54 protein-coding genes and 4 tRNA genes (1 of these 58 cut by a window edge) are annotated in these 54,874 nt (G+C 67.5%); 30 read left to right on the top strand and 28 right to left on the bottom strand.

From position 1 onward, the window contains the following. Positions 1-31 carry the end of a UbiH/UbiF family hydroxylase gene (locus tag AC5P6H_RS17020; protein WP_126411748.1) on the top strand. Its footprint begins 1,151 nt before the window's first position, so only the last 31 of its 1,182 coding nucleotides appear in the window; its start codon lies beyond the left edge, outside the window; the stop codon is at positions 29-31. Between the two features lie 68 nt (positions 32-99). Here the strand turns inward: AC5P6H_RS17020 and AC5P6H_RS17015 are convergent, their stop codons facing one another. From AC5P6H_RS17015 to AC5P6H_RS16990, 6 genes are all read right to left on the bottom strand, one after another. Further along, positions 100-498, bottom strand: a complete 399-nt coding sequence (locus AC5P6H_RS17015) for an EF-hand domain-containing protein (protein WP_100449356.1) — start codon at positions 496-498, stop codon at positions 100-102. Positions 499-562: 64 nt separating this feature from the next. Then, positions 563-1,630: a 23S rRNA (cytidine(2498)-2'-O)-methyltransferase RlmM gene (gene rlmM / locus AC5P6H_RS17010; RefSeq protein WP_046428937.1), complete on the bottom strand. Its 1,068-nt coding sequence runs from the start codon at positions 1,628-1,630 to the stop codon at positions 563-565. Beyond that, on the bottom strand, positions 1,614-2,174 hold the full coding sequence (locus tag AC5P6H_RS17005) for a nucleoside deaminase (protein WP_004154307.1): 561 nt from the start codon (positions 2,172-2,174) through the stop codon (positions 1,614-1,616). The genes rlmM and AC5P6H_RS17005 overlap by 17 nt, the downstream gene beginning before the upstream one ends. Before the next feature lie 98 nt (positions 2,175-2,272). Next, the gene (locus AC5P6H_RS17000) at positions 2,273-2,995 is read right to left on the bottom strand and encodes a DUF6348 family protein (RefSeq protein WP_126411749.1); all 723 of its coding nucleotides are present in this window, start codon (positions 2,993-2,995) and stop codon (positions 2,273-2,275) included. 48 nt (positions 2,996-3,043) lie between these two features. Continuing rightward, a complete protein-coding gene (locus AC5P6H_RS16995; RefSeq protein ID WP_495202905.1) occupies positions 3,044-3,697 on the bottom strand; it encodes a hypothetical protein in 654 nt (217 codons plus the stop codon). A gap of 43 nt (positions 3,698-3,740) precedes the next feature. Next, positions 3,741-5,489 (bottom strand): glutamine--tRNA ligase/YqeY domain fusion protein, encoded by a 1,749-nt coding sequence (locus AC5P6H_RS16990; RefSeq protein WP_049440148.1) that lies wholly within the window; start codon positions 5,487-5,489, stop codon positions 3,741-3,743. 190 nt (positions 5,490-5,679) lie between these two features. On the opposite strand from AC5P6H_RS16990, the gene AC5P6H_RS16985 reads away from it, so the two are divergent. Both AC5P6H_RS16985 and msrA read left to right on the top strand, forming a co-directional pair. Further along, the gene (locus AC5P6H_RS16985) at positions 5,680-5,943 is read left to right on the top strand and encodes a putative signal transducing protein (protein WP_032956987.1); all 264 of its coding nucleotides are present in this window, start codon (positions 5,680-5,682) and stop codon (positions 5,941-5,943) included. A 30-nt stretch (positions 5,944-5,973) separates the two neighbouring features. Then, entirely contained in the window at positions 5,974-6,639 is a 666-nt protein-coding gene (gene msrA / locus AC5P6H_RS16980) for a peptide-methionine (S)-S-oxide reductase MsrA (RefSeq protein ID WP_032956996.1), read from the top strand. A 665-nt stretch (positions 6,640-7,304) separates the two neighbouring features. On the opposite strand, the gene AC5P6H_RS16975 is transcribed toward msrA, so the two are convergent. The 5 genes from AC5P6H_RS16975 to ahpC form a co-directional block, all read right to left on the bottom strand. Beyond that, on the bottom strand, positions 7,305-8,261 hold the full coding sequence (locus AC5P6H_RS16975) for a transaldolase (RefSeq protein WP_495202904.1): 957 nt from the start codon (positions 8,259-8,261) through the stop codon (positions 7,305-7,307). A gap of 50 nt (positions 8,262-8,311) precedes the next feature. Continuing rightward, on the bottom strand, positions 8,312-8,716 hold the full coding sequence (rnk, locus tag AC5P6H_RS16970) for a nucleoside diphosphate kinase regulator (RefSeq protein WP_014036052.1): 405 nt from the start codon (positions 8,714-8,716) through the stop codon (positions 8,312-8,314). 123 nt (positions 8,717-8,839) lie between these two features. After that, positions 8,840-9,802, bottom strand: a complete 963-nt coding sequence (locus AC5P6H_RS16965; protein WP_014646003.1) for a LysR substrate-binding domain-containing protein — start codon at positions 9,800-9,802, stop codon at positions 8,840-8,842. 85 nt (positions 9,803-9,887) lie between these two features. Then, positions 9,888-11,480, bottom strand: a complete 1,593-nt coding sequence (gene ahpF / locus AC5P6H_RS16960) for an alkyl hydroperoxide reductase subunit F (protein ID WP_014646004.1) — start codon at positions 11,478-11,480, stop codon at positions 9,888-9,890. 224 nt (positions 11,481-11,704) lie between these two features. After that, positions 11,705-12,268: an alkyl hydroperoxide reductase subunit C gene (ahpC, locus tag AC5P6H_RS16955; RefSeq protein ID WP_005408159.1), complete on the bottom strand. Its 564-nt coding sequence runs from the start codon at positions 12,266-12,268 to the stop codon at positions 11,705-11,707. Positions 12,269-12,590: 322 nt separating this feature from the next. Here ahpC and prmC point away from each other — a divergent pair, with 322 nt between their 5' ends. Together prmC and pip are read left to right on the top strand one after the other, a co-directional pair. Next, positions 12,591-13,448 (top strand): peptide chain release factor N(5)-glutamine methyltransferase, encoded by an 858-nt coding sequence (gene prmC, locus AC5P6H_RS16950; RefSeq protein WP_495202903.1) that lies wholly within the window; start codon positions 12,591-12,593, stop codon positions 13,446-13,448. A 48-nt stretch (positions 13,449-13,496) separates the two neighbouring features. Further along, positions 13,497-14,438, top strand: a complete 942-nt coding sequence (pip, locus tag AC5P6H_RS16945) for a prolyl aminopeptidase (protein WP_126411751.1) — start codon at positions 13,497-13,499, stop codon at positions 14,436-14,438. Between the two features lie 143 nt (positions 14,439-14,581). Here pip and AC5P6H_RS16940 read toward each other — a convergent pair whose 3' ends face one another. Continuing rightward, positions 14,582-15,466 carry a LysR family transcriptional regulator gene (locus tag AC5P6H_RS16940; protein ID WP_014646007.1) on the bottom strand — a complete coding sequence of 295 codons (885 nt, stop codon included), beginning with the start codon at positions 15,464-15,466 and terminating at the stop codon, positions 14,582-14,584. A gap of 105 nt (positions 15,467-15,571) precedes the next feature. On the opposite strand from AC5P6H_RS16940, the gene AC5P6H_RS16935 reads away from it, so the two are divergent. After that, on the top strand, positions 15,572-16,990 hold the full coding sequence (locus AC5P6H_RS16935) for an MFS transporter (RefSeq protein ID WP_032956978.1): 1,419 nt from the start codon (positions 15,572-15,574) through the stop codon (positions 16,988-16,990). Between the two features lie 136 nt (positions 16,991-17,126). On the opposite strand, the gene AC5P6H_RS16930 is transcribed toward AC5P6H_RS16935, so the two are convergent. From AC5P6H_RS16930 to AC5P6H_RS16915, 4 genes are read right to left on the bottom strand one after another with little or no spacing between them, the layout of a single operon-like run. Beyond that, on the bottom strand, positions 17,127-17,924 hold the full coding sequence (locus AC5P6H_RS16930; RefSeq protein WP_014646009.1) for an N-formylglutamate amidohydrolase: 798 nt from the start codon (positions 17,922-17,924) through the stop codon (positions 17,127-17,129). Next, positions 17,917-18,471, bottom strand: a complete 555-nt coding sequence (locus tag AC5P6H_RS16925; RefSeq protein ID WP_049408489.1) for an NUDIX hydrolase — start codon at positions 18,469-18,471, stop codon at positions 17,917-17,919. The genes AC5P6H_RS16930 and AC5P6H_RS16925 overlap by 8 nt, the downstream gene beginning before the upstream one ends. Further along, the gene (locus AC5P6H_RS16920; protein WP_495202902.1) at positions 18,468-19,403 is read right to left on the bottom strand and encodes a 5'-3' exonuclease; all 936 of its coding nucleotides are present in this window, start codon (positions 19,401-19,403) and stop codon (positions 18,468-18,470) included. The genes AC5P6H_RS16925 and AC5P6H_RS16920 overlap by 4 nt, the downstream gene beginning before the upstream one ends. Then, positions 19,400-19,981 (bottom strand): nitroreductase family protein, encoded by a 582-nt coding sequence (locus AC5P6H_RS16915; RefSeq protein WP_014646012.1) that lies wholly within the window; start codon positions 19,979-19,981, stop codon positions 19,400-19,402. The genes AC5P6H_RS16920 and AC5P6H_RS16915 overlap by 4 nt, the downstream gene beginning before the upstream one ends. 331 nt (positions 19,982-20,312) lie before the next feature. Here AC5P6H_RS16915 and pacR point away from each other — a divergent pair, with 331 nt between their 5' ends. After that, the gene (gene pacR, locus AC5P6H_RS16910) at positions 20,313-22,634 is read left to right on the top strand and encodes a PacR family protein (protein ID WP_197575544.1); all 2,322 of its coding nucleotides are present in this window, start codon (positions 20,313-20,315) and stop codon (positions 22,632-22,634) included. A gap of 52 nt (positions 22,635-22,686) precedes the next feature. Continuing rightward, on the top strand, positions 22,687-23,766 hold the full coding sequence (locus AC5P6H_RS16905; protein WP_069118521.1) for an NAD(P) transhydrogenase subunit alpha: 1,080 nt from the start codon (positions 22,687-22,689) through the stop codon (positions 23,764-23,766). Positions 23,767-23,886: 120 nt separating this feature from the next. Here the strand turns inward: AC5P6H_RS16905 and AC5P6H_RS16900 are convergent, their stop codons facing one another. Genes AC5P6H_RS16900 through AC5P6H_RS16890 form a run of 3 tightly spaced genes read right to left on the bottom strand, consistent with a single transcriptional unit; the run spans position 23,887 to position 25,253 of the window. Beyond that, positions 23,887-24,339, bottom strand: a complete 453-nt coding sequence (locus AC5P6H_RS16900; protein WP_014646015.1) for a DUF3106 domain-containing protein — start codon at positions 24,337-24,339, stop codon at positions 23,887-23,889. 3 nt (positions 24,340-24,342) lie between these two features. Further along, complete coding sequence (locus AC5P6H_RS16895; protein ID WP_126411755.1) at positions 24,343-24,672, bottom strand: hypothetical protein; 330 nt, start codon at positions 24,670-24,672, stop codon at positions 24,343-24,345. After that, positions 24,669-25,253 (bottom strand): RNA polymerase sigma factor, encoded by a 585-nt coding sequence (locus tag AC5P6H_RS16890; RefSeq protein ID WP_080052964.1) that lies wholly within the window; start codon positions 25,251-25,253, stop codon positions 24,669-24,671. The genes AC5P6H_RS16895 and AC5P6H_RS16890 overlap by 4 nt, the downstream gene beginning before the upstream one ends. 98 nt (positions 25,254-25,351) lie before the next feature. Between AC5P6H_RS16890 and AC5P6H_RS16885 the strand changes: the two genes are divergently transcribed. Both AC5P6H_RS16885 and AC5P6H_RS16880 read left to right on the top strand, forming a co-directional pair. Beyond that, a complete protein-coding gene (locus AC5P6H_RS16885; RefSeq protein WP_111206815.1) occupies positions 25,352-25,672 on the top strand; it encodes an NAD(P) transhydrogenase subunit alpha part 2 in 321 nt (106 codons plus the stop codon). Beyond that, entirely contained in the window at positions 25,669-27,129 is a 1,461-nt protein-coding gene (locus AC5P6H_RS16880; protein WP_126411756.1) for an NAD(P)(+) transhydrogenase (Re/Si-specific) subunit beta, read from the top strand. Before AC5P6H_RS16885 ends, AC5P6H_RS16880 begins: the two co-directional genes overlap by 4 nt. 338 nt (positions 27,130-27,467) lie before the next feature. Here the strand turns inward: AC5P6H_RS16880 and AC5P6H_RS16875 are convergent, their stop codons facing one another. Continuing rightward, positions 27,468-27,887 carry a hypothetical protein gene (locus AC5P6H_RS16875; RefSeq protein WP_046429036.1) on the bottom strand — a complete coding sequence of 140 codons (420 nt, stop codon included), beginning with the start codon at positions 27,885-27,887 and terminating at the stop codon, positions 27,468-27,470. Between the two features lie 122 nt (positions 27,888-28,009). Here AC5P6H_RS16875 and sufT point away from each other — a divergent pair, with 122 nt between their 5' ends. From sufT to AC5P6H_RS16860, 3 genes are all read left to right on the top strand, one after another. Continuing rightward, positions 28,010-28,561, top strand: coding sequence for a putative Fe-S cluster assembly protein SufT (gene sufT / locus AC5P6H_RS16870; protein ID WP_005415385.1), 552 nt, complete (start codon positions 28,010-28,012; stop codon positions 28,559-28,561). Between the two features lie 59 nt (positions 28,562-28,620). Then, on the top strand, positions 28,621-29,715 hold the full coding sequence (locus AC5P6H_RS16865; RefSeq protein ID WP_014646022.1) for a branched-chain amino acid aminotransferase: 1,095 nt from the start codon (positions 28,621-28,623) through the stop codon (positions 29,713-29,715). Positions 29,716-30,190: 475 nt separating this feature from the next. After that, positions 30,191-31,930, top strand: a complete 1,740-nt coding sequence (locus tag AC5P6H_RS16860; protein ID WP_495202901.1) for a S8 family peptidase — start codon at positions 30,191-30,193, stop codon at positions 31,928-31,930. 88 nt (positions 31,931-32,018) lie between these two features. On the opposite strand, the gene AC5P6H_RS16855 is transcribed toward AC5P6H_RS16860, so the two are convergent. From AC5P6H_RS16855 to wrbA, 3 genes are all read right to left on the bottom strand, one after another. After that, positions 32,019-32,504, bottom strand: coding sequence for an asparaginase domain-containing protein (locus AC5P6H_RS16855; protein WP_010481766.1), 486 nt, complete (start codon positions 32,502-32,504; stop codon positions 32,019-32,021). 79 nt (positions 32,505-32,583) lie between these two features. Then, complete coding sequence (locus AC5P6H_RS16850; RefSeq protein WP_014646024.1) at positions 32,584-32,919, bottom strand: DUF2069 domain-containing protein; 336 nt, start codon at positions 32,917-32,919, stop codon at positions 32,584-32,586. Next, complete coding sequence (gene wrbA / locus AC5P6H_RS16845) at positions 32,916-33,509, bottom strand: NAD(P)H:quinone oxidoreductase (RefSeq protein ID WP_069118531.1); 594 nt, start codon at positions 33,507-33,509, stop codon at positions 32,916-32,918. Before wrbA ends, AC5P6H_RS16850 begins: the two co-directional genes overlap by 4 nt. Before the next feature lie 77 nt (positions 33,510-33,586). On the opposite strand from wrbA, the gene AC5P6H_RS16840 reads away from it, so the two are divergent. After that, positions 33,587-34,861: a YihY family inner membrane protein gene (locus AC5P6H_RS16840; RefSeq protein ID WP_032956948.1), complete on the top strand. Its 1,275-nt coding sequence runs from the start codon at positions 33,587-33,589 to the stop codon at positions 34,859-34,861. Next, complete coding sequence (locus AC5P6H_RS16835) at positions 34,858-35,433, top strand: TlpA family protein disulfide reductase (RefSeq protein WP_014646027.1); 576 nt, start codon at positions 34,858-34,860, stop codon at positions 35,431-35,433. Before AC5P6H_RS16840 ends, AC5P6H_RS16835 begins: the two co-directional genes overlap by 4 nt. Positions 35,434-35,931: 498 nt before the next feature. Here AC5P6H_RS16835 and ppk2 read toward each other — a convergent pair whose 3' ends face one another. The 4 genes from ppk2 to hemA are packed head-to-tail and all read right to left on the bottom strand — an operon-like array spanning position 35,932 to position 40,816. Continuing rightward, positions 35,932-36,714: a polyphosphate kinase 2 gene (gene ppk2, locus AC5P6H_RS16830; protein ID WP_032956942.1), complete on the bottom strand. Its 783-nt coding sequence runs from the start codon at positions 36,712-36,714 to the stop codon at positions 35,932-35,934. A 46-nt stretch (positions 36,715-36,760) separates the two neighbouring features. Then, a complete protein-coding gene (locus tag AC5P6H_RS16825) occupies positions 36,761-38,467 on the bottom strand; it encodes an O-linked N-acetylglucosamine transferase, SPINDLY family protein (RefSeq protein WP_032956939.1) in 1,707 nt (568 codons plus the stop codon). Between the two features lie 5 nt (positions 38,468-38,472). Further along, positions 38,473-39,555: a peptide chain release factor 1 gene (prfA, locus tag AC5P6H_RS16820; protein WP_014646030.1), complete on the bottom strand. Its 1,083-nt coding sequence runs from the start codon at positions 39,553-39,555 to the stop codon at positions 38,473-38,475. Then, positions 39,533-40,816, bottom strand: coding sequence for a glutamyl-tRNA reductase (hemA, locus tag AC5P6H_RS16815; RefSeq protein WP_014646031.1), 1,284 nt, complete (start codon positions 40,814-40,816; stop codon positions 39,533-39,535). Before hemA ends, prfA begins: the two co-directional genes overlap by 23 nt. 63 nt (positions 40,817-40,879) lie before the next feature. On the opposite strand from hemA, the gene AC5P6H_RS16810 reads away from it, so the two are divergent. From AC5P6H_RS16810 to ychF, 9 genes are all read left to right on the top strand, one after another. After that, a complete protein-coding gene (locus tag AC5P6H_RS16810; RefSeq protein ID WP_172601383.1) occupies positions 40,880-42,565 on the top strand; it encodes a tetratricopeptide repeat protein in 1,686 nt (561 codons plus the stop codon). After that, positions 42,562-43,221: a lipoprotein insertase outer membrane protein LolB gene (lolB, locus tag AC5P6H_RS16805; protein WP_014646033.1), complete on the top strand. Its 660-nt coding sequence runs from the start codon at positions 42,562-42,564 to the stop codon at positions 43,219-43,221. Before AC5P6H_RS16810 ends, lolB begins: the two co-directional genes overlap by 4 nt. Continuing rightward, a complete protein-coding gene (gene ispE / locus AC5P6H_RS16800; protein WP_164232697.1) occupies positions 43,218-44,087 on the top strand; it encodes a 4-(cytidine 5'-diphospho)-2-C-methyl-D-erythritol kinase in 870 nt (289 codons plus the stop codon). Before lolB ends, ispE begins: the two co-directional genes overlap by 4 nt. 11 nt (positions 44,088-44,098) lie before the next feature. Further along, positions 44,099-44,175 (top strand) — tRNA-Gln (locus tag AC5P6H_RS16795). 140 nt (positions 44,176-44,315) lie between these two features. Continuing rightward, positions 44,316-45,275, top strand: coding sequence for a ribose-phosphate diphosphokinase (locus tag AC5P6H_RS16790; RefSeq protein ID WP_005415400.1), 960 nt, complete (start codon positions 44,316-44,318; stop codon positions 45,273-45,275). Between the two features lie 107 nt (positions 45,276-45,382). Then, complete coding sequence (locus AC5P6H_RS16785) at positions 45,383-46,000, top strand: 50S ribosomal protein L25/general stress protein Ctc (RefSeq protein WP_010481743.1); 618 nt, start codon at positions 45,383-45,385, stop codon at positions 45,998-46,000. A gap of 48 nt (positions 46,001-46,048) precedes the next feature. Next, positions 46,049-46,627: an aminoacyl-tRNA hydrolase gene (gene pth, locus AC5P6H_RS16780; protein ID WP_032956928.1), complete on the top strand. Its 579-nt coding sequence runs from the start codon at positions 46,049-46,051 to the stop codon at positions 46,625-46,627. A gap of 2 nt (positions 46,628-46,629) precedes the next feature. Further along, on the top strand, positions 46,630-47,250 hold the full coding sequence (locus tag AC5P6H_RS16775) for a DMP19 family protein (protein WP_495202900.1): 621 nt from the start codon (positions 46,630-46,632) through the stop codon (positions 47,248-47,250). A gap of 98 nt (positions 47,251-47,348) precedes the next feature. Continuing rightward, entirely contained in the window at positions 47,349-48,440 is a 1,092-nt protein-coding gene (gene ychF, locus AC5P6H_RS16770; RefSeq protein ID WP_014646036.1) for a redox-regulated ATPase YchF, read from the top strand. Positions 48,441-49,054: 614 nt separating this feature from the next. On the opposite strand, the gene AC5P6H_RS16765 is transcribed toward ychF, so the two are convergent. Further along, positions 49,055-51,793 (bottom strand): TonB-dependent receptor plug domain-containing protein, encoded by a 2,739-nt coding sequence (locus AC5P6H_RS16765; RefSeq protein ID WP_046429053.1) that lies wholly within the window; start codon positions 51,791-51,793, stop codon positions 49,055-49,057. 169 nt (positions 51,794-51,962) lie between these two features. Between AC5P6H_RS16765 and AC5P6H_RS16760 the strand changes: the two genes are divergently transcribed. The 6 genes from AC5P6H_RS16760 to AC5P6H_RS16735 all read left to right on the top strand — a co-directional run. Next, positions 51,963-52,982: a cyanophycinase gene (locus tag AC5P6H_RS16760; RefSeq protein ID WP_046429266.1), complete on the top strand. Its 1,020-nt coding sequence runs from the start codon at positions 51,963-51,965 to the stop codon at positions 52,980-52,982. 109 nt (positions 52,983-53,091) lie between these two features. After that, positions 53,092-54,108, top strand: a complete 1,017-nt coding sequence (locus AC5P6H_RS16755) for an isoaspartyl peptidase/L-asparaginase family protein (protein WP_495202899.1) — start codon at positions 53,092-53,094, stop codon at positions 54,106-54,108. A 137-nt stretch (positions 54,109-54,245) separates the two neighbouring features. Beyond that, positions 54,246-54,331 (top strand) — tRNA-Tyr (locus AC5P6H_RS16750). A gap of 24 nt (positions 54,332-54,355) precedes the next feature. Continuing rightward, a tRNA-Gly gene (locus AC5P6H_RS16745) sits at positions 54,356-54,429 on the top strand. Positions 54,430-54,478: 49 nt separating this feature from the next. Beyond that, positions 54,479-54,554: transfer RNA gene (locus tag AC5P6H_RS16740), tRNA-Thr, on the top strand. Between the two features lie 41 nt (positions 54,555-54,595). Continuing rightward, positions 54,596-54,874 (top strand): GTP-binding protein (locus AC5P6H_RS16735; RefSeq protein ID WP_308307142.1); only part of this gene is annotated, 279 nt, incomplete at its 3' end.

The following is a 54,874-nucleotide window of genomic DNA, read 5'->3' as shown; positions in this document are numbered from 1 at the left end:
GGCGTTCTGGAAGCGCGCCGCCGGCGTCTGAAGCAAAAAGGGGACGGAGGGGATTAAGTCGTTTGTGCACATACGACTTAATCCCCTCCGTCCCCTTTTTCAATCCACCAGCCAGCCGGCCAGGTCGGTGCGGTCCAGCTTGCCGCGGTGCCTGCGGTCCAGCGAATTGAATTCGTCGGCCAGCGCCGGATTGGCCTGTGCTTCCTCGCGGCTGATGAAGCCGTCGCCATTCACATCCAGCGCGGCGAAATGGATGCGGTACTGGCCGACCACGCTGCTCGGTTCCAGCGAACGCACGGTCACCTGCGCCTCGCCGGCCGGCTGCGGAATCTCGACGCTGCCGCTGACCCGGCCGGCATCCAGCGGCTGCTGGCGGATCGCGCCGCCGGTGGGGCCCAGCGGCTGGCTCTGCGCCGGCGTGGACGGGCCGTGCTGGGCGATGGCCGGTACCGAGGCCAGCAGGATGGTCAACAGCAGGGCAGCACGCGGAAGGTTCATGACAGGCTCCTTGCCAGAGGGTACCGGGAGCGTACTCCCGGCAACCTGTGCCGCCGATGACGGATCAGCGCAGCGGCGAAGCCAGCACGGTGATCTCTTCACGATCGTGATAGAGCTGCTTGGCGCGGACCACCAGCGGCTTGCCGGCCTGGTCCTGGAACAGGTCCAGGCACAGCCGGGTTTCGTCCCAGCGCTTCTTCATCGGCAGTTTCAGATTGAAGATCGCATGCCGGCACCAGCCCTCGCGGAACCAGGTGGCCATGCGTTCGGCCACGCGGCGCGGCTGCTCGACCATGTCGCAGACCATCCAGTCCAGCGGCTGTTCCGGGTGCCAGTGGAAGCCATCGGCGCGCAGGTGCTCGACCAGTCCGGTGTCCAGCACGTGCTGGCGCAGCGGGCCGTTGTCGATGCTCAGCACGTGCATGTGCTGGCGGGTCAGCACCCAGGTCCAGCCGCCGGGTGCGGCGCCGAGGTCGGCCGCACGCATGCCGGGCTTGGCCAGCGCCTCGCGTTCTTCCGGCGTCAGCAGGGTCAGCAGCGCCTCGTCCAGCTTCAGCGCCGAACGCGAAGGCGCCTCGGGCAGCAGCTTCAGGCGCGGGATGCCCAGCGCCCACGGTGCGCTGTCGGCCGGGTCGGCCACGCAGACGAAGGCATGGGTGCCATCGACGAACACCACATGCAGGCGCGGCAGGCGGTTGTTCGGCTTATCAGTGAGCTTGCCGGCCTTGCGCAGCGCCGGGCGCAGTGCATTGCCGAAGGCACGGGCCAGACCGGACAGTGGCTTGCCGGCGTCCGAATCGGGGTGTTCCACCCACAGGTCGCCGAAGCGCGGCGCATCGGCCAGCACTTCCAGCATCGGGGTGATCCGGTCCGCCGGGTCCAGCTGCGGCAGTTCGGCCAGCACCACCAGCTTCTGCCGCGCGAAGATCAGCTCGCGCCAGCGCAGGCGCGGCGCCAGCGCGGCGGCTTCGTCGCACATGAAAAGCACGTAGCCGTCATTGCGCTGGGTGCGCGCATAGCCGGCGAAACCGGCTTCACCGGCGCGGAACTGCAGCTCGCCGGCCAGCTCGGGCTCGAAGCCCTGCCGGCACAGGCACAGCAGGCCGATGCCGGTTTCAGTAACGGGCGCCATCGCTTTCCCCATAGGCACGCAGCACGCTGCGCGCGGCGTCGCGGTTCAGGCCTTGCACCACTTCGATGCCGCGCTTGTTGAGCTCGCCCACCCAGTCGGCCGGCAGCGGGCCTTCATCGAACGGGGTCAGTTCCTCGACGTCGGCCGAGTTGGCACCGATCAGCAGGCGGTCGATGCCGGCCCACACGGTGGCGCCGTAGCACTGGCAGCACGGCTGCGAGCTGGTGGCCAGGGTGACCGGCGACAGCACCGCGTTCAGGCGCGGGGTCTGCAGGCGCTGCTGGGCCAGCATGTAGGCCATGTTCTCGGCATGCGCCAGCGAGGTCGCGTGCGGCATCACCCGGTTCACGCCGGCGGCGATGACCTTGTCGTCCGGTCCGAACACCACCGCACCGAACGGACCGCCACTGGCGTGCTCGACGTTCAGCCGCGACAGCTCGATCGCCAGCGCGACCTTGGCCTCATCGCCCGGATATCGACGATCCAGGTCGATCTGGTCGTGGATCCAGGCGGGAAGGGTCAGGTGGACTTGCGCGTACAGCATCGCGGGGGTGCCTCGTGTGGGATGGGAAAAAGTGCGGTTGCTTGGGGAAACCGGCGCGCAGTGTAGCCGCACCGGCCTGTACCGCGCGTGGGCCGGGCTCAGCCCGGCGAGTCGGTGCGGATCACCACGTACTGCTTGCGGAATTCCAGCCCGGCCTGCGGCCAACTGGCAGCATAGGCGCGCAGCAGGGGCAGGGCGGCGGCGAAGTCGTGGCCGTTGACCCGGCAATCGGCCTCGCACAGGCCGTCGGCATCGCGCGAGGCGAACAGGCGGATGGCGAGGAAATGGCGGGCTTTCAGCAGCTCGTCGAAGGCCTCCATGCTGCGGGTGAACAGGCAGCAGGGGCAGGAGCCATGATCGTCTTCGCTGCAGGTGGAGGCATCCACGTCCTGTGCACGGTAGTGCGCCAACGGCCCCAGCACCACGGTGCGCTGATGTTCCTCACCCTCGTCGCCGACCGGATAGGTCAGGCCCATCATCGGCAGGCCCTGTGCGTCTTGGGCGCCGATCGCGGTCTGCAGGGTCACCAGGTCCACCCGGGCCCAGGCCTGGAAGCCGGACAACAGCGATGCCTGCTCATCGGCACCATTTGCGTGCTGGTACTCGAACAGGCCATCGGCGAACAACTGCGGATGCTGGCTTTCAATGACGGTGGAGGTCTGCCAGCCGCCTTTGTCGCGCGCCTGCGCGGCCATTGCATGCGGGGTCAGGCGCAGGCCGCTGTCGAGCAGCAGCGCGTTGCCGTCGATGCGGCTGGCGGTGCCGGTGTCCTGCAGGGCCTGCTGCAACAGCGGGAGGAGGGCGGTGGCGCTCGTGGTCATGTCAGGCCTGTGGATGGATGGGGCGGAACATCCAGGCAGGGCCTGGGGCTAGCGGTCGAGTGCGTCGAGCTCGGCGCGATATCGCTGCGCGTCGGATTGCTGCTGCGGGTCGTTGCCGTGGTCGCGCAGCCAGCTTTCCAGTTCGCGGCGATAGTCGGCGCGGAACTCGGCATTGCCCGGGCTGAAGTGCAGCTTGCGCGCCGCCACTTCCACCCGCTCGCGCGCGCTGGCCCGGGCCTGGGCGATGCCGTGCGGTGACTCGTTGGTGAGGATGACGATGTTGCGCGGGAAGCCCGGCGTGCACTTGACCACGAACGGCTGGTCGCGCGCCGGGATGCGGATGGCGTTTTCCAGCGGCCACAGCGAAGCGGTATTGGTGTGGAACACCACGTCCACGTCGCGCCCCTCGGCCGTGCGCAGCACCGCTTCGTAGCGCCAGATGTACTGTTCGTTGAGCGTGGAGCTGGTCCGCTCGGCCTTGACGATCACCGCTTCACCACGCTCGCCCACCACGTTGAGGAAGGCGGCGTTGAGGAAGTGGCCGAGGAACATGTTGAGCATCGCCAGCGGGAACACCACGATGGCGTAGCCCGGAAGGCGCCGCCACCACGAGACCAGCCCGGCCAGCACCATTGCTGCAAAGAACGTCAGCAGCGGATGCTGCGAGATGAACCAGAGCAGGACGGAAAGGGCGGTGATCATCGTCGCGGTCGCGCGGGCGCCATCCAGGCGCCCGCGCAGGCCCTCAGGCCGACCAGGTATCGCGCAGGGTCACGCTGCGGTTGAATACCGGCGTGGCTGCGGTATGGTCGCGGCGGTCGGCCACGAAGTAGCCGGTACGCTCGAACTGGAACGACTGCTCCGGCGCGGCGCTGGCCGCGGCCGGCTCGACATAGCCGGTGACAGTGCGGCGCGATTCCGGGTTGAGGTAATCGCGGTAGGTCTTGCCTTCCGATTCGTCGTCCGGGTTCGGCACCGAGAACAGGCGGTCGTACAGGCGGATCTCGGCCGGTACGCCGTGCACGGCGCTGACCCAGTGGATGGTGCCCTTGACCTTGCGGTTGGCGCCTTCCATGCCCGGACGCGATTCCGGATCCAGCCAGCCGCGCAGCTCGGTGATGGTGCCGTCGGCATCCTTGATCACTTCGTCGCAGCGGATGATGCCGGCGCCGCGCAGGCGGACTTCGCCCCCCGGGACCAGGCGCTTCCAGCCCTTCGGCGGCACTTCGGCGAAGTCCTCGCGGTCGATCCACACTTCGCGTGCGAACGGTACTTCGCGGCTGCCGAAGCTTTCGTCCTTCGGGTGGTTGCTGAAGGTCAGCTGCTCTTCGTGGCCTTCCGGCAGGTTGGTCAGCACCAGCTTGACCGGATCGACCACTGCCATGCGGCGCGGTGCGGCACTGTCCAGGTCCTCGCGCAGCGCGCCTTCCAGCACGCTGAAGTCGATCAGCGAATTCTGCTTGCTGATGCCCACGCGCTCGGCGAACAGGCGCATCGCGGCCGGGGTGTAACCACGGCGACGCAGGCCCTGCAGGGTCGGCATGCGCGGGTCTTCCCAGCCGTCCACCAGCTGTTCGGTGACCAGCGCCATCAGCTTGCGCTTGCTCATCACCGTGTAGTTGATGTTCAGGCGCGAGAACTCGATCTGGCGCGGCTTGGCCGCTTCGCGCGGCAGGCCGGCATCGACCAGCGGCTGGGTCAGCGCATCGTCATGGGCGAAATCGACGTTGTCCACGCACCAGTCGTACAGCGGGCGGTGGTCTTCGAATTCCAGCGTGCACAACGAGTGGGTGATGCCTTCGATCGAATCACCCAGCGCGTGGGCGAAGTCGTACATCGGGTAGATCGGCCACGCATTGCCGGTGTTCTGGTGCTCGACGTGCTTGATGCGGTACAGCGCCGGATCGCGCAGGTTGATGTTGCCGCTGGCCATGTCGATCCTGGCGCGCAGGGTGCGCGCACCATCCGGGAATTCACCGGCGCGCATGCGGCGGAACAGGTCGAGGTTTTCCTCGACGCTGCGGTCGCGCCATGGCGACGGGCGGCCCGGCTCGGTCAGGGTGCCGCGGTAGGCGCGCACTTCCTCGGCCGACAGGTCGCAGACGTAGGCCTTGCCCTGTTCGATCAGCTTCTCGGCGGCCAGGTAATAGGCCTGGAAATAGTCCGAGGCGTGGCGCAGCTCGTTCCACTCGAAGCCCAGCCAGCGCACGTCGTCCTGGATCGCGGCCACGTATTCCGGATCTTCCTTGGCCGGGTTGGTGTCGTCGAAGCGCAGGTTGCAGACGCCGCTGAACTCGCCGGCGATGCCGAAGTTCAGGCAGATCGACTTGGCGTGGCCGATGTGCAGGTACCCGTTCGGCTCCGGCGGGAAGCGGGTCTTGATCGCCTGGTGCTTTCCGCTGGCCAGGTCCTCGCGCACGATCTGGCGGATGAAATCGCGCTTTTCGTGGCTGTCGGCGGGGGTCTCGGGGCTGGCGGGGGTGTGCTCGGACATGAGTCGGCGAAAAGAAAGGCAGAAAGACCAACAGTCTAGCGCGTACGGGGCAGGGCTGCCCGGTGGGGTGTGGGGATGCCGGCCCCGCCCTCTGGTAGTGCCGGCCGCTGGCCGGCAACTCTCGGATCCCGCCCCCGGCACCATTCAGCCCCCGGGCGTATGCTGGAGCCCTGCCCCGAGGAGCCGCCGCATGCACATCGTGTACAAGGCCGACAACCTGTTCGACGCCCATCTGGTCAAGCACGCGCTGGAAAACGCCGGCATCCCCGCCTTCGTGTTCGGCGAGCAGCTGCTGGGGGGCATGGGCGAGCTGCCGTTGTTCGGTGTGTTGCGGGTCGGCATCCCCGACGCGGCGCGGCCGCAGGCGGAGGACATCATCGCGGCGCTGGACTTGGGCCAGGCCGCCGCCGACCCCATTTCCGATGCAGACGATATGGCCGGACTGCCGGCGTAGGAGCGCATCATGTTGGGAATTGGCCAGGGCATCCTCGGCATCGGGGCCTTCAAGCAGCGCCTGCCGCGCCCGGAAGAGGCACTGCCGGGGCGCGAGCAGCCATTGCCGCTGCACAGCAACCAGCACTTCGTGAACAGCCATCCGCTGAAGGACCGCTTCGCCGGCCTGCAGCAGATCCGCTTCGCGCTGGGCTGTTTCTGGGGCGCCGAGCGCAAGTTCTGGACCGAGCCGGGCGTGTACAGCACCTCGGTCGGCTACGCCGGCGGCATCACCCCGAACCCGACCTATGAAGAAGTGTGCTCGGGCCTGACCGGGCACACCGAAGTGGTGCAGGTGGTGTTCGACCCGGCGGTGGTGAGCCTGGAACGGCTGCTGCAGCTGTTCTGGGAAAGCCACGACCCGACCCAGGGCATGCGCCAGGGCAACGACACCGGCACCCAGTACCGTTCGGCGATCCACGCCACCGACGAGGCACAGTACGCTGCCGCGCTGGCCAGCCGCGAGGCCTACCAGGCCCAGCTGGATGCGGCCGGCTACGGCCCGATCACCACCGAGATCGTGTACCCGGCACCGGCGTACTACTACGCCGAGGACTATCACCAGCAGTACCTGGCGAAGAATCCGAACGGCTACTGCGGCATCGGCGGCACCGGCGTGAGCTGCCCGATCGGGTTGGATGTGGAGGCGCCGCGCTGACGCGCGGTGGTCCGCCTGCGGCGGGCAACGTCAAAATCAACGTCAACAGCCAAAGCGGCTCTGGGTTGCTGATGGTTGGGCGGGACGGGGGCGGCTGGCAGGACACGCCGTAAACCCGTCCATGTGGGCTCGATGGCGCCTTGCTCGTGTGCGCTGTCCTGCGCACACGGCAAGACCGGGGTTGGGCGTCCTGCCCAACCCGCCCGAGGCATGCCTCGGGCCCATGGCGCCAACGGTCCTGCCAGCCGCCCCCCGTCCCACCTTCGACAGTTTCCCGGTGACGGTGGGCAAGAGCATTGGTTTGGTGACGAACTGATGGAAAAGAAAAAGGACGCGGCGTTCGCCGCGTCCTTTTTGTTTGGTCCTGCAGTGCTTTCTGTAGAGCGAAGCCATGCTCGGCTGCGAGCAAGCGAAGCGCGCGACCCGCTGTTGCTCTTCTTTCTTTCTTCCGTGGCGGATGGCCACCGGAAACTGTCAGAGGGCGGGCGGGTTGGGTTCGCGGGGGTGTCCGCGGCATGGATGCCGCGGCCAAGCCCCCATGGACGGGTTCACGGCGTCCCCCGCGAACCCAACCCGCCCGACCCAGCGCGGCTTTTGCTCTAGCAGTCAGTCGAGCAAGCTCGACTCTACCGACCCGCCACGAGGGGCTCAGCCGTTGGCCGGAATCACAGTGCCGCGCGGATCCGCTCGCGCAGCGCCTGCAGATCCTTGGCAAACGCATCGATACCGGTCGCCAGCTTCTCGGTCGCCATCGGATCGGCAGCCAGATCCGCCGCGAACGTCGCCGCATCGATCGGGGGCACCGCCGCGCCATCAGCGGCACCAGCCACCAGCTTGCGCGGCAGCGCGCCGTGGTCGGCGTCCAGCTTCTCCAGCAGGTCCGGCGAAATGGTCAGGCGGTCGCAGCCGGCCAGCGCTTCGATCTGTGCGGTCGAACGGAACGAGGCGCCCATCACCACCGTCTTCGAACCGCGGCGCTTGAATTCGGCATAGACGCCGCGCACGAACTTCACGCCCGGGTCTTCGTCGATGCTGGCCGGGGTCTGGCCGTTGGCCACGTACCAGTCCAGGATGCGGCCGACGAACGGGGAGATCAGGAACGCGCCGGCCTCGCTGCAGGCCAGCGCCTGGGTCGGGTTGAAGATCAGGGTCAGGTTGCAGTCGATGCCTTCGGCCTGCAGGATGCGCGCGGCTTCCACGCCTTCCCAGGTCGCGGCGATCTTGATCAGGATCTTCTCGCGCGGCACCCCGGCATCGGCGTACATCTGGATGAACTGGCGGGCCTTGGCCACGGTGGCGGCGGTGTCGTGGGCCTGGTCGGCGTCCACTTCGGTGGACACACGGCCCGGCACCAGCGTGCTCAACAGCGCGCCGACGCCGATGGTCAGGCGGTCGGCCACGGCGTGCACCACGGCTTCGCGGTCGCCCGCCTGCTGGCGGCCCCAGGCCAGTTCGCGTTCGATCAGTTCGGCGTAGACCGGCAGGTCCAGCGCCTTCTTCACCAGGGTCGGGTTGGTGGTGCAGTCCACCGGCTGCAGGCGCTTGATCGCCTCGTAGTCACCGGTATCGGCAACGACCACGGACAGTTCGCGCAGCTGGGACAGTTTGGACGGGGTACTCATTACGGCTCCTGGTGCAGGGGGATCGAATCGCGCGCGGTGCGCAGCGGTAATCAGGGGCGGTCGTTGTGGACCGCAGTCACGCGCAGGCGCAGCTTGCGGCCGCCGGGCGCGTTCCAGTCGATGCTCTGGCCGATGGCCAGGCCGAGCAGGGCACTGCCGACCGGGGCCAGCACGGAGACCTTGCCTTCATCGACATTGGCTTCGCGGGGGAAGACCAGGGTCAGGACGTGCTTTTCGCCCGACACTTCATCTTCGCACTCCACGCGCGAATGCATCATGACGATGCCTTCGGGAATCTGGTCCGGCGCCAGCACGGTGGCCCGGTTGAGTTCTTCAGCAAGCGCGAGCGCGGCAGGCGTCTGGCTCAGCGCAGGGGATTCGAGCATGGCGTCCAGGCGGTCCATGTCGAAGGTAGAAACGGTGATCGACGGCGGCAGGCCGCTGGCGGTGTTCATGGTGAAGCTCCTTGGTTGAAAGCCATGCAAAAGGCGGCACCTGCTGGCGCCGCCTGTCTGTATTGTGGGGACAAATGCGGCCGGAATCGACTCCTGCCGATTCCGGGCCGGTGCTGCGGGGGCTCAGCCGTTCAGCGCGGGGCCGGGCAGGGCCGGTGCATCGCTGCCGGCATCGAGCGCCTCCAGCGTGAACAGTGCCTGCGGCAGGCGCTTGAACTGGTCGGCCAGCTCCATCAGGAAGTCGTTCATGGCCGAGCTGCGGCGCCAGATCATGGCGATGCGGCGGCTGGGACGGCCTTCGCCGGTGAAATCGAGCAGGCGGATGTTGTTCGAGCGCGGCACCGGCGGCTGCACCGACAGGCTCGGCAGCAGGGTGATGCCGACGTCGGCGGCGACCATCTGCCGCAGCGTTTCCAGGCTGGTGGCGCGGAATTCGGACTTCTCGTTGGCGCCGAACAGGCGGCAGACTTCCAGCGCCTGGTCGCGCAGGCAATGCCCGTCTTCCAGCAGCAGCAGCTTCTGCGTGGCCAGTTCCTGCACGTCCAGGTGTTCGCGGCGGGCCAGCGGGTGGCGCCCGGACACGGCCAGCAGGAACGGTTCCTCGAACAGGAATTCGGCATGCAGCTGGTCGTCGATCACCGGCAGGGCCAGCAGTGCGGCGTCGAGCTTGCCTTCGCGCAGGCGGTCCAGCAGCACGTCGCTCTTTTCCTCGACCAGCAGCAGTTCCAGCTCCGGGAAGCGCTCGCGGATGCGCGGGATCACATGCGGCAGCAGGTACGGGCCGAGGGTCGGGAAGATGCCCAGGCGCACCGTGCCGGCTTCCGGATCGCGGCTGCGTCGCGCCGCCTCCTTCAGCTGTTCCACTTCGGACACGATCACCCGCGCCCGTGCCGCCGCTTCCTGGCCGGCCGGGGTCAGCATCACCTTGCGCGGTGCGCGTTCCACCAGCGGCAGGCCCAGCTCTTCTTCCAGCTTGCGGATCTGCGTCGACAGCGTGGGCTGGCTGACGAAGCAGGAGGCGGCAGCCCGGCCGAAATGCTTGTGGTCGGCCAGGGCTACCAGGTACTTCAGATCACGTAGGTTCATCCTTACACCCCAGGGGTAACGGACCGGCTGACGGCGTGGTTACCCGACAGGCAGACAATGTTCCCGGTGATCTGGGAACGGTGGATCAGGCTGCTTCAGCAACGGCACCGCTGCTGTTGCTCACCGACGAGCGGATCAGGTGGTCGAACGCACTCAGTGCGGCGGTCGAGCCGGCGCCCATGGCGATGATGATCTGCTTGTAGGGCACCGTCGTGCAATCGCCAGCGGCGAACACGCCCGGCAGGTTGGTCTGGCCGCGGTCGTCGATGACGATCTCGCCGCGCGGCGACAGCGCCACCACATCCTTCAGCCACTCGGTGTTGGGCAGCAGGCCGATCTGCACGAAGATGCCTTCCAGCTCGACGCGGTGGGCATCGCCGCCGACGCGGTCCTTGTAGACCAGGCCGGTGACGCGGCTGCCGTCGCCCAGCACTTCGGTGGTCTGCGCGCTGGTCAGCACGGTCACGTTGCCCAGGCTGCGCAGCTTCTTCTGCAGCACTTCATCGGCGCGCAGGCTGGAATCGAACTCCAGCAGGGTTACATGCGACACGATGCCGGCCAGGTCGATGGCCGCTTCCACGCCGGAGTTGCCGCCGCCGATCACCGCCACGCGCTTGCCCTTGAACAGCGGGCCATCGCAGTGCGGGCAGTACGCCACGCCCTTGTTGCGGTACTGGTCTTCGCCCGGCACGTTCATCTGCCGCCAGCGCGCGCCGGTGGACAGGATCACCGAACGCGACTTCAGTACCGCGCCGTTTTCCAGCTGCACCTGCACCAGGCCGTCTTCGCCGGCCGGCACCAGCGCACTGGCGCGCTGCAGGTTCATGATGTCCACCTCGTACTCGCGCACGTGCTGCTCCAGCGCCGTGGCCAGCTTGGGGCCCTCGGTCTCCTTCACCGAAATGAAGTTCTCGATCGCCATGGTGTCCAGCACCTGGCCACCGAAACGCTCGGCGGCGATGCCGGTACGGATGCCCTTGCGTGCGGCGTAGATCGCCGCTGCAGCGCCGGCCGGGCCACCGCCCACCACCAGCACGTCGAAGGCGTCCTTGGCGGCGATCTTCTCGGCATCGCGCTTGCCGGCGTTGGTGTCCAGCTTGGCCACGATCTGCTCGAGGGTCATGCGGCCCTGGTCGAAGATTTCACCGTTGAGGTACACGGTCGGCACCGACATGATCTCGCGCTTCTCGACTTCGTCCTGGAACAGGGCGCCATCGATGGCCACGTGCTGGATGCGCGGGTTGAGCACCGCGGCCAGGTTCAGCGCCTGCACCACGTCCGGGCAGTTCTGGCAGGACAGCGAGAAGTAGGTTTCGAACCGGTAGTCGCCTTCCAGGTTCTGCACCTGCTCGATCAGCTCGGCGGTGGCCTTGGACGGGTGCCCGCCGACCTGCAGCAGCGCCAGCACCAGCGAGGTGAACTCGTGGCCCATCGGCAGGCCGGCGAAGGTCAGGTGGATGTCCTGGCCCGGGGTGCCCAGGTCGAAGGACGGCACGCGGCCCTGCCCATCGCGCAGCACCTGCAGCGAGATCTTGTCCGACAGGCTGTCCAGGGTCTGCAGCAGTTCCAGCATTTCCTGCGACTTGGCGCCGTCGTCGGCGTGCGCGGTGATCTGGATCGGGCGGGTCACGCGCTCCAGATAGGTCTTCAGCTGCGACTGCAGGTTGGCGTCCAACATCGGTCTTCTCCTGGCTTCAGGCAAACAGAGGGCGTGGCACCGCTGTACAAGGTAGCGGACCAGCTGGGGGTAGGGGTGAACCCAAGACAGCGACCGTGGAAGGGGCTGGCTGGCCAAGGCGGGCGAGCGTTGGCTGTCTTGGGTTCACCCCCACGCCGGCGGGGGGACCGGCACGGGGATGAAGGGCGCGCCGCGGCGTGGGGCCACGGCAGGCCGGTACTGCCTTAGATCTTGCCGACCAGGTCCAGCGACGGGGTCAGGGTCTTCTCGCCTTCCTTCCACTTGGCCGGGCAGACCTGGTTCGGGTTGGCGGCGGTGAACTGGGCAGCCTTCAGCTTGCGCAGGGTCTCGGACACGTCACGGGCGATCTCGTTGGAGTGGATCTCCAGGGTCTTGATCACGCCTTCCGGGTTGATGATGAAGGTGCCGCGCAGGGCCAGGCCTTCTTCCGGAATGTGCACGCCGAAAGCGTTGGTCAGCTGGTGGGTCGGGTCGCCGACCAGCGGGAACTGGGCCTTGCCGACGGCCGGCGAGGTCTCGTGCCACACCTTGTGCGAGAAGTGGGTATCGGTGGTGACGATGTAGACCTCGGCGCCGGCCTTCTTGAACTCGGCGTAGTGGTCAGCTGCGTCCTCGATCTCGGTCGGGCAGTTGAAGGTGAAGGCGGCCGGCATGAAGATCAGGACGGACCACTGGCCCTTCAGGCTGGCGTCGGAAACCTTGATGAACTCGCCGTTGTGGTAAGCGTTGGCTTCGAACGGCTGGATCTGGGTGTTGATGAGGGACATCATTTTTCCTCTTGGTGAAGGGGAGTGGGTGAATCGACAGGAGCTAGGTTACCCATTCGCTGGCGATAAGGACAATGCATTGATTGCATCTATTTGATAGATGGAGTCTATCAAAAGGCGCTGAGCAGGCACTGAACCCGGCCGCTTTCATCCTGCAACTGACTGTGTGACAAGGAAAATCTCGCCGGACCGCTGCCTGGGGCCGATAGCCCCTCCTTATCCCGTCCGGCGTAACCTGAACGGATTCCGATTTTGTAGAGCCGAGCCCGCGCTCGGCTGCCCCAGAAGCAGCCGAGCGCGGGCTCGGCTCTACAATTGCGGAATGTCTTTCCAAACCGAACCCACCCTGCGCCAGATCGTGGCCGAGGCCAGTGTCCGCCTCGGCAGCGTCGAAGCTCGCCATGAGGCGGAGCTGCTGCTGCTGCATGTGCTGGAACGCCCACGCAGTTGGCTGTTCGCGCATGCCACCGATCCGCTGGCCGCCGCCGACCAGGCCGCCTTCGAGACGCTGTTGGCCCACCGCGTGGCCGGCGAGCCGGTCGCCTACCTGACCGGCCGCCGCGGATTCTGGACGCTGGATCTGGAGGTCGATCCGGCCACGCTGATCCCGCGCCCGGAGACTGAACTGCTGGTCGAGCTGGCGCTGGAACGCCTGCCGCAGGACCGTGCGCTGCGGCTGGCTGACCTGGGCACCGGCAGCGGCGCGATCGCCTTGGCGCTGGCCAGCGAGCGGCCACAGGCACAGGTGCTGGCCACCGATGCCAGCCCGGGTGCGCTGGCCGTGGCCGCGCGCAATGCCGCGCGCCATGAACTGCGCAACGTCCGCTTCGCCGAGGGCGGGCACGATTGGTACGCGCCGTTGCAGGGCATGCGCTTCGACCTGATTGCGAGCAATCCGCCGTACATCGCCAGCGACGACCCGCACCTGCGACAGGGCGACTTGCGCTTCGAACCGGCCTCCGCGCTGGCGTCCGGTGTGGACGGCCTGGATGACATCCGCCGCATCATCGATGGCGGCCAGGCGCATCTGCTGCCCGGTGGCTGGTTGCTGATCGAGCACGGATGGGACCAGGGCGCGGCGATCCGCGCGCTGTTCGACGCCGCCGGTTTTGCCGAGGTGCAGACCGTGCAGGACCTGGAGCAGCGCGACCGCATCACCCTGGGCCGGCGACCGGCCTAGAATGGGGGTTCTCCTGCCCCGGCAGGGCATCACCTTGGAGCTGCAAGCATGCGTACGCTGTACCCCGCCATCACCCCCTACGACGTCGGCACCCTGAAGGTCGACGACCGCCACACGCTGTATTTCGAACAGTGCGGCAACCCGGACGGCAAGCCGGTGGTGATGCTGCACGGTGGCCCGGGCGGTGGTTGCAGCGACAAGATGCGCCAGTTCCATGACCCGTCCAAGTACCGCATCATCCTGTTCGACCAGCGTGGTGCGGGTCGATCCACCCCGCACGCGGACCTGGTGGACAACACCACCTGGGACCTGGTCGCCGATATCGAGAAGCTGCGCGAGCACCTGAAGGTCGATCGCTGGCAGGTGTTCGGTGGAAGCTGGGGCTCGACCCTGGCCCTGGCCTATGCCGAGACCCATCCGCAGCGCGTGACCGAACTGGTCCTGCGCGGCATCTTCATGCTGCGCCGCTGGGAGCTGGAATGGTTCTACCAGGAAGGCGCCAACCGCCTGTTCCCGGATGCGTGGGAGCATTACCTGAAGCCGATCCCGTCGGTGGAGCGTCATGACCTGATCTCGGCCTTCCACCGCCGCCTGACCAGTGACGACGAAATCACCCGCCTGGAAGCCGCCAAGGCCTGGGCGGTGTGGGAAGGCGCGACCAGTTTCCTGCACGTCGATGACGACTTCATCAACAGCCACGAAGACCCGCACTTCGCCCTGGCCTTCGCCCGCATCGAGAACCACTACTTCGTCAACGGTGGCTTCTTTGAGGTGGAAGACCAGCTGCTGCGCGACGCGCACCGCATCGCCGACATCCCGGGCGTGATCGTGCACGGCCGCTACGACGTGGTCTGCCCGCTGGCCAACGCCTGGGACCTGACCAAGGTGTGGCCGAAGGCGAAGCTGGAAATCACCCCGGCCTCGGGCCATTCGGCGTTCGAAGCCGAGAACGTGGACGCGCTGGTGCGCGCCACCGATGGCTTCGCCTGATCGGTAGTGCCGGCCGCTGGCCGGCAATGCCTTGCCGGTCCGTTTCGCCGCCGGCCGATGTGGCTCGCCGGCCAGCGGCCGGCGCTACCGGATACCCAAGGGTTCTGACCCCGCCGAAACCTTCATCCACGCATGGCGTGGATTTACCAATCCCCGGCCAGCAACGCGTCGGCCAGCACCTGCAGCTTTGGCGAGTGCTGGCGCGACGGTGGGTAGATCAGCGACAGCGCGCGGCTGCGGCCTTCAAGCGGCTGCAGCACGCGTTGCAGGCGGCCGTCAGCCAGCGCGTCGGCCACCGCGAAATCCATCACCTGCACGATGCCGATGCCGGCGATGGCCGCTTCCACCAGCGGATCGCCACTGTCGAACACCATCCGCGTCGGTGGGGTGAAGTCGCGCAGTTGGCCCTCCTGCAGGAACTGCCAGTCCACCAGCCGGCCACTGCGCAGGTTGCGCACCGCCAGGCACGCGTGATCCCGCAGCGCGGCCACATCGTCCGGTGCGCCACAGCGGGCCAGATACGCGGGGCTGGCCACCGTCACCCAGCGCAGCGGACGCAGCGGGCGCGCGACGATGCGCTGGTCGGCGATGACGCCGGTGCGCAAAGCGGCATCGAAACCTTCCTCGACCAGATCGACCAGACGGTCACTGAGCACGGCCTCCACCTGCAGTTGCGGGTGCTGTTGCAGCAACGGCGCCAGCAGCGGTACCAGCACCTTGCGCCCGAACATCGAGGGCGCGCTGATCTTCAGGGTGCCCGCGGGCGTGCAGGGACGGTCGGCCAACTGGCGTTCGGCATCCTCCAGGCCACACAGCAGCGGTGCCACCTGATCGACGAACTGGCGGCCATCCGGGGTCAGCGCCACGTTGCGGGTGTTCCGCTGCAGCAGCTTCACCCCCAGCGTGGCCTCCAGCCGGCCGATCGCGCGCGACAGGCCGGACTGGCTCAGGCCCAGCTGCCCGGCGGCGACGGTGAAACTGCGGGCTTCGGCCACCTGCACCAGCATGCGCACTGCATTGAGGTCCATCGAAGTTCCATTCATGATGAAAATCATGACAGATATGGCTGGCAGGGGGTTTATTGATTCGGTCGCATCAATGAGACTGCGCTCCCCCACCGCGCCAGACCGCCGATGCCTCCCCTCAAGTACCCGCGCTGGGCGCTGACCCTGCTGGCCACTGCCCAGCTGATCATCGCCCTGGATGCCACCATCATCTTCGTCGCCCTGCACGACATGGGCCGCGCGCTGCAGATCAACGCGCAGCAGCTGCAATGGGTAGTCAGTGCCTACACCGTGGCGTTCGGCGGCAGCCTGCTGCTGGGCGGGCGCGCCGCTGACCTGATCGGCCGCCGCCGCTTCTACCGGCTGGGCATGCTGCTGTTCGCGCTGGCGTCGCTGTTCGGCGCGCTGGCGCCGAATGCCACCCTGTTGATCATCGCGCGCGCGGCGCAGGGCATCGGTGCCGCGTTGCTGTTCCCGGCCACGCTGGCGCTGATCAACACGTTGTATGCGGAAGGCCCGGTGCGCAACCGCGCACTGGCGATCTGGAGCATGGCCAGTGCGGTCGGCCTGGCGCTGGGCACGCTGCTCGGTGGCGTGCTGACCCAGGCGTTCGGCTGGCCGGCGGTGCTGGCGGTGATCGTTCCGCTGGCCACCGCCTGTGCAGTCGCGGCCGGCGCGTGGTTGCCGGCCGATGGCCCGCGTGTGCAGGGCCGTTCCTTCGATCTGGCCGGTTGCCTCACCGTCACCGCCGGCGGCAGCCTGCTGGTCACCACCCTGGTGCAAGGGCCGGAGTGGGGCTGGACGGCACGGGCCACGCTCATCTGCCTGCTGCTTTCAGCCGTGCTGTTGACGGTGTTCGTACAGATCGAAAAGCGCAGCCGTGACCCGCTGATGCAGTTTGCGCTGCTGCGCCTGCCCGGCCTGCGCGCGGCACTCGGCCTGACCTTCGCCTTCATGAGCAGCTATGGCGTGCAGTACTACTTCCTGGCGCTCTACTTCCAGGATGGTTACGGCTGGAGCCCGCTGCAGGCCGGCATGGCCTTCCTGCTGCCGACCGTGGTGTGCACCTTCGGCATCCGCATTGCCGAACGCATGCTGCGGCGCCGTTCGCCACGGCAGGTGCTGGCCTGGGGCTTCGCGGCCGGTGCCATCGGCATCACTGCGGTGGCGCTGGCGATGCCGCATGGCGCCGGTTACTGGCCGCTGCTGCCGGGCATCGTGGTGCTCAGCGTGGGCCAGGGCATGAGCTGGACGGCGATGTGGATCGTGGCCGGGCAGGGCGTGCCGGGGCCGCAGCAGGGTGTGGCGTCCGGCATGGCCGCCACCGCACAGCAGATCGGCGGCGCGTTGGGACTGGCGGTACTGGTGATGGTGGCCAACGCCGCGCGCGGCACGCAGGAGGCAACCAGCCCTGATGCGCTGCAGGGCATGGTCAATGCGCAGTACGGCGCCGCGCTGTTCGCCGCGCTCGGCGTGGTGATCGCGCTGGGCCTGCGCCCGGCGCCGGTCGAATCGGCTGCTGCCGTCTGCCCGGTCAACGAGGCATGATTGAAGGCGCTGCCGTAGGTGGATGTGCCACGCCTGCGGTGGTGCCGGCCGCTGGCCGGCAACCTCGGGGTGGTTGGATCATTGAGGTTGCCGGCCAGCGGCCGGCACTACCGATACGGGATGGGTCCAAGAGCGTTCAACCGAACGCCAGCAACTGTGGCTGCAAGGCGCTGAAGATCCGCGCCAGCCGCTCCGCCCACGCCTGCTGCCCGGCGGCATCGGCGATCAGGTCCTGGCGGATCTCCAGTTCCACGTGCACCAGGCCGCGCCCTTCGCCGTGCACCGGTACCGCGTAGTCGCTGGTGCTGCTGACCGAATACGGTTCGTTGTCACCCACCACCAGGTCGCCTTCATCGCGCAGTGCCTGCAGCAGTGCATGCGCAAAGCGCGTGTCCTGGTGGTACAGCACGCCGGCGTGCCACGGCCGCTGCGTGCCGTTCATCACTGGCGTGAAGCTGTGCATCATCACCAGCAGGGTGGGGCGGCCGGCATCGCGGCGTGCATCCAGTTCCGCGTCGATGCGCGCATGGTAGGGCGCGTGGATCGCATCGATGCGCTGCTGCCGCTGTGCAGCCGACAGCCTGGCATTGCCCGGGACCACGGTGTGGTCGCTCACTTCCGGAATCAGCGTCGGCGAGGCCAGTGGGCGGTTGCAGTCGATCAGCAGCCGCGAATAGGTCTGTTCGATCGCCCATGCATCCAGCCGTTCGGCCAGTGCGCGGGTGGTGCCGGCGATGCCGATGTCCCAGCCGATATGGCGGTCCAGCTCGGCCTGGGCCAGGCCGAGCCCGGTCAGCGCGCGTGGCACCTGCTGGCCGGCGTGATCGGCCAGCAGCAGGTACGGCGAGGCGCCCTGCGGCCGGTGGAGGGTATAGATCGCCGGGTCGTCGGCGCCCAGCAGCGCCGGCAGTACGTGCAGATCGGCGTCAGCCACGCGGGCGCCCGTCCAGGTGGTGCTCGATCATCCACAGGCCCGCCCACAGCTTGGCATCCAGCTCATAGCCTTCGCCCATCTTCTGCACCAGCCAGGCCGCCGCCTGCGCGCGCGGAATCTCGTGCACGGTGATGTCTTCGCTGTCATCGCCGCCACCGTCGCCGATCCGGCGCAGGCCGGTGGCGCGTACGAAGGCGATCTTCTCGCTGCTGGCGCCGGAGGACGTCGGGCCGATCATCAGCACTTCGGCGTGATCGGCGGTCCAGCCGGTTTCTTCTTCCAGCTCGCGCACGGCCGAGACTTCGATCGATTCGCCGGCGTGGATGTCGCCGACCAGGCCGGCCGGCATCTCGATGGTGGGGGCCTGCAGCGGCACGCGGAACTGTTCGACGAACAGCACCTTGTCCTCCGGGGTCACCGCGATGATGATCGCGGCCAGGCCACCGGCATGGGTACGTTCGCTGTATTCCCAGGTGCCGCGTACCAGCATGCGCTGGTACTTGCCTTCATAGACGACACGCGGGGCTTCGGTGTTGCGCTGGCTCATGCGGGCTCGCTGTGGGTGGGAAGAATATCGGGTACGCCGGCGGCATCGAACAGCCGGCGGCGGGTCATCGGGCCGAAGCGCAGGGTCTGGCACAGGCCGCCGAGCAGCTCGGGGTCGGCGGTCTGGCGCAGCAGGCCGGGTTGGCTGCCTTCAAGCGGCGCGTCCAGCGCGATGGTGGTCAGCTGGCGCCAGAGCAGGGCGTGCTCGCGCTGCTCGCGCAGGCGCACCGCCATCTGGGCGGCACCGCGCAGGCGCAGGAACGGCACTTCGTCCAGGCGTTCGTACAGCGCATCCAAGCTGCCGAAATGGGCCAGCAGCACGGCGGCGGACTTGCTGCCGACACCACTGACACCGGGAATGTTGTCCACCGCATCGCCGCACAGCGCCAGGTAATCGGCAATCTGGTGCGCGTGCACGCCGTGCCGTGCCTTCACGCCGGCCACGTCCCAGCGCTGGTTGCGGGCGTAGTCCCACTGTTCGTCGTGATCCAGCAGCAGCTGCGACAGGTCCTTGTCGGCGGAGATGATCACCCCGCGATGGCTGCCGCGGTGCACGTGCAGTGCGCTGCCGATCAGGTCGTCGGCTTCGTAGTCGTGGTGGGCGAGGACGGCAAGGCCCAACGCCGCGCACAGCGCCTTGCAGTGCACGAACTGGCGCTTGAGCGCTTCCGGTGCCGGATCACGGTTGGCCTTGTAGGCCGGATACAGGCGGTGGCGGAAGCCGCTGTCGAGCGCTTCGTCGAAGGCAATGGCGATGTGCCGCGGGCGCTCGCGCTCCAGCAGGTCCAGCAGGAAGCGGGCGAAGCCGTGCACAGCATTGGTCGGCCAGCCCTGCGCGTCCTGGAAGTGGTCCGGCAGCGAGTGCCAGGCGCGGAACACGTAGATGCTGGCATCGACCAGGTACAGCGACGGCGGCGGTGCCGGCAGGGTCATGCCGGCGGCGTCCAGTCCTGCAGCAGGGTCGCTGGGTCGGGGCGCTCGCGCTCGGGCACGTCGGCCTTGGCGGTGCCGATGTGGATGAAGCCGGCGATGCGTTCACCCTCGACCAGGCCCAGGTGGGCCTGCACGACCGGATCGAAGGCCATCCAGGCCGTCAGCCACTGTGCGCCGAAGCCAAGCGCCTGCGCGGCCTGCAGCAGGGCGAAGCAGACGCAGCCGGCGGTCATCAGCTGTTCCTGTTCCGGCACCTTCGGGTCCGGGCGCGGGCTGGCGACCACCACGATCACCAGCGGGGCGTGGCTGAAACGCTGGCGGTCCTTCTCGAACACGGCCTCGCCGGCATGCGGGTCGCGCTGGCGGCTGCGCTTGGCCAGGAAGTCGCCCAGAGTGTGACGTGCATCGCCGGCGATCTTCAGGAAGCGGAACGGCACGCGCTTGCCGTGGTCGGGCACGCGCACGGCCGACGCCAGCATCCGCTGCAGGGTGGCCGGGTCCGGGCCGGGCTCGCCCAGTTGCCGCGAAGGTACTGAGCGGCGGGCATCCAGGGCGAGCAGGGCAGCGGGGTCGGGCATGGAGTCTGAACCGGTCATCACGGGTGTTTGATTATAGTCGGGGTGGTCAATGACGCCGTCTGTGTCGCGTCCGGCCCCTGAATACCAAACTGTGATGAACATCATGCCACTGGCGGGAAACGGACAGCCGCTTCCCCTCGCCTCGTGGGCCTTGCACGGCTTACGATACCCCTCTTGCCGGGCCGCCGGTCATGAGGTTTGAAGTGAGGACTGTTTCACTGTCCGTGACGGGCTGGCCGGCCTACCATCGACGTTCCGGTACATGGGGTGTGCCGGTCGTCGCGATGTCCATGCTGTCTGTCGTACCAGAGAAGGTGGGGAGCCTTCCCGAATGATGAGCGTGCCCACACCGATGGGATCGCCGGGCCGTGACCCGGCCCAGCTCCAGCTTGCCCGGGACATGGTCCTGCCCGCGCTGTGCCAGGCCTTCGGGGCCGCACTGGCGCGATTCGACGATGCCCTGTTCGACCGCGCCGGCAATGCCGGCTCGTCGCAGTTGCTGTTCCTGGACGCGATGCGCGAACTGCGCCGCCGCCGTGAGGAGATCGCTGCCGCCTTCGCCGGCCACCTGCAGCAGGCGTGGGCCGCATTGGCGGCCGGTGAGCCGCTGTCGGCCGAGGCGACCCTGTCCGGGCCGGCCGAGGATGGCCTGAGCCTGCTGGCCGAACACGTACTGGAATCGCGGTTGGCGGTGCGCAATTTCGCCACTGTATTGCTGCGTGACTTCAAGCCGGTGCTGGCGCGGCTGGACCGCCGCCTGGGCCGGTTGATCGGCGGCGTGGAACTGGACGCCGACCACAATCCCATCAGCCCCGAACATCTGGGCGTGGCCATCCACGAGGCCTTTGCCGGCTGCGAACTGGCCCCGGAAGTGCATCTGGTGCTGATCAAGCTGTGCGAGCGCGACCTGCGTGCACCGGTCGGCCGCATCTACGAGAAGCTGGACGAGCAGCTGGCCGCAGCCGGCGTGATGTCGCAGATGGGGGCTCCGCAGCGCCCACAACCGCCGGCACCGGATCCGCGCATGACCGGGATGCTGGATGACCTGGTCGAGCATCGCCACGGCGCGGGCGTCGATCCGGGGTTCAGCGATGACGAGCAGGCCGCACCGGCTTGGGCGCAGCGCTTTGCCGCCCGCTGGTCCGAGCGCCGCGGGCATATGCAGCAGCACCTGGGCGGCGATGATGGCGCCGCCGGCGAGGCCTACGCCGGCCAGCAAGGCATGCTGCTGGAAGCGTTGCACGAACTGCTGCAGCAGACCCGCCATGTGCGTGAGGACGCCACGTCTGCGGCACAGGTGGCGGTCGGCCAGCAGCGCCCGCTCAGCCAGCGCGAAATGATGTCGGTGCTGTCGCTGCTGCAGGCCACGCCGAGCGCGACGCTGCGTGCAGCCATCGGCGAGGACGGCGAATCGCTGGCGCAGCGGCTGAAGAGCGAAGTGCTGTCCAGCGCCACCCAGCTCGGCGTCGATCCGGGCCAGACCCGGCTGGACCCGCAGGATGAGGATGCCATCGACCTGGTCGGCATGCTGTTCGACGTGATGCTGGACGAGCGTGAACTGGAAGGCCGCTCGCGCGAACTGATCGGCCGCCTGGTCGTGCCTTTCGTCAAGGTCGCCATGCTCGACCGCCGCATGTTCGTGCAGAAGACCCATCCGGCGCGCAAGCTGCTCAATTCGCTGGCCGAGGCCTGCGAGGGCAACACCGGCGAGAGCCAGGCCGAGCGCATGCTGATGGCCAAGGTCGAGGAGATCATCGAGCGCCTAGTGGCCGAGTTCAACGAAAACCTGGCGATCTTCCTGACCCTGGAAGAAGAATTCCGCGAGTTCCTGGTGCAGCATCGCCGCCGCGTGGAAATCGCCGAGCGTCGCGCCGCAGAAACGCAACGCGGCCAGGAAAAGCTGGAAATGGCCCGCAGCCGGGCCAGTGCGGAACTGGATCGTCGCATCGGTGATGCCACCCTTCCGCCGGCCATTGCCGAGTTCCTGCGCCAGCCCTGGCAGCACCACCTGACCCTGGCGGTGCTGCGCGAGGGCGAAGAAGGCGCGTCGGTGGCCGAGGCACTGAGCCTCGGCGACGGCCTGCTGGAGGAAGTGGCCGAGGCACGCCGGCAGATTGTCGGCAAGCCATGGCTGCAGGCCTGGCAGCCGGTGCTGGCCAAGGTGTTTGCCAGCGTCGGTGTGCACGGCGATGCGGCTACCGGTGCGATCGACGCCCTGCACGACACGTTGCAGGGCATCGCCGAGTCGCGGCCGGAACTGCAGCGCGCGCTGCCCGAGCTGCCGCAGGTCGCGCTGCCGGCACCGCCGGTGGCCGAATCGCCAGCGGTGGAACTCAGCGGGCAGATCGATGCCGACGATTTCGACAACGCCGATGCCGACCGCTTCCGACGCATGGAAATCGGCAACTGGTTGGACTTCGTCGACAAGGACGGCAAGGTCCAGGCGGGCAAGCTGTCCTGGGTCAGCCCGATTTCCTCGCGCCTGCTGTTCGTCAACCGTCGCGGCGTGCGCTTCTGCGTGGCCTCGCCAGAAGAGCTGGCGGTGATGGTGCGGCTCGGCCGCCTGCGTGCCCACGTTGACGATGGCGCCTTCGACAGCGCCATGCAGGGCGTGATCGACCGCCTCGACCCGGGCAGCACCACCCTGCACTGAGTGCTGGCTGCCTGCTAGGATCGGGAAAACTCACCGATCAGCGGGGACCTGCATGGCCGTGGCGTTGCTGGGGATCAAGGAGACCGCGCCGGGTGAACGGCGCGTGGCGTTGACACCGGAAACCGCGCGCAAGCTCGGTGCCCTCGGCATTACGGTCTGGTACGAGGCCGGCGCCGGGCTGGCCGCCGGCTTCACCGATGCCGCCTATGACGACGCCGGCGCACGTGTCTTCGACGCGGGCCGCTGGGCCGAGATCGATATCCTGCTGTGCGTGCAGGCACCTCCTGCGACGGTGCTGGAGCAGCTCAGGCCCGGTGCCAGCGTGGTTGGCCTGCTGGCCCCGGCCAACGATCCGGCGCTGGCCGCGCTGGCGGCCGATGATCGCCTGCAGCTGTTCCCGCTGCAGCAGCTGCCGCGCACCACCCGCGCGCAGGCGATGGATGTACTCAGTTCGCAGGCCGGCATGGCCGGCTACAAGGCCGCGCTGATTGCCGCCGAACGCGCGCCGCGCTTCTTCCCGATGCTGACCACCGCCGCTGGCACCGTGCGGCCGGCCAAGGTGCTGGTGATCGGTGCCGGCGTGGCGGGCCTGCAGGCCATCGCCACCGCGCGGCGCCTCGGTGCACAGGTGGAAGGTTTCGATGTGCGCCCGGAAACCCGCGAGCAGATCCAGTCACTGGGTGCGCGCTTCCTCGATCTTGGCGTGAGCGCGACCGGTGAAGGCGGCTACGCGCGTGCGTTGACCGACGAGGAGCGCGCCGAGCAGCAGCGTCGGCTGGCCGACCACCTGCGCAGCGTGGACGTGGTGATCTGCACGGCTGCCGTACCCGGTCGGCCGGCGCCGACCATCGTGACCGCCGCGATGGTGGAGGGCATGGCCACCGGCAGCGTCATTGTCGATCTGGCGGCCGAGAGCGGCGGCAACTGTGCACTGACCCAGCCGGGGCACTGCATCGAACACCAGGGCGTGACCATCGATGGTCCGCTGGGCCTGGCCAGTCGCGGCGCGACCCAGGCCAGTGAGATGTATGCGCGCAACCTGCTCAACTTCGTTGCGCTGTTCGTGCGCGAGGGGCGGCTCGGTTTCGACTGGGACGACGAGCTGCTGGCAAAGACGCGCTGGCAGGCATGAATGACGTGGGGTCAGATCCCTTTGCCTCTGGCAAAGGGATCTGACCCCGATCTCCCGCAATCTGCCAGGGGTCGGATCCCTTTGCGTCAGCAAAGGGCTCTGACCCCGTTCCCCGGGGCCTTACCGCGGCTTCGCCGGCGGCGGGTTGTCGCGCACCCAGTCCCGGCGCTGCTCCGGCGTCATCTGCGACCAGCGCTCGCGCAGCGCGTCGCGCTGTGCCGGCGGCATGTTGCGCATCTGCCCGAACAGGGCGCGTGCCTGTTCACGCTGTTCCGGGCTCATGTGCTCGAAGCGGCGCAGGCCGCGGCGGGCCTTGTCGCGCTCCTCCGGGCTCATCGATTGCCAGCGCTGGCCGTGCGAGAGCATGCGCTGGCGCTGGCCGGCATCAGCGCTGTTCCAACGGTCGCGCAGCGGCGCCAGCAGGGACTCTCGCTGGGATTCGCTCAATTGCTCCCACGCAGGCAATGGCGCGACCGGTGCGGCAGGGGCGGGCGTGGCGTTCTGCGCCAGCGCCGGAACGGCCGGCAGCAGCGCCAGGGTCAACAGCAGTGGCAGGGCAAGCAGTCGGGACATGATTTACTCCATCGCCAGGTCGGTATCGCCCAGCCACAGGTACAGATCGGGATTCTCGTCGTAGAGCGCGCCGTTGTCTTCCACTGAAGCAAGTACGGGGTCCGGCGGCGGACCCGCAAGCGTGCCATGGCCGGTGAACTGCAGGCCGATGCCCAGTGCAACCACCAGTGAGCAGGCGCTGGCCAGCCACCAGCGCCAGCGCCCACGATGGGTGGTGGCCGTGGCGCCGTGGCGAGCTTGGCGCAGCCGGGCCAGCGTTGCCGGCGCCAGCGCCTGCAGCGACTGCGCGTGCAGGCGGCGCAGGGTGTCATCGGAAGGCAGGGAGCGGTTCACGGGTGGGTCTCCAGGTAGTCCTGCAGCGCCTGCCGGGCGCGTGCCAGATGGGTTTTTACCGCGCCTTCGCTGCAGCCCATGGCGCGGGCGGTGGTGGCCCCGTCCAGGTCCTGCAGCACGCGCAGGGTGAAGGCCTCGCGCTGGCGGGCGGGCAGGGTGCGCAACGCGTCCACCAGCTGCTGGTACTGCTGGCGCTGCTCATGTGCCTGTGCCGGGTCCGGGCCGGGATCGGCCCAGTCGATCTCGCCGCCTTCCGCGTCCTGGTTGTCGCGCCAGAACGGCAGGCGGAAGCGGCGCCGGCGCTGCAGGTCGATCACCCGGCGGCGCAGGATGCTCCAGAACAGCGGCGCCCATTCGGCGGCCGGCTTGTCGGTGTAATCCAGCATGCGCAGCAGCGCGTCCTGCACCGCATCCATGGCGTCTTCGCGCTGGCGCAGGCCGGCCTCGGCGAAGCGAAACGCACGCGGGCCGACGCTGGCCAGGAATGCCTCCAGCGATGCCGGCAGGGCATCGGTCTCGGCGCTCGGGGGGGCGGGGCTGCTCACCAGCACAGGGTACGGTTCCTCGCTCGGGGTCACCATCGACAACGCGTGAGCGGCGCTCCGGTTGACGCCGGGTGCGCGCCGGGTTCAGCCCATGGTTATGATGGGCCGACGAAGACAGAGCAGGAGCGTTGCCGGTGAGTGACGGGTTCGTAGCGCTGTACATCTTCATGCTGGCAGCCATCGCCGGCCACGTGATCATTTCGCGGGTGCCGGTGATCCTGCATACCCCGCTGATGTCGGGCTCCAACTTCATCCACGGCATCGTGCTGATCGGCGCGATGGTGGTACTGGGGCATGCGCAGACGCCGCTGGAGAAGGTACTGGGCTTCCTGGCCGTGGTGCTCGGCGCCGGCAATGCCGCCGGTGGCTACGTGGTCACCGCGCGCATGCTGGAAATGTTCAAGCCGAGCGCGCCCAGGGGCGGCAAGGACGAACCGAAGGAGCCGCAGGCTTGAACATCAGCACCGTCGAACTGCTCGACTGGCTGGTCAAGGCCAGCTACCTGGTCGCCGCCACGCTGTTCCTGCTCGGCCTGCAGCGCATGGCCTCGCCGCTGACCGCGCGCAGCGGCATCCGCTGGGCCGGGCTGGGCATGCTGCTGGCCACCGCGGCCACCTTCTTCCTGCCCGAACTGCACAACGTGCCGTTGATCCTGGTGGCACTGCTGCTGGGTGCGGGCCTGGCCTGGTGGTCGGCCGGCAAGGTTGCCATCACCGACATGCCGCAGATGGTGGCGCTGTACAACGGCATGGGTGGTGGCTCGGCGGCGGCGATCGGCGCGGTGGAACTGCTGCGCTATGCCTTCCTGGCCCACCGCGATACCAGCCACTGGAGCGCGCAGGCGCTGGCCGACCTGGCCGCGCGCCAGCCGTCCGGCACGATGCTGCTGCTGGCGGTGGTCGGCGCGGCGATCGGCGCGGTGTCGCTGTCCGGCTCGGTGATCGCCTGGGCCAAGCTGGATGGACGCCTGGACAAGCGCGTGACCTGGCCCGGCCAGCAGGTGATGAACCTGCTGGTGGCGCTGGCGGTGGTGGTGCTGGCGATCATCGCGGCGAGTACGCTCAGTGCCTGGGCAATCGTCGCCTTCTTCGTGCTGGCACTGGCGCTGGGCGTGCTGATGACGCTGCCGATCGGCGGTGCCGACATGCCGGTGGTGATCTCGCTGTACAACGCGTTCACCGGCCTGGCAGTGTCGTTCGAAGGTTATGTGCTGGGCAACGAGGCGCTGATCATCGCCGGCATGATGGTCGGCGCGGCCGGCATCCTGCTGACCCGGCTGATGGCCAAGGCGATGAACCGGCCGATCCGCAACGTGCTGTTCTCCAACTTCGGCGGCGGTGCTGGTGGCGAAGCGCAGGCGATCAGCGGCGCGCAGAAGCCGATCGAAGCCCCGGATGTCGCGGCGATGATGGCCTACGCCGAACGCGTGGTGATCGTGCCTGGATACGGCATGGCCGTGGCCCAGGCCCAGCACAAGATCTGGGAACTGGCGCAGCGGCTGGGCCAGCGCGGGGTGAAGGTGAAGTTCGCCATCCACCCGGTCGCCGGGCGCATGCCCGGGCACATGAACGTACTGCTGGCCGAAGCGGGCGTGCCCTACGACCTGATCGCCGACATGGATGACATCAATCCGGAGTTCACCAACACCGACGTGGTACTGGTGATCGGTGCCAACGACGTGGTCAATCCGGTCGCGCGTACTGATCGGGCCAGCCCGATCTACGGCATGCCGGTGCTGGACGTGGTCAACGCGCGCAACGTGGTGGTGATCAAGCGCGGCAAGGGCACCGGCTTCGCCGGTATCGAGAATGCGTTGTTCTACGCTGACAATACCCGCATGCTCTATGGCGACGGCGCCGAAGCGGCCGCCTCGCTGGTGAGCGAGCTGAAGGCGCTCGACGGCGGGCATTGAAGACCGGGGTCGGATCCCTTTCCGCAGGACAGGGCTCTGACCCCTTTGCCGGCCAGCGGCCGGCACTACCGGATCCGCGCGTGATGGTTGCATCTGGTAGGTGCGGACCTGGGGCCGCGCGCTTTTGCCGGCCAGCGGCCGGCACTACCCCCATCCGCGCGTGATGGTTGCATCTGGTAGGCGCGGACCTTGGTCCGCACGCTTTTGCCGGCCAGCGGCCGGCACTACCGGATCCGCGCGCGGTGGTTGCATCTGGTAGGTGCGGCCTTGGTCCGCACGCTTTTGCCGGCCAGCGTCCGGCATTGACCCCCATCCGCGCGTGGCGTGGATCTACGCGCTCAGCGCGCCAGCCAGGCGCCGACGACCACGGCCACGGCCAGCCACAGCCATTCCATCGCGCCATTGGCCAGGTTGATCAGGGTCCAGGCCAGGTGCGGGCCCATCCGCGTGGTGGCGTCCCACAGGTCCAGACCGATCGAGCCGCCCATCCAGGCGCTGGCGATGGCCCAGTTGGCCACGGCGGCCACCAGCAGGGTGCCGAGCACGACCAGGGCGATGCGCAACCGGCCCGGACCCAGTGTGCCCAGACGCAGCATGAACACCAGTTCCAGGGCGGACACTACCGCCATCCAGCCGACCTGTCGGCCGGTCATCAGCGCCAGGACCATCCAGGCGAGGGGAGCAACAAGCAGACCCAGCAACAGCATGAGGGACCAGAGCCAGGTGACGGTCCTGGCACGCGTGGCAATGGAGGACATCGAAGCTCCCTGAAGATCACCCACAGGATACTGTGGTTTGCCGCAGTGCACCGGCGGTGCCGGGGCGGCTGGGCTAGAATGCCGTCTTGCGTGGCCCCGGCCACGGCCCCATATCGGTCCCCATGTATTCCCGTAGCAGCGAACCTGTCCACTTCGAACGCGATTGCGAGGCCGTGATGGTCCCGCAGGGCGATACCGTGACCCTGCCTGCCGGCAGCTATGGGTACATCACCCAGGCGCTGGGCGGCAGCTATTCGGTGTTCGTCGAGGGCAACCTGTTCCGCATCGCCGGCAAGGACGGCGACGCCATCGGCAAGGAGGCGCCGGCACCGCTCGAGCTGCCGGCCGACGCCACCGATGAGCAGGTGGAACAACTGGTGTGGCAGCAGCTGCGCACCTGCTTCGACCCGGAGATTCCGGTCAACATCGTTGAACTGGGCCTGGTCTATGAAGTCGAGATCAAGCATCTGGACGAAGGCAAGCGCGAGATCGACGTGAAGATGACCCTGACCGCACCGGGCTGTGGCATGGGCGAGATCCTGGTCGACGACGTGCGCAGCAAGCTTGAAATGATCCCGACGGTGGCCGAGGCCGACGTCGACCTGGTGTTCGACCCGCCGTGGAACCAGCACATGATGTCCGAGGCGGCGCGGCTCGAGACCGGCATGCTTTGACCCAGGGCCCGCAGTGACGCGGGCCCGGCACTACCCGCAACCAGAACAGGAATCCTCCGGTGTCCCAGTCCATTCCCAGCTTCGCCGTCACCCGTTCGGACCACCCGCGCAGCGCTGAAGAGCGCGCCAAGATCCTGGAGAAGCCGGGCTTCGGCCTGCACTTCACCGATCACATGGTGGAAGTGCGCTGGGACAAGGATGCCGGCTGGCACAACGCCAGCGTGCGTGCCTACGGCCCGCTGCAGCTGGACCCGGCCGCGGCCGTGCTGCACTACGGCCAGGAGATCTTCGAAGGCATCAAGGCCTACCGCCATGCTGACGGCTCGATCTGGACCTTCCGCCCGGATGCCAACGGCCGTCGCCTGCAGCGTTCGGCGCAGCGCCTGGCGCTGCCGGAACTGCCGGTGGAGATCTTCGTCGAATCGCTGAAGCAGCTGATCGCCGTCGACAGCGAGTGGGTGCCGTCGGCCGACGAGTCGAGCCTGTACTTCCGCCCGTTCATGATCGGCGACGAAGCCTTCCTCGGCGTGCGCGGCGCGCACAAGGCCGGCTACTACGTCATCGCCAGCCCGGCCGGCCCGTACTTCGCCAAGGGCGTGGCCCCGGTGTCGATCTGGCTGTCCACCGAATACGCGCGCGCCGCCAAGGGCGGCACCGGCGCCGCCAAGTGCGGTGGCAACTACGCCGCCTCGCTGCTGCCGCAGCAGAAGGCGCAGGCGCAGGGCTGCTCGCAGGTGCTGTTCCTGGACCCGGTCGAAGGCAAGTACCTGGAAGAACTGGGCGGCATGAACGTGTTCCTGGTCTACAAGGACGGCACGCTGGTCACCCCGGAACTGTCCGGCAGCATCCTCGAGGGCATCACCCGCGAGAGCATCCTGCAGCTGGCGCGCGACCGTGGCATGAAGGTCGAAGAGCGCAAGGTCAGCATCGACGAGTGGAAGGACGGCGTGGCCTCCGGTGCGATCAGCGAAGTGTTTGCCTGTGGCACTGCGGCGGTGGTTACCCCGATCGGCCAGCTGAAGGGCGAGGGTTTCTCGGTGGGCGACATCAACGCGCCGGCCGGCGAAGTGACCATGTCGCTGCGCAAGGAACTGACCGACATCCAGTACGGCCGCCTGCCGGACCGGCACAACTGGCTGGTCAAGCTGGGCTGATCGCCCGCACCGGGTTGTAGACCCGAGCGCGCGCTCGGCTGCGTTGTTCCTGGAAAGCCCGTCCCTGTGACGGGCTTTCTGCGTTGTGGACAGGTGGGTGGGGTCAGATCCCTCTTCCGTGGGAAAAGGGATCTGACCCCACCCACTCCGACTCCGAATCGGCGGATGCCGATGTCGGCAAAGTCATCGCAGGACAGGTGATGACCCAGTCAGGTGTGTGCAGAAGATGAGAAAGTTCCTTCACCTTCACAAACCCTCGACCCGGGAAGTCTCAGAACGAACATTTCATCTTGCTGAAAAGACGCTGAAAATCTTGTGGTGTCCGGTTTTGGTCATTAGCGTCATCTGCACGGCGGATCGATAGGGGGATCCGCTGACTCGCCGGACTTCGAACCTCGCCAACGCAAGCCAGCCCATGGTTCGGGCCGGTGCTTCTGCCGATTCCGGCATTCACACCACTAGAAAGGGAAATACGATGTCCCAGGTAACGCAACCGCGTGTGCGTCGAGTGTGGGTGGTCCTTGGTGCGTCCGTTCTGTCATCGCTGCTGCTGGCCACGCCTGCGCTGGCCGGTGACGTCCAGCTCAGCGGCCTGCAGTCTGCGCCGACGCACCAGCGCTTCATCGTGAAGTACCGCGACGGCAGTGCGCCGGTGGCCAACACCACCGCACTGGCCTCTTCGCTGAAGAGTGCCGCCGCCGGCCTGGCCAGCAGCCAGGGCCGTGCGCTGGGCCTGCAGCAGGTCCGCAAGCTGGCCGTCGGCCCGACCCTGGTCAGGACCGACCGCCCGCTTGACCAGGCTGAATCCGAGCTGCTGATGCGCAAGCTGGCCGCCGACCCGAACGTGGAATACGTCGAAGTCGACCAGATCATGCGCGCGACGCTGACCCCGAATGACACCCGCTTCAGCGAACAGTGGGGCTTTGGTACCTCCAACGCGTCGATCAACGTGCGGCCGGCCTGGGACAAGGCCACCGGCACCGGCGTGGTGGTGGCCGTGATCGATACCGGCATCACCAACCATCCCGATCTCAACGCCAACATCCTGCCCGGCTATGACTTCATCAGCGATGCCGCGATGGCGCGCGATGGCGGTGGCCGCGACAGCAACCCGAACGACGAGGGCGACTGGTATGGCGCCAACGAGTGCGGCTCGGGTATCCCGGCGTCCAACTCCAGCTGGCACGGCACCCACGTCGCCGGCACCGTGGCGGCGGTGACCAACAACAGCACCGGCGTGGCCGGCACGGCGTTCAACGCCAAGGTCGTCCCGGTGCGCGTGCTCGGCAAGTGCGGCGGCTATACCTCCGACATCGCCGATGCGATCGTGTGGGCCTCCGGCGGCACCGTCAGTGGCGTGCCGGCCAATGCCAATCCGGCGGAAGTCATCAACATGTCGCTGGGCGGCGGCGGCACCTGCTCGGCCACCTACCAGAACGCGATCAACGGCGCGGTCAGCCGCGGCACCACCGTGGTGGTCGCCGCCGGCAACAGCAACACCAACGTGTCCTCGTCGGTGCCGGCCAACTGCGCGAACGTGATCGCGGTGGCGGCCACGACCTCGGCCGGTGCGCGTGCCAGCTTCTCCAACTATGGTGCCGGCATCGACATTTCCGGCCCGGGCCAGAGCATCCTGTCCACCCTCAACACCGGCACCACCACGCCGGGCAGCGCCACCTATGCGTCCTACAACGGCACCTCGATGGCAGCGCCGCATGTGGCCGGTGTGGTGGCCCTGATGCAGTCGGTGGCGCCGAGCCCGCTGAGTCCGGCACAGGTCGAGAGCATCATCAAGAGCACCGCACGCCCGCTGCCGGGCGCCTGCTCGGGCGGCTGCGGCGCCGGCATCGTCGACGCCAACGCGGCCGTGGCTGCGGCGATCAATGGCGGTGGCCCGAACCCGGGCGGCAACGTGCTGCAGAACAACGTGCCGGTGACCGGCCTGGGCGCCGCGACCGGTGCCGAGCTGAACTACACCGTCGCCGTTCCGGCCGGCAGCACCCAGCTGCGCGTGGCAATCAGTGGCGGCAGCGGTGATGCCGACCTGTACGTGCGCCAGGGCAGTGCCCCGACCGATACCACCTACACCTGCCGTCCGTACCTGAGCGGCAACAGCGAGACCTGCACCATCAACAGCCCTGCCGCCGGCACCTGGTATGTGCGGGTGAAGGCGTACAGCACCTTCTCGGGCCTGACCCTCAGCGCCCAGTACTGAGCCCAAGTCCCTCTCCAAGGGCACGCCCTGGCTTCGGCCGGGGCGTTTTTGTCCGGGTGGGTGCCGACCTCGGCCGGCACGCTGTTCCTCAGACCGACTCGAAACGGTTCGCCGCCACGTTCTTGCGCACATGCTGCGGGTCGAAGATCCGCCCGTTCATCGCGATGTACACGCCGCTCGGCAGCGACTGCACCGCACCGATCGCACAACCGATGTTGAACTCCGCATCCGAGCCGCGGAAGCGTGCCGGGCTCAGCGCACCGGTCATCACGATGGTCTTGTCCGGGATCGTCGCCAGCACCTTGCCTGTCTGCACCATCGAATCGGTGCCGTGGGTCACCAGCACGTGCCGGGTGGGCTGCGCGGCGATGGTGGCGCGGATCAGCTCGCGGTCTTCGTCGTTGATGTGCAGCGAATCCTTGCGCAGGATCGGAATCACGTTGAAGCGGAACGTCACGCCCAGCTCGCGCAGGATCATGCCGATCTGCGGATCGCCGATCTGGTAGTCCGACTTGTCGTCGAAGTAGATCTTGTCGATCGTGCCACCGGTGGTGACGACCAGGAGCTCTTCCATCATGTGCATGCGCGAAACCAGGACAGGGACTGCGGCGCGGGGCCAGGAATGCAGATGATAAGGCCCTGGGCGCGCAGCGTCAGCGCCGCTTGCCGAAGCGGGCGCGCAGGCCGGGCAGGCTGGCGCTGAAGATCACCAGCAGCGCCAGCGCGATCTCGATCAGCGCCAGCCAGCGCGTCTCCGGGTGGCTCCAGGCGCTCATCACGCCGTGGCTGAACCAGCCCAGCGCCAGCACCGAGGCCCAGAAGCCGGCCTTGCGCCAGCCCAGGCGCACGGCGATGGCCAGCGCCAGCGGTGGCGCGGTGAACACCAGCTGGGTGGCCAGCCAGTGCCTGTCATTGATGAACCAGCCTGCGAACAGCGCGGCCAGCCCCATCAGGGCCAACAGCAGGACCGTGCGCGGCGCGCGGTTCATCGGGCCAACCGCTGCGCGATGTCGGCCACCCGGCGCCCCAGCGCGCGCGCCAGAACCGCTTCGTCGTCGGTCGGCTGCGGATCGTCGGCGGCACCGGCCACGTGGCTGGCGCCATAGGGCGTGCCGCCACTGATGGTGTGGCTCAGCGCCGGTTCGGTGAACGGGATGCCGACGATCACGCAGCCGTGGTGCAGCAGTGGCACCTGCATCGACAGCAGGGTCGATTCCTGGCCGCCGTGCATCGAGGCGGTGGACGTGAACACGCCGGCCGGCTTGCCGGACAGGGTGCCATTGACCCATTCGGCGCCCAGCCCATCCAGGAAGTGCTTGACCGGCGCGGCCATGTTGCCGAAGCGGGTGGGGCTGCCGAGCAGCAGGCCCTGGCAGTCGACCAGGTCCTGCACGCTCACGTAGGGGGCGCCATCGTCGGGTACCGGTGGCTGCGCGGTCTGGGTCACGGCGGCCACCGGCGGCACCGTGCGCAGGCGCGCGGTCATGCCCGGCACTTCGCCGATGCCCCGCGCGATCTGGCGCGCCAGCCGTGCCACCGAACCGCCCCGGCTGTAGTACAGCACCAGAATCTCGCCCATCGTGCCCGCTTCTCCTCGTCGTGTGGCTACCAGTATGGCTATCCTGCCAGCATTCCGCATCGGGTACCCTTCCACCGATGGAACCTTTGGATACGCTCAACCTGTGGATGGAGCGCGCGCGGGATCGCGCACGGGCCATCAGTTTCGGCCGCTTCCTGTGGCATCGCTTCCTCGACGACCGCCTGTTCCAGGCAGCGGCGGCGCTGGCCTACACCACGGTGTTCGCGCTGGTACCGCTGGCGATCGTGGTATTCGGTGTGCTGTCGGCCTTCCCCGTCTTCGACCGCTGGAGCGATCAGCTCAGCGACTACGTATTCTCCAACTTCGTGCCCTCCGCGGCGCGTGCAGCCGAGGGCTACCTGCGGCAGTTCTCGGCCAGTGCCGGCCAGCTGACGGCGGCCGGCTTCATCGCACTGGTGGCCTCACTGCTGATCACGCTCAACAGTGTGGAAGAGACCTTCAACCAGATCTGGCGGGTCGGCTCGACCCGGCCCAAGCTGACCCGCTTCCTGGTCTACTGGACCGTGCTGACCTTGGGCGCGATGCTCGCCGCCGCATCGCTTGCGGTATCGGCGCGGGTGTTCGCGATGCCGTTGTTCGGTACCCAGGAGGGCCGTTGGTTGGCCGAGCTGGCGCTGCGGCTGGCGCCGATCCTGATCGAGTTCGTCTGCATCACGCTGATGTTCCGGGTGGTGCCGCACCACACGGTGAAATGGCGGCATGCCGTGCCCGGCGCGATCCTGGCGGCGGTCATCCTGGAACTGGTGAAGTGGGGCATCGGTGCCTATCTGGGCAGCTTCCAGTCCTACCAGAAACTGTATGGCACGGTGGCGTTCGTGCCGATCCTGCTGCTGTGGATCTACCTGTGCTGGGTGGCGGTGCTGCTGGGGGCGTCGCTGGCTTCTTCGATGGCCGCCTTCCGCTACCAGCCGGTGGAACTGCGCCTGCCGCAGGGGTATGAGTTCTATGGACTGCTGCGCCTGCTTGGCCGCTTCCAGCATGCACGGGCCAAGGGCAAGGGCCTGGCCGATGACGAGATCCTGCGGCTGGAGCCGATGCTGACCGATTCACTGCTGCAGGACCTGATCTGCAACCTGCAGGAGATCGACCTGCTGCGCCGCGACGAGCGGGGCGAGTGGCTGCTGTCGCGTGACCTGGACCAGGTCAGCCTGGCCGATCTGTACGAATGCACCCAGCTGCGCATCCCGGTGGCCGAGCAGCACCTGCCGTACCGTGATGACAGCCTGGGCCGTGCCGCACTGGCGGCGCTGGACGATCTGCGGCTGCCCCTGCGCGAACGCCTGAAGCGCAAGGTCAGTGATATCTATACCGACTCTGGAGACATGCCATGACCCGCAAGACGCCGTTGCCGCTGCTGCTCCCGTTGACCCTGCTGCTGGCCCTGGCGGCCTGCAAGCCGGCCCAGGAGCCGACACCGGCCAGCAGCCAGCCGCCGGCACAGGCGCCGACGCCGACCACTCCGGCACCGGTCGATGAAACCCCGGCCGAGCGCACCACTGCCGAATTCCCGACCTTGAAGATGAAGGCGGTGGATGGCAGCGACTACGATCTGGCCGCGCATCGTGGCAAGTGGGTGGTGGTGAACTTCTGGGCGACCTGGTGCGCCCCGTGCCGCAAGGAGATGCCCGAGCTGTCGGCGCTGCATGCGATGCGCAGCAACATCGAGGTGGTCGGCCTGGCCTACGAGGACATCGAAGTGCCGGAAATGCAGTCGTTCCTGACCAAGCATCCGGTGACCTATCCGATCGTGATCGTGGACCCGTTCGATCCGCCGGCCGACTTCGCCACGCCGCGAGGCCTACCGTTGACGCATCTGCTGGATCCGCAGGGCAAGCTGGCCCACACTTTCCTTGGCCCGGTGACCGCCGCCGACATCGAAAAGCAGATCGCGGCCGCCAAGTAGTGGGTGGGTCGGCAGGGCCTGCGGCCCTGCACCTCGGTACGCGCCATCGCATGCGCGCTGCCGCTCCCACGCTTCGCTGCGCGAACCGCAGGCCCCACTTACCAACACCCAAACCCCCGCCGCTTCGCGGCCGCCCCCTGACTCAGGGGGCTCTGCCCCAGACACGATCCGACGCCCGCCAGGCCAATGGGATTGCCGATGGGGTCAGATCCGCTTTCCGCAGGAAAACGGATCTGACCCCGGTTCCATTTCGATATCTGACAGATGTGTCGACCAAGGTCGACACCTACCAACAGCCGCAGGGATCTGTCAGAGGCGGGGCGGTTGGGTGGGTAGGACACGCCGTAGACCCGTCCATGGGGCTCGATGTCGCCATCCATGGCGCCAACGGTCGTGCCCACCCACCGCGCCGCCATCCCGCGGATGCCCGCTGTTGCTGTTGCCGTTGCCGTTGCCGTTGCGTTGAGCAGGTGCAGGGTGCAACCCTGCCGAACAACCCTAATCCTCGACCGGGAAATCCTCGATGGGCTTCAGCACATCGTAGTGCTCGCGATGCAGCTTGCCCTTCAGCTTCGGCAGCTCCGGCAACGGCGCATCCACCCGTGTGTCCGGCAACCGGTCCAGCAGGTTGCGCACCAGGGTCAGTCGCCCCAGCCGCTGGTCGTTGAAATCCACCAGCGTCCACGGCGCCGCCTCGCGATGCGTCGCGCGCAGCATCGCCTCGCGGGCTTCGGTATAGGCGCTGTACTTGCTGCGCGATTTCAGGTCGACCGGGGACAGCTTCCAGCCCTTCAGCGGATCGAGGTGGCGTTCGGCGAAGCGCTTCTCCTGCTGCTCCTGGTCCACGCACAGCCAGTACTTGAACAGCAGGATGCCGTCATCCACCAGCAGCTGCTCGAACACCGGTGCCTGGCGCAGGAACTGCTGGTACTCGGTTTCGCTGCAATAGCCCATCACCCGCTCGACGCCTGCGCGGTTGTACCAGCTGCGGTCCATCAGCACGATCTCGCCGGCGGCGGGAAGATGCGAGGCATAGCGCTGGAAATACCACTGCGTGGCTTCGCGGTCGGTAGGCTTGGGCAGTGCTACCACCCGGCATTGGCGTGGATTGAGATGCTGGCTGATGGCCTGGATCGCGCCGCCCTTGCCTGCCGTATCCCGTCCCTCGAACAGCACCAGCAGGCGTTGCCCGCTGAGCTGCACCCAGCGCGCCATCGCGGTCAGTTCCAGCTGCAGCGGCAGCAGCAGTTCGTCGTAGTCCTTGCGCTTGAGCTTGGCCATCGTCACACCACGCGGGGAGGAAGCCCGAGCGTAACGCAGGGGTCGCTCAGGTGTTGTCGACACCTTGCCAGCCGTGTTCACCGGCAAGCCGCTGCAGCAGGGCCGACAGGTCGCGGGCAAACCCGGCCATGTCGAACAGGCCACTGCGTTCGCGCGCCTGCGCCAGCTCGGCGCGAAGCGAGGCCAGTGCTGCGGGGTCATTGCCCAGTGCGCTGGCGGTGGCGATGAACGCCGCATCATCGGCGACATTCATCCGGGCCAGCCCCAGATGGTGGTTGAGGCTGCCGGCCACGCGCGCGGCGAAGGTGTCGCCCGGGCAGGTCAGCACCGGACAGCCGGCCCACAGTGCATCGGAGGCGGTGGTATGCGCGTTGTACGGATGCGTGTCGAGGAACAGGTCGGCCAGTGGGTAGCGGGCCAGGTACTGCGGATGCGGCAGCTTGGCCATGAACACCAGCCGCGCCGGGTCCAGGCCGGCAGCCTGCGCGGCCGTGCGCAGGCGGGCGTCGGCCTGGCCGGGGCCGGACAGCAGCCACAGCACGCTGCCGGGCACGGCCTGCAACACTGCGAAGGCGCGGCCCATGCTGCGCGGGTTGAGCTTGTAGCTGTTGTTGAAGCAGCAGAACACCACGCCGTGCTCGGGCAGCCCGCACTCGGCGCGGGACGGCGACGGCTCCAGCGTGCGGGTGTTGTCCGAGGGCTGGAAGGCCCGCGGAAGGCGCAGGACGCGTTCGCTGAAGTGCGGTTCCAGCGCTGCCGGCAGTACGAATTCGTCGGCGACCACGGCGTCCAGCCAGCGCGCGCCCGAGGTGCCGGGGTAGGCCAGCCAGTTCAGCTGCAGCGGGGCCGGGCGCATCGCCAGCACTTCGGGCGTGCCGCCGCCGCCCCAGCCGCGCAGGTCGAACAGCAGGTCGATGCCCTGTGCGCGGATGCGGGCCGCGATGTCGGCATGCCGCAGTGCGGCCACCTCATGCAGCCGGGTCGCGGACTGCAGGCGTTCGCGGATGCCGCTGCCATCGGCGCGGTTCAGCGCGAACAGGTGCAGCTGCAACGCCGGGTCATGACGCAGGTGTTCGAGCAGGGCCACGGTCAGCAGCCCAGTGGGATGGGCGCCGAAGCCATTGGAAAGGAAGCCGACGCGCAACGGGCCGCGCGCGCGTACCGTCACTGCCGGCAAGGGCCGGACCGAGGCGGCGATCAGTGCGGCGCGCGCACGTGCACAGGCCAACTGCTCGCCCGCGCTGGCGTCTTCGCTGAGGAAGGCGAAGGGTTCCACCGCACCGTGGCCGGCGGCGAGCGCGGCGCGTACCTGCGCAGCCAGCGTGTCCACGTCCTGCCAGTCGCACAGGCGGCGCTGCCATGCCAGGCGCTGCGCGGCGATGTAGGGTTCATCCGGCATCAGCGCATGCGCGCGGCGATAGGCCGCTGCTGCGCCTTCGGCATCGTCGGCGTCTTCCAGCGCATGGCCCAGCCACAGCGCGATGCCCGGGTGCTGCGGGGCCAATGCCGAGGCCTGGCCAAGCAGCTTCGCCGCGTCGGCGTGCGCGCCGGCCATCCAGGCCACGCGGCCCAGGCGCGCCAGGGCCTCGGGGTGGTTCGGGCGCAGCTGCAGCGCGCGTCGTGCCGCCTGCTCGCCGGCGGCGATGTCGCCGGCTTCCAGTTCCAGGTCGGCCAGCATCACCCAGGCGACGAAATCGCCGGGCTGGCGTGCGATCGCCTGCTGCAGGTGCTGTCGCTGCTGCCAGGCCGACATCGTGCTCAGCCCGCCGACAGCTGGGCCAGGGCATCGACCTGGTGTTCGTGGCTGAGCCGCTGCAGCAGCGGGTCGAGGTCGCCGGCGAGGATGTTGGGCAGGTCGTACAGGGTCAGGCCTTCCACGCGGTGGTCGGTGATCCGGCCCTGCGGGAAGTTGTAGGTGCGGATGCGCTGGCTGCGGTCGCCGCTGCCGACCTGCAGGCGCCGCGATTCGGCCTGCGCGGCGTCCTGGCGCTGGCGCTCGGCATCGAGCAGCTGCGCCTTCAGGCGCTTCATCGCCTTGTCGCGGTTGGCGTGCTGGCTGCGCTCGGTCTGGCACTCCACCACTACGCCGGTCGGCACGTGGGTGATGCGGATGGCCGATTCGGTCTTGTTGACGTGCTGGCCGCCGGCACCGGACGAGCGGAACGTATCCACCTTCAGGTCGGCCGGGTTGATGACGATGTCATCGACCTCGTCGGCCTCGGGAATGATCGCCACGGTGGCCGCCGAGGTGTGGATGCGGCCCTGCGATTCGGTGGCCGGCACGCGCTGCACGCGATGCGTGCCCGATTCGAACTTCAGGCGCGAGAACGCACCACGGCCGACCACGCGCGCCACCACTTCCTTGTAGCCGCCATGCTCACCGGGATTGTCCGATTCGATCTCGACCTTCCAGCCCTGGCGCTCGGCATAGCGGGCGTACATGCGGAACAGATCGCCGGCGAAGATCGCGGCTTCATCGCCGCCGGTGCCGGCGCGTACTTCCAGGAACAGGTTGCCTTCGTCGCGCGGATCGCGTGGTACCAGCAGCAGGGCCAGTTCTTGTTCCAGTTCCTGCAGGCGCGCCTGCGCCGCAGCGATTTCCTCGTCTGCCAGTTCACGCAGGTCGGGGTCGGCGCGCATGCCTTCGGCGGCGGCCAGGTCGGCCTTGGCACGGGCTTCCTCGGCGAGCGCGGCAGCGACCGGTTCAAGTTGGGCGAATTCGCGCGAAAGGTCGCGGAAACGGGTGTTGTCGGCGACCACATCGGGTTCGGCGAGCAGGCGTTCCAGTTCTTCGCGGCGCTCGGCCAGCGCTTCCAGCTTACGGCGCAGGGTCGGCGTCATCGGGTCTCACGGGTGGGTGGCGGTAACCCGGCGTGGCCGGGAACAGGCGCTCGGCGGCGCGGGTCAGGTCGGCATCGCCACTCAGCGCGGCCGCGCGCAGAGCGGCGGTCGGCGGATGCAGCAGGCGGTTGGTCAGGCCATGGGCCAGCAGTTCCAGCACTTCGTCGGCGGGCTTGCCGTTGGCCAGCTGCTGCCGTGCGCGCTCCAGCAGTTCGGCGCGGGTCGCTTCGCCGAACGCACGCAGCTGCCGCAGCGGTGCCTGGTGGGCGCTGGCCTGCTGGGTCTCGATGAAACGCGACACCTGCAGGTCGATGATCGCCTCGGCCTCGGCGGCGGCCTCGCGGCGGCCACGACGGTTGTCTTCCACCGCGCGTTCCAGGTCATCGACGGTGTAGAGGAAGGCGTCGTTGAGCGTGCCGACCTCGGCTTCGATGTCGCGCGGCACGGCCAGGTCGAACAGCAGCATCGGCTTGTGCCGGCGCGCGCGCAGTGCCTTGGCCACCATCTCGCGATGGATCACAGGTTCGCGCGCGGCGGTGGCCGAGAACACGATGTCGGCCTCGCCGAGGTGGCGGTCCAGTTCGGTCAGCGGCAGGGCCACGCCGCCATGGCGGCTGGCCAGTTCCTGCGCGTGAGCAAGGGTGCGGTTGGCGATCAGCAGCCGCCGCACCTTGCCCTCACTCAGGTGGCGTGCAGCCAGCTCGATGGTCTCGCCGGCACCGACCAGCAGCACGGTGGAGTCATCCAGGCGCGCGAAGGCGTTCTGCGCCAGGCGCACCGCCGCCGAGGCCACCGACACCGGGTTGGCGCCGACCTGGGTATCGGTGCGCGCACGCTTGGCTACCGAGAAGGTCTGCTGGAACAGGCGGTCCAGGCGCTGGCCGAGCAGGCCGTGGTCACGCGCGGTCGACCAGGCATCCTTTACCTGGCCGAGGATCTGCGGTTCGCCCAGCACCATCGAGTCCAGCCCGGTGGCGACCCGGAACAGGTGGCGCACGGCCTCGGCATCGGCATGCTGGTACAGGTAGCCCTGCAGGTCGCCTGCCTGGCTGTGCAGCCACTGGTCCAGCGCCTGTGCCGACTCGGCCACGGCATACAGTTCGGTGCGGTTGCAGGTGGACAGCAGCACTGCCTCGGCGATCTGCGGGGTATCGCGCAGCGAGCCCAGCGCACGCGGCAACGCCTCACCGGCGAAGGCCGCGCGCTCGCGCAGCTCCACCGGTGCGGTCTGGTGATTCAGTCCGAGCACCCACAGGGTCATTGTTCAGTTGCTTGCGATAAGCTGCTGGCCATTGGACGACATTTTAAGGCCCCGATGCCGACGATGCCCGCATTGATTCGCATCCCCAGTGTTCTGCTGCTGTCCCTGGCCTGCACCCAGGCCCTGGCGGCGGTGCCGGCCAAGGCCCCCGTGCGGGCCGCGGCCACTGAGGAACTGGCGCTGGAACCGGTGATGGCCGGTGAGTTCGCCCTGCAGGCCGGCAAGCTGGCCGAGGCCGCGCGCTGGTACCTGCAGGCCGCGCAGCAGACCGACGGCGACGCCGGCCTGGCCGAGCGCGCGACCCGTATCTCCATGCTGGCCAACGATGATGCCAGCGCCGCCAAGGGCCTGGCCCTGTGGCAGCAGCGCGCCCCGCGCTCGTTGACCATGCGCAGCGCCGCCGGTGCGCTGGCCATGCGCCAGGGCGATGTGAAGGCTGCCCGCACCGAGCTGCAGGCGCTGCTGGCCGACCCCGACGAGCGCGGCTGGAAGTTCGCCCTGGCCGCGCTGATCGGCGGTGGCCGCGACCCGGCGGTGCCGGCGCAGGTGCTCGGCGAGCTGGTCGATGCCAATGCGATTCCGCCGAAGATCGAGGCCTGGCAGGAGTTCGGTCGCCTGGCCCTCCGCATGGACAAGCCCGAGTTGGCGCGGCGCATGATCGATGAAGTGGTCAAGCGCTTCCCGGAAGAGCCGCGCGTAGCGTTGCTGCGTGCCAGCCAGCTGCAGCAGGCGGGCGAGACCGACAAGGCATTGTCGCTGCTGCACGACGTCGAGCCGAAGACCCGCCAGGACCCCGAGCTGCGCAATGCGGTGGCCATCGCCTACGACAGCCTGGGCCAGCCGGCTGCGGCCGAGCGCGTGTTGGCGTTCGGCCCGCAGGACGTACAGACCTGGGGCATGCGCGCCTCGCTGCTGGCCAAGCAGGGCGACAAGGCGGCGCTGTCCAACCTCTACAACGAGCTGTCGCGGCAGGCGGCCAAGCCGGATCCGGCGCAGCGCCTGTTGCTGGGCAAGATCGCCGAATACCTGAAGCGTTACCCCGAGGCGGTGCAGTGGTACCACAGCGTGCCCGGTGGCGATGAGCTGAGCGAAGCGCGCCTGCGCGCGGCCAATGCCCAGGCCCTGGCCGGGCGCCTGCCGCTGGCGCTGGAGGAAGTGCACGCGATCCAGTCCGACGCGGTGGTCGACGACGATGTGCGCCGTGACGCCTACCTGCTGGAAGCCGAACTGCGCCAGCGTGGTGACGACAGCGCCGGTGAACTGGATGCGCTGGCCCGCGGCCTGGCCGCCTACCCGGACGACAACGGCCTGCTGTACGCACGTGCGCTCACCTGGGAGCGCCGCGACGACATCCCGCGCGCCGAGGCCGACCTGCGCAAGATCCTGGTGACCGACCCGGAAAACGTGCCGGCGCTGAACGCGCTGGGCTACACCCTGGCCGATCGCACCGGCCGCCTGCAGGAAGCGCTGGAGCTGATCGACCGCGCCCGCGTGGCCGAGCCGGACAACGCCGCCATCGTCGACAGCTATGGCTGGGTGCTGTATCGCCTGGGCCGCAAGGAAGAGGCACTGGTACAGCTGCGCCGGGCCTGGACCCTGGCCAAGGACCCGGAGATCGCTTCCCACGTCGGCGAAGTGCTGTGGGTGCTGGGCAAGCATGACGAGGCCCGCCACTTCTTCGACGAAGCGGCCAAGCTCGACCCTGAAAACCGCGCGCTGCTGCGCGCCCGTGAGAAATTCAATCCATGAGTGGTTCCCTGATCCGGCCGCTGCTGTTGGCGACCGTGACCCTGGCGGTGAGCGCCTGTACCAGTGTCGGCACGCAGAAGACCCCGGCGCCAGCGGTGGTCGAGATTGTTTCGGCTGAAGCGGCGCAGGCCGAGGCAGCGCGCGTGGCCGCGCTGCAGGCACAGCCGGACTGGGCCTTCCAGGGGCGGGTGGCGGTCAGCAAGGGCAAGGACGGCGGCAGCGGTCGCATCGACTGGAAGCAGGACGGCCGCCGCTACGTGGTCGAACTGAGCGCGCCGGTGACCCGGCAGAGCTGGAAGCTGACCGGCGACACCCATTCCGAAGCCGGTCGCCTGGAAGGGCTGTCCGGCGGTCCGCGCGATGGCGAGGACGCCCAGCAGCTGCTGCTGGAAGCGACTGGCTGGGACATCCCGGTCAATCAGCTGCCGGAGTGGATCCGCGGCCTGGTGGCCGGGGATGCTGCCGGTCCGGAGAAGGTCGAGCGCGACGGTGAAGGCCGGCCGCGCCGCATGCAGCAGATGGGCTGGCAGGTGCAGTACCTGGACTGGTACCCGGCCGACGCCGGACGACCGGCGCTGCCGCGCCGGATCGAGGCCAGCAATGGCGACGCCAAGGTGCGCCTGCTGGTGGACCAGTGGGGGCAGGGCACGCCATGAGCGCCGGGTGCGACGACGCGGGCTGGTCCTGGTGGCCGGCCCCGGCCAAGCTGAACCTGTTCCTGCACATCACCGGCCGCCGGGCCGACGGCTACCACGAGCTGCAGACCGTATTCCGCCTGCTGGACTGGGGGGACCGCATCGGCCTGCGCCTGCGTGAAGACGGCCAGGTGCGTCGGCAGGGCGAGGGCCTGGCCGGCGTGGCCGAGGCCGATGACCTGGCGGTGCGGGCCGCGCGCCTGCTCCAGGATGAGGCGAAGGGCGCGCAAGGTGCTGACATCATCGTCGAAAAGCACGTTCCTGCCGGTGGTGGCTTCGGCGGCGGTTCGTCCGATGCGGCCACCGTGCTGGTGGTGCTGAATCGGCTCTGGCGCGCCGGCCTGGACGAGGATGCCCTGGCCGCGCTGGCCCTGCGCCTGGGCGCCGACGTGCCGGTGTTCGTGCGTGGCCACAACGCCTGGGCCGAAGGGGTGGGCGAGCGCCTGCAGCCGATCACGCTGGCGCCGGCCTGGTATGTGGTGGTTGAACCGGGTGTTCATGTTCCTACGCCGGTCCTGTTTGCAGACCCGGATTTGACGCGCGACAGCCCAGTGGCGAAAATAGAGGACTTCGCTTCCGGGACCCTGGTCGGGAACGCGTTCGAACCGGTGCTGCGCCGCCGTGAGCCTGCCGTCGAGGCAGCGCTTGCCGCGTTGAGCGACATCGGCGCGGCGCGGCTGACCGGTTCGGGAAGTGGTTGTTTCGTCGAGTTCGCATCGCAGGCTGCTGCAGAGCAGGGGCGGTCGAAGTTGCCGAAGGAGTTGCGGGCAAGGGTGGCAGCGGGCGTTGCGCGTTCGCCACTGCTGGATGCACTCGAGCAACACTGATTTATCAATGCAGGGGCGTCGCCAAGAGGCCCAAGGCACCAGGTTTTGATCCTGGCATTCGTAGGTTCGAATCCTACCGCCCCTGCCAATAGCGGCTGTGTCCGCGCCTTCCAGCGCATCGCCCGCGCGGGACGTGGAAACAACCGCGGTGTTGTCAGCAGCAAGGGTCCATCGGGGTCCTTGCCGACTCCGGATCCCCGCCACTCGTCCCCGCCCGAGACAATCATGATGCAAGAGTCCCCGAACCTGCTGGTCTTTTCCGGCAACGCCAACAAACGTCTGGCGCAGAACATCTGCAAGGAACTGGGGGTCCGCCCGGGCAAGGCGCTGGTGTCGCACTTCTCCGATGGTGAAGTGCAGGTGGAAATCGAAGAGAACGTCCGCAAGCAGGACGTGTTCGTGATCCAGCCGACCTGCGCGCCGAGCGCGGAAAACCTGATGGAACTGCTGGTGCTGATCGACGCGCTCAAGCGCGCATCGGTGGCCAGCGTGACCGCCGTGGTGCCGTACTTCGGCTACTCGCGCCAGGACCGCCGCATGCGTTCCTCGCGCGTGCCGATCACCGCCAAGCTGGCGGCCAAGATGTTCAGCACCGCTGGCGCTGATCGCGTGCTGACCGTCGACCTGCACGCCGACCAGATCCAGGGCTTCTTCGACATTCCGGTGGACAACGTGTATGCGTCCCCGCTGCTGCTGGCCGACATCTGGCGCGCCTACGGCACCGAGAACCTGATTGTTGTCTCGCCGGACGTGGGCGGCGTGGTCCGCGCCCGTGCGGTGGCCAAGCGCCTGGATGACGCCGACCTGGCGATCATCGACAAGCGCCGCCCGCGCGCCAACGTCTCCACCGTGATGAACATCATCGGTGACGTCGAAGGCAAGACCTGCGTGATGGTCGATGACATCGTCGATACCGCCGGCACCCTGTGCGCCGCTGCCGCTGCCCTGAAGGCGCGCGGTGCGCTCAAGGTCGCCGCCTACTGCACCCACGCGGTGCTGTCGGGCCCGGCGGTGGACAACATCACCAATTCCCAGCTCGACGAGCTGGTGGTGACCGACACCATCCCGCTGAAGGACGCAGCGCGGGTGTGCAGCAAGATCCGCCAGCTGAGCGTGGCGGAAATGCTGGCCGAAACGATGCGCCGCATCGCCTTCGGCGAGTCGGTCAGCTCGCTGTACGTCGACTGAGTTTTCGTCCCTGCCGGCAACGGGGGGACATACCCGGATGCTTCTGGTCGCGGAAGCATCTTCAACCGCCACGCCGCAGGGCGCGGCAACAACCTGAGTAGTCGAAAATGTCGAAGACCCATGAAATCAAGGTCACCAAGCGTGAACTGCAGCGTAAGGGTGCGAGCCGCCGCCTGCGTCACGCTGGTGTGATCCCGGCTATCGTGTACGGCGGCAACGCCGAGCCGGTCGCCATCAGCCTGGACCACAACGAAATCTGGCTGGCCCAGCAGAACGAGTGGTTCTATGCCTCGATCCTGGACCTGAACCTGGATGGCCAGGTGCAGAAGGTCCTGCTGCGTGACATGCAGCGCCACCCGTACAAGCAGCTGATCATGCACCTGGACTTCCAGCGCGTGAACGAGAACGAAGCCCTGACCGCTTCGGTCCCGCTGCACTTCGTCAACGAAGACACCTCGCCGGCCGGCAAGGCTGCCGACGTCGTGGTCACCCACGAACTGAAGGAAGTGACCATCACCTGCCTGCCGAAGGACCTGCCGGAGTCGATCGAAGTCGACCTGGGCGAGCTGAAGGCCGGTGACGTCGTGTACCTGTCCAACATCAAGCTGCCGAAGGGCGTGGAAATCCCGGCGCTGGCGCTGGGCAAGGACCACGACGACGCCATCGTCACCGCCAAGGCCGGCAAGGCCGACGAGGCTGACGAAGAAGCGGCTGCCGCCGAGTAATACCGTTACGGTGCCTGCCTCCGGGCAGGCACCGTACTGGAAGGAACCATGGCAGGACTGCGACTGATCGTCGGTCTGGGCAATCCCGGATCGGAACACGCCCGGACCCGGCACAATGCCGGGTTTCATTTCGTTGAGGCCTTGGCGGAAAAAGCCGGTGCGCGATGGAATGTGGACAGCAAGTTGTTCGGCGAGACCGCCAAGGTCGAGATCGCCGGGCAGACGGTGTGGCTGCTCAAGCCCGCCACCTTCATGAACCTCAGCGGCAAGTCGGTCACCGCCGCGCAGCGGTTCTGGAAGATCGAGCCGGAGGAAACCCTGCTGGCCCACGACGAGCTGGACCTGCCGCCCGGTGCGGCGCGGCTTAAGTTCGACGGTGGCCACGGCGGCCAGAACGGCCTGCGCGATACCATCCGCCTGCTGGGTCATGGCAAATTCCACCGCCTGCGCGTGGGCATCGGCCATCCCGGCCACAAGGACCGCGTGGTGGGTTGGGTGCTGGGGCGCCCGTCCAAGGAGGATGACGTGCTGATCGCACGCGCCATCGACGATGCGATCGACGTGCTGCCGCTGGCGGTGCAGGGCGATTTCAACGAAGCGATGAAGCGGCTGCACACCCCGCGCTGACCATGACCGACCCGCGTACTCCCTGCACCGTGTGTGGCGCCATGATCCTGCTGGCGACGGCGGCCCGGAACGATGGGCTCTGCATGCCGTGCCGGAATGGCACGCGGCAAAGCATGGAAATGGCGAAGACGCGAGATCGGGAGGTTCGCGAGGAGCGCAAGCGCTTCGAGGAATCAGCAGAGGGGCGGCATTGGCATTGGTTGATCGAACAAGTCCACGGGAACGGTTGTGGATTTTCCGGATTGTCAGTGCAGGATCAGCGCTACTTTGCGATCAACGCGCTCATCAATGATGTCTATCGTGGAGGGCTTGATGCCTATTTCCAAAATTCTGCTGGCGGCTACATCGCGGGAGCGCTTGCAGGGCTTGGGGAGATGCAGCAGCTTGACGTGCGAGACATCGTGCTCGCGGCCCAGCAGCTACTGTTTGGCAATGAGGCCATGGAAGATCATCATGCGCAGAGACGCCTGCAGATCTATCGTGCCGACGGGTATCTCGACGATGAAGTCGAAACAGCACTTGATGCGCTGGATGGGCGATTCTATGCACTGGTCGACGACGGCCAGCTTGAAGAACTGCTGAAAGCGTACGCAGAACGTCACAGGTTGTACGCCGCGTTCTAGCGCGGGCTACTGGAAGGACGATTGGGGATTGAGGGCATGCCCGCAGGCGAGCCTTGAATCCCGAATCATCCACTTACACTCAAACCCGGATTCAACCCATGGGTATCAAATGCGGCATCGTCGGCCTGCCCAACGTCGGCAAGTCGACCCTGTTCAATGCGCTGACCAAGGCGGGCATCGCCGCGGCGAACTTCCCGTTCTGCACCATCGAGCCGAACGTCGGCATCGTGCCGGTGCCGGATCCGCGCCTGAACGAGCTGGCGGGCATCATCAACCCGCAGAAGGTCATCCCGACCGCGGTCGAGTTCGTCGACATCGCCGGCCTGGTCGCCGGTGCCGCCAGCGGTGAAGGCCTGGGCAACAAGTTCCTGGCGCACATCCGCGAAGTCGATGCCATCACCCACGTGGTGCGCTGCTTCGAGCACGGTGACATCGTGCACGTGGCCGGCAAGGTCGACCCGATCTCGGACATCGAAACCATCGACACCGAACTGGCGCTGGCCGACCTGGACAGTGTCGAGAAGGCGCTGAACCGTGCTGAGCGTGCGGCCAAGGGCGGCGACAAGGATGCGGCGGCGCGCAAGCCGGTGCTGGCCAAGTTGCAGGCTGCACTGTCGGAGGGCAAGGCTGGGCGCTCGGCCGGGCTGGACGAGGAAGAGAAGGCGCTGGTGCGCGACCTGTTCCTGCTGACCCTGAAGCCGGTGATGTACATCGCCAACGTGCTGGAAGACGGTTTCGACAACAACCCGCACCTGGAAGCCGTGCGTGCGCATGCTGCCGCCGAAGGCGCGCAGGTGGTGCCGGTGTCGGCCGCGATCGAAGAAGAGCTGTCCCAGCTCGACGACGAAGACCGCGATACCTTCCTGGCGGACCTGGGCCTGAGCGAGCCGGGCCTGAACCGCGTGATCAACGCGGCCTACAGCCTGCTCGGCCTGCAGACCTACTTCACCGCCGGCGTGAAGGAAGTCCGTGCGTGGACCGTGCGCAAGGGCGCCACCGCCCCGCAGGCCGCGGCGGTCATCCACACCGACTTCGAGAAGGGCTTCATCCGCGCTGAAACCATCGCGTATGACGACTTCATCAAGTACAAGGGCGAAGCCGGCGCGAAGGAAGCCGGCCGCCTGCGCCTGGAAGGCAAGGAGTACCGCGTGCAGGAAGGCGACATCCTGCACTTCCGCTTCAACGTCTGATCCTGCGGCATCGGATCGACCCCGGACGCCCCGCCCTGTGCGGGGCGTTCGCGTTTCCGGTGATGGACAAAAAAACACCAGGCTGCGAAACGCTTGCGGTGTGACGTTCGCCGGTACTTGTCCACAGCAAACTCCCATCGCTTTCCACGCGTGGTGTGGAAAACCGACGAACCTGATGTAGAGCCGAGCCCATGCTCGGCTGATGCCAGCCGGAGCCGAGCGTGGGCTCGGCTCTACAAGGGGCTCGCCCGCGCGACCTGGACAAATTTTCACCGCGCTTCGAAACGCCTGCGCTGCAATGCTCGCACCCACTTGTCCACACCAAGTTCCCATTGCTCTCCACGTACCGTGTGGAAAACAATCGGGGCCGTGGACAAAGAATCACCACGTCCGGAAACGCCTGCACCGCAACGCTCGAACCCACTTGTCCACACCAAGTTCCCATTGCTTTCCACGTGCGGTGTGGAAAACCCCAGATGGCCCGCTCTGGCAGTCGCCCACCTTGGTGGGCGGGGCGAAACAGTGCCCACCAGGGTGGGCATCTACCAGAACCGCAAACAACAAGGCCCGCCAATGGCGGGCCTTGTCGTCCACGTTCTGCAATGCGGCGTGCCTTACAGCGCGCTGCCACCGAACTTGTGGGTGTACTGCAGGTTGATCGTGCGCCCCACGCTGTCGAACCAGGACACGTCGTAGTACGGGTATGCAGTGTAGGTACGGTCCGTCGGCGGCATCTTGTTGAACACATTGACCACCGACAGCGACAGGCGCGAGTGGTCGTCGAAGCGGTACTGCAGCGAGGCGTTGTAGCGATAGGTCGCCTTCACGTACGGGCTGTCGCCGCTGTCCCAGTCGAACACCTGGTCGTAGCTGTCCGAGGTCGGCAGCTTGCCCAGGCGCGAACCGTACACCGTTGCCGACCACGCATCCTTTTCCCAGGTCACGCTCAGGCTGGTCTTGGTGCGTGGGATGTCGAAGCCGCTGTTCACTGCGAACTGGTCTTCGGTGCGGTCGCCCGGGTAGCGCTGGAAGTCATGCTTCTTCACCCAGGTGTGGGTGCCGTTGAAGATGAAGTCGCCGATGCCCGTCTGCAGGCGGTAGCGCAGGCCGACGTCGATGCCGGAGGTGGATTCGCGGGCGACGTTGATCGGCGCCACGCGCACGCCATACAGGCGCCCGTCGTTGCTGCGGGTGATGCGGGCGAGTGCATCCACGCAGGTCGGCGAGGTGATGTCGGCGCTGCCCAGGCGGCAGTTCGCTTCGTTGGCCAGGATCGTGCGCACGTCCATGTCCTGCACCTGGTCGCGCATGTCGATGTCGAACCAGTCCACCGACAGGTCCAGGCCGACGGCCGGCGACCAGACGAAGCCGGCACTCCACGAGGTGCTGGTTTCCGGGTCGAGCTGGCGGTTGCCGGTGCGGCTGCGGATCAGGTTGCGCTCGTAGTCGGCGCAGTCGGTGGCGCCGTCGGCGCGGCAGCTGTACAGGTCTTCGGCGGTGGTCTCATCGTTGCCCGGGCCGGCGAATACATAGTGCAGGTCCGGCGCACGGAACGCGGTGCCATACGAACCGCGCACCAGCAGCGTGTCGATCGGGCGCCATTCCAGGCCACCGCTCCAGGTCGCCTTGCCGATGGTGTGGCCGGAATAGCGGTACTGGTCGTAGCGGCCGGCCACGCTCAGGTTGACCGTTTCGTGCAGCGGCATGCGCAGCTCGGCCGCCGTAGCCCAGCGGTTGCGCGAACCTTGGCCGTCCGAATCCTTCCAGCTGTAATAGTAGTACTGGGTCGCCAGCGGATCAGGATTGAGCGAGTACGCCTGCTGGCCCACTTCCACGGTCGCGGCGAAACCGGCGTCACCGCCGGGCAGGCCGAACAGCGCGGAATTGGTCAGAGTGAATGCCGCCGTCTCCGTGCGCGACTTCGGCGTGTAGGTGGTACGCGCGGCGATCGAATCGTACTCGGCGCGGGTCAGCGGCCGGTACAGGCGTGACGGGTCGGCGTTGTAGATCGGGAAACCGTCGTCATCCACGCCCAGCTGCGGGCCGAGGAACAGGTCATTGGCCTTGGCGGCGATGATCTGCGCCCAGCTGATCCGCGACTGGTACTGCGAATGGCTCAATGCCGCTTCGTAGTCCCAGTTGCCGGCCAGGTTGCCCTTGAAGCCGGTGGTCACGCTGAAGGTCTTCTGCGTGCTGCGCACCATGGCATTGCGCAGGCCACCCATTTCCTCGGGCGAGAACTGGCGCTGCCAGAACTCGATCTCGCCGGTGGCTTCGTTGTTGAAGTAGCCCGACTCATCGCCGTTGGCGTCCATGCGGCCCCACTTGGTGACGTCGCGCATCAGCGACATCGTGTGATAGCCCAGCTGCACATCGGCGAACCACTGCTGGCCATTGTCGAAGTCGTAGCTCAGCGAGGCGTAGCCATTGGCACCACGGCGCTTGCTGAGGATGGTGCCGTAGCCGATCGAGCTGTCGCTTCCGCAGTAATAGCCATAGCGCGGGCGGTAGGCGCGGTAGGTGCTGCCCTGGTTCTGGCCGGACAGCGCTTCGCAGGTGGCCGCGCCCGGGTCCAGGTAGTCATCGTTGTAGTCGGTGCGCAGGTAGGCGCGGCGGGCGATGCGCGAACCCTCGGTGGGGCCGTCCTGGGTCGAGTCCTGGATGTCGCGCTCATAGGCCCACAGCGGCGTCTGCGACTGCAGTTCCACGCTGTACACCGCGTTGAAGTTGCCACGGCTGAAACCGCTGGCGATGCTCATGTCGAACGACTCGCCACCGCCTTCAGTGGTGGTGCCCATGCGCATGTCGATCGTGGTGCCGTCGGCCTTCTTCTTCAGGATGAAGTTGACCACGCCGGCGATCGCGTCCGATCCATAGATGGCCGAGGCGCTGCCGGTCAGTACTTCAATGCGCTCGATCATCCCCAGCGGAATGTTGGAGACATCGGTGAAGTTGCTGCGGCCCTTGAACGGCATCGGGAAGTCGGCGATACGGCGGCCATTGACCAGCACCAGCGTGTGGTTCGGGCCCAGGCCGCGCAGGTCCACCTGCTGGGCACCCGGCGAGAAGTCGGCGCCGCTGGAAGACTGCTGGCTCTGCGTCTCACCGCCGTTCTGGGTCATCGCACGCAGCACGTCCGGCACGCTGGTGAAGCCACTGGAGCGGATCTGTTCGGCGTTGATCACCGTGATCGGGGCGGGGCCTTCCACCTGGGCGCGCGGAATGCGCGAACCGGTGACCTGCACCGCGTCCAGTTGTTGTACCGGAGAGGACGCCGGAGCCTGGGCGGCCGCGGAAGCAGCCACACCCATCAACGCTAGCTGGATCGACCACGCCATCGCCTTTCTACGCATGAGGAATTCTCGGAAATGAAGCCGGCCCGCAGAGGAGGGGCCTGTCCCCCATTCAGATTTCCGGAATGGGCGCGCGCATTTAACGCCTTTTTTATGTCCTTGACTACTGGGTCCCTATCTGGCAAAGAGTGAAAACGCTTGCAAGTCGATTTTGTTCAGGGAGATCAAGATGCGACGCGTTCACCGGACCCTGCGTACCCCTGTTGCCTGGCTGGCGCTGCTCATGCTGGCCTGGCCGTCGGCCGCGCCCGCGCAGGATCTGCAGGGCCCGGGCTTTTCCTATTACGAGGTCGGCGACCTTGAGGCCCCACGTCCCGGGCCGCGTGCATCCGCGATGATGCTGATGGGCGGTGGCGAGTGGGTGCCGGATGCCTTCCAGTGGTGGTTGAAGCAGGCCGGCAATGGCCGTGTACTGATCCTGCGTGCCTCCGGTGGCGATGAACTGCAGGACCGCCTGTACCGCGAGATCGGCGGCACCACCGCGGTACAGACGCTGGTCTTCGACAGCCGCCGCGGTGCCGATGATCCAGCCGTGCTGCGCGTGGTCGCTGCGGCCGATGCCATCTTCATTGCCGGCGGCGACCAGTCGCGCTACATCCGCTTCTGGAAGGGCACCGCACTCAACCGCGCGCTCAACGCCCATGTACGCGCCGGCAAGCCGATTGCCGGTACCAGCGCTGGCCTGGCCATCCTCGGCGGCTATGCCTATGGCGCCATGGATGGCGGCAGCATCAGCTCGGCCGGTGCGCTGGCCGATCCGATGGGCAGCGCAGTCGCCATGGACAGTGGCTTCCTGCAGATGCCCTACCTGCAGCGCGTGGTCACCGACACCCATTTCGACAAGCGTGACCGCCTTGGCCGCCTCATCGTGTTCGTGGCACGCGCCGCGCAGGACAGCGGCGACCCTGACATCGTCGGCATCGGCGTTGATGAGGACACCGCCCTGTGCGTGGAGCCCGATGGCCAGGCCCAGGTCTACAGCGCTGATGGCGAGGGCAAGGTCTGGGTGGTCAGCCCCGGTCGTGATGCCGATCGCCTGGTCGAGGGCGAACCATTGCGCTTCCATGCCGTTCCAGTGACCGTGGTCGCCAGTGGCAGCCGCATGCGCCTGGACGATTTCCAGGCCGAGGCCGACTACCAGGCCGTGGCCGACATCAGCGACGGCCAGATCGAGTTCACGCTTCGGTAGCGCCGGCCGCTGGCCGGCAACTCACTTTCCCTGAGCTGATGCGCCCCTTGCGGCCAGCGGCCGGCGCTACCCTGCAATCCATTCCCTTGTCCTGCTGGAGACGTACCTGATGAAACTGCGCCTGGCGCTGTCCGCGCTGCTGTCCTTTCCATTGATCGCCCAGGCCGCCCCGGCTGCGTCGCCATTGCTGGTCATCCATGGCGGCGCCGGCGTCGAACGCAAGGACCTGTCGCCGGCCGAAGAGAAGGCTGCGCGCGATGCGTTGCGCGCCGCACTGCTGAAAGGCCATGCCGAACTGGCGGCCGGTCGTCCGGCGCTTGCAGCGGTCACTGCGGCAATCACCGTGCTGGAGGACGATCCGACCTTCAACGCTGGCAAGGGCGCAGTGTTCACCCATGACGGCCACAACGAGCTGGATGCGGCGGTGATGGACGGTGCCACCCAGGCAGCAGGTGCGGTGGCCGGCGTGCAGCGGGTGCGTAACCCGATCCTGCTGGCGCAGACCGTGATGCAGAAGTCCAGGCACGTGATGATGGTAGGGCAGGGTGCCGAAGCCTTCGCGGTGGAGCAGGGCGTTGCTCTGGTTGATCCCTCCTACTTCCGCACGGAGAAGCGTTGGCAGCAGCTGCAGCGCGCGCTTAAGGAAGAGGTCAATGGCCAAGCCCATGCCGACCTGGAGACCGCAAAGCACTTCGGTACCGTCGGTGCGGTCGCGCTGGATGCGCAGGGGCAGCTGGCCGCGGGCACCTCCACGGGCGGCATGACCAACAAGCGCTATGGCCGGGTGGGGGACTCGCCGATCATCGGCGCCGGCACCTGGGCCGATGCGCGCTGTGCGGTGTCGGGCACCGGCTGGGGCGAGTACTACATCCGCACCGCGGCCGCGCACGAGATCTGTGCGCGCATGCGCTACCAGGGGCAGAGCCCGGAGCAGGCCGGCAAGGGCGTGATCAACGAGACGATTCCGCAGATGGGCGGCGACGGTGGTGCGATTGTGATTGCCGCGGACGGCAGAATGGCCACGCCGTTCAACACCCAGGGCATGTATCGGGGCTGGATCGGCGCCGACGGAGTCCCCCATGTCGCAATTTTCGCCAGCGAGACCCCGCCGGTCCCCGGTCAATAACCTTGCGTATCAATGGGTTTGCGACAACGTGTGAAAAAGATGGAAAAAAGCGTTGACAGCCCCCCGTCCCATCAGCAGAATAAGCGGCTCACCACCACACACCGCAACGCTTCGGCGGCAACGGAATGGGGTGGTAAGGAGGGATACCCAAGCGGCCAACGGGGGCAGACTGTAAATCTGCTGGCTTACGCCTTCGGTGGTTCGAATCCACCTCCCTCCACCAGTTTCACGTTGTGACATTCCCGGCGCGGGAGTAGTTCAATGGTAGAACCTCAGCCTTCCAAGCTGATGGTGCGGGTTCGATTCCCGTCTCCCGCTCCATTGAATGAACTTTGAATCTTATCGAGTTCATGTCATAATGCAAAACTCGGCTCACGTAGCTCAGTCGGTAGAGCACTTCCTTGGTAAGGAAGAGGTCGAAGGTTCGATTCCTTTCGTGAGCACCATCTTAAGCATCACCTCTCAGACGAATTCGAGATAAGCAGCCATGGCCAAGGGTAAGTTCGAGCGCACCAAGCCGCACGTCAATGTCGGCACCATCGGTCACGTCGACCACGGCAAGACCACGCTGACCGCCGCACTGACCAAGATCGGTGCCGAGCGCTTCGGTGGCGAGTTCAAGGACTACTCCTCGATCGACGCCGCGCCGGAAGAAAAGGCTCGTGGTATCACGATCTCGACCGCGCACGTCGAATACGAATCCCCGATCCGTCACTACGCCCACGTTGACTGCCCGGGCCACGCTGACTACGTCAAGAACATGATC

The organism is Stenotrophomonas sp. YJH_SMC_110 (genome assembly GCF_059369255.1).
Note: the sequence above shows the minus strand (reverse complement) of the source record. Positions and strands in the feature narration are given on the sequence as shown.

Coding starts and splice junctions, on each gene's coding strand:
- hemA (WP_014646031.1), bottom strand. CDS start 40,816: ATGACCCTGTGGGTGCTCGGACTGAATCACCAGACCGCACCGGTGGAG.
- AC5P6H_RS16935 (WP_032956978.1), top strand. CDS start 15,572: ATGCCTCCCCTCAAGTACCCGCGCTGGGCGCTGACCCTGCTGGCCACT.
- sufT (WP_005415385.1), top strand. CDS start 28,010: ATGTATTCCCGTAGCAGCGAACCTGTCCACTTCGAACGCGATTGCGAG.
- AC5P6H_RS16920 (WP_495202902.1), bottom strand. CDS start 19,403: ATGACCCTGCCGGCACCGCCGCCGTCGCTGTACCTGGTCGATGCCAGC.
- rnk (WP_014036052.1), bottom strand. CDS start 8,716: ATGAACACCGCCAGCGGCCTGCCGCCGTCGATCACCGTTTCTACCTTC.
- AC5P6H_RS16995 (WP_495202905.1), bottom strand. CDS start 3,697: ATGATCACCGCCCTTTCCGTCCTGCTCTGGTTCATCTCGCAGCATCCG.
- AC5P6H_RS16875 (WP_046429036.1), bottom strand. CDS start 27,887: ATGTCCTCCATTGCCACGCGTGCCAGGACCGTCACCTGGCTCTGGTCC.
- AC5P6H_RS16850 (WP_014646024.1), bottom strand. CDS start 32,919: ATGAACCGCGCGCCGCGCACGGTCCTGCTGTTGGCCCTGATGGGGCTG.
- AC5P6H_RS16760 (WP_046429266.1), top strand. CDS start 51,963: ATGCGACGCGTTCACCGGACCCTGCGTACCCCTGTTGCCTGGCTGGCG.
- AC5P6H_RS16860 (WP_495202901.1), top strand. CDS start 30,191: ATGTCCCAGGTAACGCAACCGCGTGTGCGTCGAGTGTGGGTGGTCCTT.
- AC5P6H_RS16755 (WP_495202899.1), top strand. CDS start 53,092: ATGAAACTGCGCCTGGCGCTGTCCGCGCTGCTGTCCTTTCCATTGATC.
- AC5P6H_RS16900 (WP_014646015.1), bottom strand. CDS start 24,339: ATGTCCCGACTGCTTGCCCTGCCACTGCTGTTGACCCTGGCGCTGCTG.
- pth (WP_032956928.1), top strand. CDS start 46,049: ATGGCAGGACTGCGACTGATCGTCGGTCTGGGCAATCCCGGATCGGAA.
- ppk2 (WP_032956942.1), bottom strand. CDS start 36,714: ATGGCCAAGCTCAAGCGCAAGGACTACGACGAACTGCTGCTGCCGCTG.
- AC5P6H_RS16925 (WP_049408489.1), bottom strand. CDS start 18,471: ATGAGCCAGCGCAACACCGAAGCCCCGCGTGTCGTCTATGAAGGCAAG.
- AC5P6H_RS16825 (WP_032956939.1), bottom strand. CDS start 38,467: ATGTCGGCCTGGCAGCAGCGACAGCACCTGCAGCAGGCGATCGCACGC.
- AC5P6H_RS17000 (WP_126411749.1), bottom strand. CDS start 2,995: ATGACCACGAGCGCCACCGCCCTCCTCCCGCTGTTGCAGCAGGCCCTG.
- pacR (WP_197575544.1), top strand. CDS start 20,313: ATGATGAGCGTGCCCACACCGATGGGATCGCCGGGCCGTGACCCGGCC.
- rlmM (WP_046428937.1), bottom strand. CDS start 1,630: ATGGCGCCCGTTACTGAAACCGGCATCGGCCTGCTGTGCCTGTGCCGG.
- AC5P6H_RS16775 (WP_495202900.1), top strand. CDS start 46,630: ATGACCGACCCGCGTACTCCCTGCACCGTGTGTGGCGCCATGATCCTG.
- lolB (WP_014646033.1), top strand. CDS start 42,562: ATGAGTGGTTCCCTGATCCGGCCGCTGCTGTTGGCGACCGTGACCCTG.
- AC5P6H_RS16785 (WP_010481743.1), top strand. CDS start 45,383: ATGTCGAAGACCCATGAAATCAAGGTCACCAAGCGTGAACTGCAGCGT.
- AC5P6H_RS17015 (WP_100449356.1), bottom strand. CDS start 498: ATGAACCTTCCGCGTGCTGCCCTGCTGTTGACCATCCTGCTGGCCTCG.
- AC5P6H_RS16990 (WP_049440148.1), bottom strand. CDS start 5,489: ATGTCCGAGCACACCCCCGCCAGCCCCGAGACCCCCGCCGACAGCCAC.
- AC5P6H_RS16835 (WP_014646027.1), top strand. CDS start 34,858: ATGACCCGCAAGACGCCGTTGCCGCTGCTGCTCCCGTTGACCCTGCTG.
- AC5P6H_RS17005 (WP_004154307.1), bottom strand. CDS start 2,174: ATGCTGTACGCGCAAGTCCACCTGACCCTTCCCGCCTGGATCCACGAC.
- prfA (WP_014646030.1), bottom strand. CDS start 39,555: ATGACGCCGACCCTGCGCCGTAAGCTGGAAGCGCTGGCCGAGCGCCGC.
- AC5P6H_RS16940 (WP_014646007.1), bottom strand. CDS start 15,466: ATGGACCTCAATGCAGTGCGCATGCTGGTGCAGGTGGCCGAAGCCCGC.
- AC5P6H_RS16855 (WP_010481766.1), bottom strand. CDS start 32,504: ATGGAAGAGCTCCTGGTCGTCACCACCGGTGGCACGATCGACAAGATC.
- AC5P6H_RS16975 (WP_495202904.1), bottom strand. CDS start 8,261: ATGAGTACCCCGTCCAAACTGTCCCAGCTGCGCGAACTGTCCGTGGTC.
- AC5P6H_RS16890 (WP_080052964.1), bottom strand. CDS start 25,253: ATGGTGACCCCGAGCGAGGAACCGTACCCTGTGCTGGTGAGCAGCCCC.
- AC5P6H_RS16915 (WP_014646012.1), bottom strand. CDS start 19,981: ATGCCCGACCCCGCTGCCCTGCTCGCCCTGGATGCCCGCCGCTCAGTA.
- pip (WP_126411751.1), top strand. CDS start 13,497: ATGCGTACGCTGTACCCCGCCATCACCCCCTACGACGTCGGCACCCTG.
- AC5P6H_RS16985 (WP_032956987.1), top strand. CDS start 5,680: ATGCACATCGTGTACAAGGCCGACAACCTGTTCGACGCCCATCTGGTC.
- AC5P6H_RS16965 (WP_014646003.1), bottom strand. CDS start 9,802: ATGAACCTACGTGATCTGAAGTACCTGGTAGCCCTGGCCGACCACAAG.
- ychF (WP_014646036.1), top strand. CDS start 47,349: ATGGGTATCAAATGCGGCATCGTCGGCCTGCCCAACGTCGGCAAGTCG.
- AC5P6H_RS16810 (WP_172601383.1), top strand. CDS start 40,880: ATGCCCGCATTGATTCGCATCCCCAGTGTTCTGCTGCTGTCCCTGGCC.
- ispE (WP_164232697.1), top strand. CDS start 43,218: ATGAGCGCCGGGTGCGACGACGCGGGCTGGTCCTGGTGGCCGGCCCCG.
- AC5P6H_RS16840 (WP_032956948.1), top strand. CDS start 33,587: ATGGAACCTTTGGATACGCTCAACCTGTGGATGGAGCGCGCGCGGGAT.
- ahpC (WP_005408159.1), bottom strand. CDS start 12,268: ATGTCCCTCATCAACACCCAGATCCAGCCGTTCGAAGCCAACGCTTAC.
- AC5P6H_RS16790 (WP_005415400.1), top strand. CDS start 44,316: ATGCAAGAGTCCCCGAACCTGCTGGTCTTTTCCGGCAACGCCAACAAA.
- ahpF (WP_014646004.1), bottom strand. CDS start 11,480: ATGTTGGACGCCAACCTGCAGTCGCAGCTGAAGACCTATCTGGAGCGC.
- AC5P6H_RS16765 (WP_046429053.1), bottom strand. CDS start 51,793: ATGCGTAGAAAGGCGATGGCGTGGTCGATCCAGCTAGCGTTGATGGGT.
- prmC (WP_495202903.1), top strand. CDS start 12,591: ATGTCTTTCCAAACCGAACCCACCCTGCGCCAGATCGTGGCCGAGGCC.
- AC5P6H_RS16905 (WP_069118521.1), top strand. CDS start 22,687: ATGGCCGTGGCGTTGCTGGGGATCAAGGAGACCGCGCCGGGTGAACGG.
- wrbA (WP_069118531.1), bottom strand. CDS start 33,509: ATGGGCGAGATTCTGGTGCTGTACTACAGCCGGGGCGGTTCGGTGGCA.